The sequence below is a fragment of the Pseudarthrobacter naphthalenicus genome, from assembly GCF_029076445.1.
Taxonomy (GTDB): Bacteria; Actinomycetota; Actinomycetes; order Actinomycetales; family Micrococcaceae; genus Arthrobacter; species Arthrobacter naphthalenicus.
The window spans coordinates 230332-286477 of sequence record NZ_JARESG010000003.1; the positions used below are offsets into that span (position 1 = coordinate 230332).

Consider the following 56146-nt stretch of genomic DNA (forward strand, 5'->3'; position numbering starts at 1 on the left):
CGGTGCCGGCAAAGCCATCCACACCTCGCTGACCAGCCAGGATGTGCTGGACACTGCCCTCATGCTCCTGGCCCGTAACACCGTGGAGGCGCTGCTCGGCGACCTGAAAGGCGCGACGACGGCGCTCGCGGCCCTGGCGGAGAAGCATGCGGACACGCTGGGCGTGGGCCGGAGCCTGACCCAGCACTCGCTCCCGTTCACCTTCGGGCTGCGGGCAGCGCAGTGGTTCCACGGCCTCGCCGCCGCCGGGCGGCAGCTCGAGTCCCTCCAGTTCCCGGTGCAGTTCGGCGGGGCCGCCGGGACCCTCGCGGCCGGCACGGTGCTGACGGCCGAATCTACCGCCACACCCTTTACCTTGGCCGATTCACTCGCCAAACAGCTGGGGCTCGCCCCTGCGCCCGCGCCATGGCACACCAACCGGCTGGCTGTCACCTCCCTCGGGAACGCGCTGGCCGCCGCGCTCGGCGCCGCCGGCAAGATCGCCACCGACGTCCTTTTCATGAGCCGGCCCGAAGTGGCTGAACTCGCCGAACCTCGCGCGGCCGGGCGCGGCGTGTCCTCGGCCATGCCGCAGAAGCAGAACCCGGTGCTGTCCGTCCTGATCCGCAGCGCCGCCCTGCAGGCTCCGCAGCTCCTGGCCCAGCTGCACCTGGCGGCGGCCAACTTCAACGACGAACGCCCCGATGCAGCCTGGCATACCGAATGGCCCGCCCTGCGTGAGCTCCTGCGGCTGGCCCTCGGCGCGGCCGGCCACCTCCGCGAGCTGGCGGAAGGACTCCAGGTTTTCCCGGCCGCCCTGCGCCGCAACCTGGAACTGGCCGGGCCGCTGCTCCTCGCCGAAGGGGTGGGTGCCGCCGTCGCTCCGCTGTTGGCGGAGAAGGACGGCCGCAGCGGCAAGGAACAGCTGCAGGACGTGGTGGACCGGACCCTTGCCGCGCCGTCCGCCGAGCAGGACGCCACCTACCGGCACCTGCTTCGCGAGGCCGTCCCCAGGGGTGCGCTGACCGATCTGCGCCTCGACGAGCTCCTGGACCCTGCCAGCTACCTGGGCCAGGCCGCCGAAATCTCCCGGCGGATCCTGGCCGCCTACCCGGACTTTTCCTCTTCAGCAACCCCCGACCAGAACGGAGCCAACCGTGGCTAAACCGACCCTCAAAGCAGTCCTGCTTTCGCCCGAACGAACCCTTGGCGAACGTCCGCTGCTGGTGGTGGGCCCCTCCCTGGGCACCTCCTCCGCCATCCTGTGGGGCCGGACGGCGGCGCTGCTGGCCAATGACTACGACGTGGTGGCCTGGGACCTTCCGGGGCACGGCGTCTCTCCGAAGGCCACGGAGGCCTTCGACGTCGCCGACCTGGCGGAGGCCGTTGTGGACCTGGTGGACTCGATCGCTCCCGGCGAGGCGTTCCATTACGCCGGCGTTTCCCTCGGCGGAGCCACCGGCCTGCAGCTGGGCATCAAACACGGCGAACGCCTCAAGAGCCTGTCGGTACAGTGCTCCGGCGCCAAGATCGGCACCCCGGAAGGCTGGCTGGACCGCGCCGAACTGGTGCGGGTCCAGGGCACCCCGGTTGTCATCCAGGGCTCCGCCGAGCGCTGGTTCGGGCCTGGCTTTATGGACCGCGAACCGGACCTGAGCAGCAAGCTCCTGCACTCCCTCCGCGACGCCGACCGCTTCAGCTACGCCTTCTGCTGCGAGGCGCTGGCCGCCTATGACGTCCGCGCCGAGCTCGGCAGCATCTCCGTCCCCACGCAGGCAGTGGCGGGTGTGGCGGATACTGTTGTGCCGCCGTCGTTCGCGGAGGAAATCGTTGCCGGCATCACCGCCGGGGGAGGCACCGCGAACGCCGTTTCCCTGGAAGGCGTGGCGCACCTCGCCCCCGCGGAGGCACCTGCCCATGTTGCCGAACTGCTGCGGAGCCTCATCAGCTGGAGCGAAACTCGGCCGGCTAAATGAGCACCGGCCAGATGAGCACCCCCAACAGTTCCGAGCGCCACGGTGTGGTCCAGCCGGACGCCACCAGCCAGGAGATCTACGACGGCGGCATGGTGGTCCGGCGCGAAGTGCTCGGCGCCGCGCATGTGGACCGCGCGAACACCAACAAGGATGAGTTCACCGAGGACTTCCAGGACATGATCACGCGGATTGCGTGGGGTGGCATCTGGACCCGGCCCGGCATCTCCCGGCAGATGCGCTCCGCCGTGACCATTACGGCGATGGTGGCGCACGGGCACTGGGAAGAGCTGGCCATGCACATCCGCGCGGCCCTCACCAACGGCCTGAGCCGGGACGAGATCAAGGAAATCCTGCTACAGACCGCCATCTACTGCGGTGTGCCGTCCGCCAACACGGCGTTCAAGACCGCCCAGCAGGTCTTCCGCGACCTGGACAGCGCAGAGTCGGCCGCCGCGCCCACCACAGAAACCCCCACCCCGCCCAACTAGGTAGCGCCAAGTGTCGTTTTGAGCCCTCAAAACGACACTTACTGCTACCCAGTTGGGACGGGAACGAACATTAAGAGGAGAAGTTTTGAATCAGGCTTTTGTGTACGACGCCGTGCGCACCCCGTTCGGTAAGTTCGGCTCCGGTCTCGCGGCCGTTCGCCCGGATGACCTTGCCGCGCACGTGATCAAGGAATCCGTGAAGCGCGCACCGGGGCTGGATCCGGAGCGGATCGACGAGGTGGTGTTCGGCAACGCCAACGGCGCCGGCGAGGAGAACCGTAACGTCGCCCGGATGGGCACCCTGCTGGCCGGCCTGCCGGTCTCGATCCCCGGTACGTCGGTGAACCGGCTGTGCGGGTCGTCTTTGGATGCGGCGATCATCGCCTCGCGCCAGATCAACGCCGGCGACGCCGAGCTGATGCTCGTGGGCGGGGCCGAATCGATGTCCCGCGCCCCCTGGGTGCTGCCCAAGACCGAGAAGCCCTACCCGGCCGGGGACCTGACCCTGGCCTCCACCACGCTGGGCTGGCGCCTGGTGAACAACGCCATGCCGAAGGAGTGGACCATCTCCCTGGGCGAGGCCACCGAACGGCTCCGCGAGAAGTACGGCGTGACCCGCGAGCAGCAGGACGAATTCGCCGCGAACTCCCACAACCTCTCCGCCGCCGCCTGGGACGAGGGCTTCTACGACAACCTGGTCACCCCGGTCCCGGGCACCGACCTGGTCCGCGACGAAAGCATCCGCGCCGGTTCCTCCGCGGAGAAGCTCGCCGGGCTGAAAACCGTGTTCCGCACCGAGAACGGCACCGTCACGGCCGGGAACGCGTCCCCGCTGTCCGACGGCGCCTCCGCGGCCTGGATCGGCTCCGAGAACGCCGCCGGGCTGCTCGGGCTCGAACCGCTGGCCCGCATCGCCGGCCGCGGCGCGCACGCCAACGATCCCCAGTTCTTCGGCTACGCCCCGGTGGAGGCCGCGAACAAGGCCCTCGCGAAGGCGGGCATCGGCTGGGACCAGGTGGGCGCCGTCGAACTTAACGAAGCGTTCGCCGCGCAGTCCCTGGCCTGCATCAACGCCTGGGGCATCGACCCGGCCATCGTCAACCGGCACGGCGGCGCGATCGCCATGGGCCACCCTCTCGGCGCGTCCGGCACCCGGATCCTGGGCACCCTCGCCCGGTCCCTGCAGGCCTCCGGCGAACGCTGGGGCGTCGCCGCGATCTGCATCGGCGTGGGCCAGGGCCTGGCCGTCGTCCTCGAAAACGTCACCGCCGGCAGCGGCACCAGCACAGGAAAGGCATAAGAATGCTGAATTTTGTAGACACCGTCAACGAGGCCGTAGCCGGCATCAAGGACGGCTCCACCGTGATGATCGGCGGGTTCGGCAACGCCGGGCAGCCCTTCGAACTGATTGATGCGCTGATGGACTGCGGCGCCAAGGACCTGACCGTGGTGAACAACAACGCCGGCCAGGGCGATCAGGGCCTGGCCCTGCTGATCAAGGAAGGCCGGGTCAAGAAAATGATCTGTTCCTTCCCGCGGCAGTCCGACTCCTGGCACTTCGACGCCAAATACCACGCCGGCGAAATCGAACTGGAACTCGTCCCGCAGGGCAACCTCGCCGAACGCATCCGCGCCGCCGGCGCCGGGATTGGCGGGTTCTTCACCCCCACCGGCTACGGCACCATGCTCGCCGAGGGCAAGGAGACCCGCATCATCGACGGCCGCGGCCAGGTCTTCGAGACCCCCATCCACGCGGACGTCGCGCTGATCAAGGCCCTGAAGGCCGACGGCGTGGGGAACCTCGTGTACCGCAAGACGGCCCGGAACTTCGGCCCCATCATGGCCGCCGCCGCCAAGCACACCGTGGTCCAGGTCTCGGAGATTGTCCCCACCGGCGGACTCGACCCGGAAAACGTCGTGACCCCCGGAATCTACGTCAACAGCATCGTGAAGGTGGCCTGAGCATGAGCACCGCAACTTCCCTCCAGACCAGTGACAAGCCCCTGGGCCGCGACGCCCTCGCCGAACTCGTGGCCCGGGACATCAAGCCCGGCTCGTTCGTGAACCTCGGCATCGGCCAGCCCACCCTGGTCTCGAACTACCTCAAGCCCGAGCAGAACATCACCCTCCACACGGAGAACGGCATGCTGGGCATGGGCCCGGTGGCCGTGGGCGACCAGATCGACGGCGACCTCATCAACGCCGGGAAAATCCCCGTCACCGAGCTGCCCGGGGCGTCCTACTTCCACCACGCCGATTCGTTCGCGATCATGCGCGGCGGCCACCTGGACATCTGCGTGCTCGGGGCCTTCCAGGTCTCCGCCACCGGTGACCTCGCCAACTGGCACACCGGCGCCCCGGACGCCATCCCCGCCGTCGGCGGCGCGATGGACCTCGCCACCGGCGCCAAGGACGTCTTTGTCATGATGACGCTCCTGACCCGCGAGGGCGCCTCCAAGATCGTGGATGCGTGCACCTACCCGCTCACCGGAGTCGGCTGCGTCACCCGCGTCTACACGGACAAAGCCGTCTTCCTGACCGGACCCGACGGCGTCACCGTCCGCGAGACCTTCGGCTGCACCCTGGCGGAACTTCAGGAGCTTGTCCCCGTCCCGCTGAAGGCGGCAGCGTAACGCCCCGCGGCCTCTAGGATTGGTAACCATGACCGACGCACCAGCAACTGCACGCACCGCTCCACAGGCGGGCGACCAGTACGTGCAGTCGCTGGCGCGCGGCCTGGCCGTGATCCGGGCCTTCGACCACGACCACCCGGTGATGACCCTCACCGAGGTGGCGGCCCGGACCGGCCTGACCCGCGCCACCGCCCGGCGGTTCCTGCACACTTTGGTGGAACTGGACTACGTCCGGACCGACGGCAAAACGTTCGCGCTCACGGCCAAGGTCCTGCAGCTTGGCTACGCCTACCTTTCCGGGCTCTCCCTGCCCCAGCTCGCCCAGCCCCACTTGGAGGAACTCTCCCTGAAACTGGGGGAGTCCACGTCCGCGGCGGTGCTGGACGGGACGGACATCGCCTACATTGCCCGGGTGACCACGCGCCGGATCATGAACGTGGGCATCACGGTGGGCACCCGGTTCCCCGCCTACGCCACGTCCATGGGCAGGGTGCTGCTGGCCGCCCTGCCGCCCGCCGGGCTGAAGGCTTACCTGGCCGAGGCGGAGATCAAGCCGCTGACGCCGCGGGCGCTGGGAACCGTGCCTGAGCTGTTGGCCGTGCTGGACACCGTCCGGAAACAGGGCTGGTGCCTGCTGGACCAGGAGCTTGAGCTGGGGCTGATGTCCGTGGCGGCGCCGGTCTATGACGGGCCCACCAAAGTGGTGGCCGCGGTCAACGTATCGCTGCAGGCCCAGGCCGTGGCGGCCCGGCCGGACCCGGACGCGTACCTGGCCTCCGTGGCGCAGGAGATTGTGGCCACGGCCAAGCTCATTTCGGCGGACCTGACCGCCCGGCGGTAACCCGGCAGGCGTTATTTTCCCGATCCGGGGACCCGGAAGTGCGAATATCTGACCAAAAACTCCCCGGAGCGCTTTAGACTCAAGCCAACTACGTCCGTAAGGGAGCTGGCGGTTGAAACTGGGCATACCGCGGGAACGGCATGAGGGTGAGCGCCGTGTTGCCGCCACACCGGAAACGGTCAAACAACTGGCCGGGCTGGGCCTGGACGTCCTGATCGAAGCGGACGCCGGTGCCGCCGCCGGGCACGCGGACCTTGAATACCTCCAGGCAGGGGCCAGCGTGGTCCCGGCCCTCGACCCCGCCGTGCTGGACATCCTGGTCCACGTCCGCCCGCTGGAGCCCGCGACGGCGAAAGCCCTGAGAAAGGGCGCCGTCACCGTGGGCCTGGCCTCGCCGTCGTCCGAGCTGGCAACCGTGCAGGCACTCGCGGAGGCGGGCGTCACGTCCTTCGCCCTGGAACTGGTGCCCCGGATCTCCCGCGCCCAGTCAATGGACGCGCTCAGCTCCCAGGCCCTGGTGGCCGGCTACCGCTGCGTCCTGGAGGCCGCCATCCGGCTGCCACGCTTCTTCCCCCTCTACATGACCGCGGCCGGCACCGTCCCGCCGGCCCGGGTCCTGGTGCTTGGCGCCGGTGTTGCCGGGCTGCAGGCCATCGGCACCGCCAAGAGGCTCGGCGCCCGGGTGTCCGCCAACGACATCCGGCCCGCCTCCGCCGACGAAGTGGCGTCCATGGGCGGCACCTTCATCAAGCTGGACCTGGAAACCGCTGAGGCATCCGGCGGCTATGCCCGCGAACTCAGCGCCGACCGCGGCGCCCTCCAGCGCGAACTCCTCGCCCCGCACGTTGCCCAGGCTGATGTGCTGATTACGACGGCGGCAGTCCCCGGCAGGCGCGCGCCGCTCCTGGTGAGCCGCCGGATGGTGCAGGGCATGCGCCCGGGTTCGGTCGTCGTCGACCTCGCCGCCGAGTCCGGCGGGAACGTGGAAGGCGTGGTTCCCGGGGCGGACATCCTGGTGCCCACCGCCGACGGCCAGGGCCACGTCACCCTGGTGGGGCTGAAGGATGCCCCGTCCGCCATGGCCTCGGACGCCTCCCGGCTGTACGCCAAGAACGTGGCCAACCTGCTCGCCCTGATGACCCGGGACGGCACCGTGGCTCCCGATTTCGGCGACGACGTGATCGCCGGGGCCTGCCTCACACACGACGGCGCGGTGCGGCACCTGCCCACGGCCGAGGCGTTGGGGGCGGTCATTCCGGCCCTGCCGGACCACGAGCCAAGCGTCCAGGACGACAGGCTCCAGAGCGAGGGGGGAATCTGATGGACGGCATGAGTCTGGTCACCGTCACGGTGCTGGCGGTGTTTGTGGGCTTCGAGGTGGTCTCGAAGGTCTCCAGCACCCTGCACACGCCCCTGATGTCCGGCGCCAACGCCATCCACGGCATCATCCTGGTGGGCGCCATCATCGTGGCAGGCCAGGCCGCGGATCCGGGCATCCTGGCCGTGGCGCTGCTCGCCGTGGTGCTCGCCACTGCCAACCTGGTGGGCGGTTTTGTGGTCACGGACCGGATGCTGCACATGTTCCACGGCCGGAAGGAGCCCGCCCGCACGGGAGCAGCGGGCAGCGGAGCCACCGCGCGGGAGGACCGCCCATGAGCCTCCTCGATCCGGTGTGGACCTCCCTCCTGTACCTTGCCGCAGCGGTGTTTTTTATCCTGGCACTCCGCGGCCTCAGCTCTCCCCGCACCGCCCGCCGCGGCAACCTGATCGGTGCCTTCGGTGCACTGCTCGCCGTCGTGACCGTTTTCCTGTCGGCAAGACTGGAGAATATTCCCTGGATCATTGCGGCCATCGCGGTGGGCACGGCGGTGGCCGCGCCCGTGGCCCGGCGCGTCAAAATGACCCAGATGCCCCAGCTGGTGGCGCTGTTCAACGGTGTGGGCGGCGGCGCCGCGGCGCTGGTGGCCCTTTTGGAGTTGAGCCATAACGGGGACCCGTGGGTGCGGCTTGCCATCGTCTTCACGCTCCTGGTGGGGGCTGTGTCCTTCGCCGGGTCGGGTGTCACCTTCGCCAAGCTCCAGGAGCTCATGACCACCCGCCCGGTGGTGTTCCCGGGGCTCCCCGTGGTGATGGCGGCGGTCCTGCTCGCGGCGGTGGGGACCGCCGTCGCCGTCGTCTTTACCGGGTCCCTGGCGCTCGCGGTGCTGCTCATGGTGCTGGGACTTGCCGCCGGCGCGCTGCTGGTGCTGCCGGTGGGCGGGGCGGACGTGCCGATCGTCATCTCCCTCCTGAATGCGTTCACTGGCCTCGCCGTGGCAGCGTCCGGTGTGGTGCTGGGCAATGTTCTGCTGGTGGTGGCGGGCACCCTGGTGGGCGCCTCGGGCACCATCCTGACCAGGGCCATGGCCGCTGCCATGGGCCGGAGCGTGGCCGGCATCCTGTTCGGCGCCTTCAAGGGCGGCTCGACGGCGGGATCCACCGCCGTGAGCGAACGTCCCGTCAGGTCCTCCAGCGCCGAAGACGTGGCTGTGCTCCTGGGTTATGCGCAGCGGGTCATTATTGTGCCCGGCTACGGGCTGGCCGTGGCGCAGGGCCAGCACACCGCCGCGGAACTGGCGCAGGCCCTGGAAGCCCGCGGGATCGACGTGGACTTCGCCATCCACCCCGTTGCGGGCCGGATGCCGGGGCACATGAACGTGCTCCTGGCCGAGGCCAACGTGCCGTACGAGTCGCTCAAGGAAATGGGCGAAATCAACTCCGAATTCCGGACCGCGGACGTGGCGCTGGTGGTGGGCGCCAACGATGTGGTGAACCCGGCGGCGAAGACCTCATCCGGCTCGCCGATCTACGGCATGCCCATCCTGGAAGTGGCCGACGCCCGCCAGGTGATCTTCCTGAAGCGCTCCATGCGGCCCGGCTTCGCGGGGATCGAGAATGAGCTCCTGTACGAGCCGCAGACGTCCCTGCTCTTCGGCGATGCCAAGGAGTCGCTCGCGAAGGTACTGGGAGCCGTGAAGGCGCTGTAGCAAGTAGCCTTTGCATAGGCATTACTCAACTTCACCGAAGGACACCATGACTGCCAACAGCTCCACCAGCCTCAAACGGCCGGCCATCATCATCAATCCCGCCAAGCCGGTGGAGATTGACGTGAAGGCACTGGCGGCCAAGCACTGCTCGGAGAACGGCTGGGGTGAGCCCATCTGGCTCGAGACCACCAAGGAGGACCCGGGGGTCGGCCAGACGAAGGAGGCACTCAAACAGGGAGCCGACGTCGTTATTGCTGCCGGCGGCGACGGCACCGTGCGGTGCGTGGCCGAGGTCCTCGCGGGCGGGGACGTGCCCATGGGCCTGCTCCCGTTCGGCACCGGCAATCTCCTGGCACGCAACCTGGGCATGGACGTCACGGATTTTGACAGCGCCATGGCCGGTGCCCTGGCGGGAACTGAGCGGAAGATCGACGTTGTCCGCGCCCGCCGGAACAGCCCGGACAAGGAACAGGTCTTCCTGGTCATGGCCGGGGTGGGCTATGACGCCACCATCATGGCCGACACCAACGAGGACCTGAAGGACAAGGTGGGCTGGCTGGCCTACGTGGATGCCGGCATCCGGAACCTGCCGGGCAAACCGGTGAAGGCCACCATCGCCATCGACGGCAAGGACGTGGTGCACCGCGGCGTGCGCAGTGTGATGGTGGGCAACTGCGGCAAGGTCCAGGGCGGACTCGAGATCTTCCCCGACGCCAAGATGGACGACGGCCTGCTGGATGTCGCCGTGCTGGCCCCGCGGGGAAAGCTTGGCTGGTTCTCGGTAATCGCCGGCATGATCGGCAAGGGCCGGGGCAAAGACACCTCCGTGGAGTACTACCAGGGCAAATCCGTGGAAATCACGCTGGAGCACAATGACGATTACCAGCTCGACGGCGACCATGAGGGCGACGGCAAGCACGTCCTGATGACCCTCGACCCGGGGGCGCTCACCATCCGCATGTAGCCCGCCCAACCAGGTAGCGCTATCTGTCGTTTTGAGGCCCCAGAACGACAGCTGACGCTACCTACATGGGGTGGGTCGGCGCCGGGCCGTGGGCCAGGATTTCAGCCAGCTCTGCGAGCCGGTGCGCGCGGGCTGATTCGGCCGGCGTGAACGGTTCGCCGGGACGGGCAAAGGTCAGCGGCCCGTGCCAGGCGGTGGGAACCTTCAGCCGCGTGCCGGCGTCGTAATTTTCGACGGCGGCCTCGGTCGGTGTGAGCACCCGTGCGTGCAGCAGCTCGGCCACGGCCAGCGGCAGCTCGTCCGGTGCGCCCGCGATCCGCGCCGCGAGGCTCAGCGCCCGGGTCTGGCCGTCCGCCATGGCCAGGGCGGTGGTGGGCCACACCTGGGACCGCGAGCCGCCGCCGTCGTCAAGGGCCGCCAGCAGCTGGCGCTCGCTCAGGTCCCCCGGCGCGGAAAGCACGAACTCATCGAGTACACCGCCGGCCACGGGGTGGACGTGGATGCTCAGGATGTTGGTATCGAGCCGGGCCAGCGCCCGGGTGATCTTCTGCAGCGAGCCGGGCTGGTCCTGCAGCATGGTGCGTGCCCGCCACAGGGCGGGGGCAGCGCCCAGTTTCCTGCGGTGCCGGAGCGCGGGAGCGTGCAGCCAGCCGCGCAGGATCCGGGCAGCGGACGGCTCAGCCACCCAGATCACCAGGACGGTGGCCGTCAGGGTGAGCGCCAGCACCTTGGCCAGGTACGGCAGGTGCGTTCCCACCACCAAAGCGTGCACCAGCAGTTCGATCGGGAGCATCACGGCCACGTTGGCAACGGTCAGCCGGGTCTTGGTGGGTTCTGGCATCAGGCCGCACACTTCACAGCTCAAGTCGGCCGCAGCGGGGTTGCTTCCGGTGTGTCTCATGGCTCAAGCGTGCCGTGCCGGTGTTTCGATGATGTTGCTCCGCCGTTCCGAACGTGGGAAAGGTCCGGGACATAGGATTGGGGAGGCCGGTCCTGCTGTTCCCGGCGGGTACCTCCCGCCCACGGGCCATCGAAGGAAGAGGCACCCGGAACTTGAAGTTTTTCGCTGAAATGTTCAGCATTGCGCCGAGCAACAACGATCACCAGCCGGCCCTGCGCTGCGCCGTCGGAATCTTTGTTCCCCTGATCACCCTGCTCTTACTAGGCCGGCTGGACCTGGCGATTTTCGCCTCCTTCGGTGCGTTCACCGGAATCTACGGGCGCAATGAACCGCACGGCACCCGGTTTGTGTTGCAGCTGCGCGCAGGCCTGCTGATGCTGTTGGTCATGTTCCTGGCTGCCCTCGCGGCCAGGGCGGGGAACGCCTGGGGGCTGGACCAGGCGGCGGCCACCTGGCTCCTCGTCCTGGCCACCACCCTGGTGGCCGGCGGGTGTTCCGTGGCGATCTCGCTGCTTCGCCTTCGTCCCGCAGGCTCGCTCTTCCACATCTTCGCGTTCGCCGCCATCGCCTCGATTCCAAACCAGCCGCCGGTCCCGGAGGCGATGCTCGTGGCGGTGCTGACCACCGCGCTTTCGCTGGTGATCGGCTTCTCCGCGCGCGTTCTTCCCCGGTACCGCACGCCCTGGGCGTGGCCGGCCCCGATCCGGCGGGCCGAGGGCGAGAAGCGGACGGCGTGGCTGGAAGGCCTGGGCTACCTCGTAGCGGCAGGCATGGCAGGCTCCCTGGCCACATTGGCCGGCACGTGGCTTGGATTCGGGCACAACTACTGGGCGATGGTGGCAGCTGTGGTCCCGTTGGTGGGGCACAGCACGCGGCACCGGATCCGCCGCGGCATCCAGCGAATCATCGGCACCGTGCTGGGCCTGGCGCTGCTCGCCGTCATCCTGCTGCTGAACCTCGCTCCCTGGCAGATCGTCCTGGTCATCGCCCTGTGCCAGTTCGGCGCTGAACTTTTCATTGCCCGCCAGTATGTGCTGGCCCAGGTGGTGGTGACGCCGCTGGCTCTGATCTCCACGCTGCTGGTGGTGCCGGCGTCCCCCACCATTCTGCTGCGGGACCGCATCATCGAGACGGTGATCGGCGCGGCGGTCGGTGTTGCCGTGGTCCTGGCACCGGCCTTGTGGCGGCGCCTCCGAGTGTAGTCTAAAATCCTCACCATTCAATGGAAGGGCGGTCATGGCTAATTCACTCTCCGGCGATTCCGTGGTGGACCGGGTAGTCCGGGTGATCTCCGCCTTTCCCGAAGGCGTCAGCAGCCTCCAGCTGTCCGACCTCGCGCACCGGGCGGGGCTGCCGCTCACCACCACGCACCGGCTGGTGCGGCAGTTGGCTGCGCACGGTTTGCTGGAAACGGTCGACGGCGGTGCGGTGCGGCCGGGGCTGCGGCTGTGGGAGCTGGTCAACCGGAATTCACCCACGCTGGCGCTGCGGCAGGCTGCCATGCCGTTCATGGAAGACATCCAGCAGGTGCTGAACCAGAATGTGAACCTGGCGGTCCTGGACGGCTGGGAAGCGCTCTTTGTGGAGCGGCTTTCCCGGCGCGGATCGGTGGCCAACAGGGCCCGGGTGGCCGGCCGGATGCCCGTCCATGTTTCCTCCGCCGGGCTCGCCCTCATGGCCCATCAGGACAAAGCCGTACAGGCCGCGTACCTCGGTCAGTTCTCGGATCCTGACGCCAGGGTGACGGGGGAGGCGGTGCGTGCCTTGCTCAGCGAGGCGGCCCATCAGGGCTTTGCCCAACTCGCGGGCGTGGTGGATCCGGACACCTGGGGCATAGCCGTCCCCGTGCTGGACGGCCGGCAGCGCGCCGTGGCCGCGCTCGGCGTCGTGGTTCCCCTGCGGGAGATGCGGCTCCAGGCCCTGGTGCCGGCCCTGCAAACCGCTGCCCGGGGTATCGCCCGCAGGCTTGGTGACGCCGCAATCCGGGATTAGATTCCGTTGAACGGAAAGAGTGTTACCGCAATCACGTTCCGGGCTGCACACTGATAGCCAGACGAACCAATCACCGGCTCTGCAGATTGCCAGAGCCCCCGCAACGAAGCGAGGCCCAGCCATGGCACAACGGAAAATCATCACCACCCAGGTGGCAATCATGGGCGCCGGCCCCGCCGGACTCATGCTCTCCCACCTCCTGGCCAAGGCCGGCATCGAATCCACCGTCATCGAGGTGCGCAGCCACAAGGAGATCTCCGAGACGGTCCGCGCCGGCATTTTGGAACACGGCACCGTCAACCTGCTCGTGGACAGCGGGGTCTCGGACCGGGTGCTGAGGGACGGCGACCGGCACGACGGCATCGAACTGCGTTTCAACGGCGAAAGCCACCGCATCGATTTCAAGGACCTCGTGGGCGAATCCGTCTGGCTCTACCCGCAGACGGACGTCTTCCTGGATCTCGCCGCCCGCAGGAAGGCCGACGGCGGCGACGTCCGGTACAGCGTCACCGACACCACCGTCCACGACCTCGAAGGCAAACCGAAGGTCTGGTTCACTGACGCCGACGGTGTTGAGTACGAGATCCAGACCGAGTTCCTGGTGGGCGCGGACGGTTCACGCAGCCACTGCCGCTTCCAGATCCCGGAAGCCCACCGCAAGTGGTACTTCCACGAGTACCCGTTCGCCTGGTTCGGCATCCTCGCCGAGGCCCCGCGCAGCTCCGACGAGCTCATCTACGCCAACTCGGACAACGGCTTCGCCCTGATCAGCCAGCGCACCGAGACCGTGCAGCGGATGTACTTCCAGTGTGACCCCAAGGAGAACGTGGCCGAGTGGGACGATGACCGGATCTGGGCCGAGTTCCGCAGCCGGGTCAACGGCAACGGCTTCGAGCTCAAGGAAGGCCCCGTCATCGACAAGATGGTGCTCCCGTTCCGCAGCTTTGTGCACACCCCCATGCGCTACGGCAACCTGTTCCTGGCCGGCGACGCCGCCCACACTGTTCCTCCCACCGGCGCCAAGGGCCTGAACCTGGCCATCCACGACGTCAAGATGCTTTTTGAGGGGCTGGAATCCTTCTACGGCAGCGGCTCCAGCGCCCTGCTGGACAGCTACGGAGACCGGGCGCTGGAGCGCGTCTGGAAGGCCCAGCAGTTCTCCTACTGGATGACCACCATGCTCCACACCCCGGCTGACGCCGATGACTTCTCCCGTGCCCGCCAGCTCGGCGAGCTGAACTCGGTGGTCTCCTCCCGCCACGGCAGGGCTTACCTGGCCGAGGCGTACACCGGCTGGCCCGGAGGAAAGTAAGGCCGCCGCCGACTAGGTGCCCAGGCGTCCGCCGGATGCCTCCAGGTAGCAGGACCCGCACAGGGATTCGTACCAGACGTCCTGGCCGTCGATGGCTACCTGGTCGCCATCGAACACCACGTCACTGCCGACGCGCCGGGTGTTGAAGATGGCTTTGCGGCCGCAGCGGCAGATCGTCTTGAGCTCCTCCAGCGTGTGGGCGACCTCCAGCAGCCGGCGTGACCCGGGGAAGGCGTGCGTCAGGAAATCGGTCCGGATGCCGTAGGCGAGCACGGGGACGTTGTCCAGGATGGCGACGCGGAACAGGTCATCCACCTGTTCCGGGGTGAGGAACTGCGCCTCGTCCACCAGGAGGCAGGCCACCGGCTTCTGGTCCACGTGCTCCAGGAGGGCATCGGGGTCATCGCCGGCCGCGTGGGCGGCGAAGAGTTCCCGGACGGAGGTGCCCAGCGAGATCAGGAAATCCACGGACCGGGTCATTCCCAGCCGGGACACAATGTCGGTGTCGCCTTTGGTGTCCACGTCGGGTTTGGCCAACAGGACGCGCTGGCCGCGCTCCTCGTAGTTGAAGGCCACTTGCAGGAGTCCGGTGGATTTGCCGGAGTTCATGGCGCCGTAGCGGAAGTAGAGCTTGGCCAAGATGGTCCTTTCAATGGGTCCGGCTATCGATCTTATGCCGAAGCCCGGACTCCTTCGCCGAACGGCCGGGCGGCCGGGTGGTCCGCCAGACGCCGGACGCCGCCCGCTCAACGCGGCCAGTAGCTCACAGCCTGCCGGCGGGCAGCGGTGCGGCGTCGGGCACGGAGGCGGCCTCCGCCTCGGTCACCTCGACTGCCGGGCCGCCACGGCGTTTCCCGGAGGTGCGCGTGCCGCGCCGGCTGGACCGGCCGTAGACCAAGTACATGGTCAGGCCCGTGATGATCATCAGCAGGACGGTGTAGACAAACGTGTTTGCCACGCCCTCCACCCCTTCGGCGCCGTCAGTGTTCGCCTTGATGACCAGGCCCAGCGGCTGGACCAGCGGATGGGCCAGGAAGATGGCCGTGTCGTAGTCATCCAGGAGGCTGTTGAAGTTCAACGCTGCAATGGCTGCCGCGGCGGGAAGCACCAGCGGCAGCAGGATCCGCCGGAAGACGTACAGGGTCTTCGCGCCCATGATGGACGCGGCCTCCTCCAGCGAGGAGTTGACCGACGCGAAGGACGCCTTCAGCATGCGGAGCGTAAACGGGATCTTGACCGTCACGAACGCGATCAGCAGGATCACCGTGGTTCCGGTCAGCACAGCGCCGCCCACCAGGGGGTTGGGGTGGTCGTAGCTGAGGATAAGCCCCAGGGCGAGCAGCGCCGAGGGCAAGACCCAGGGAATATGAAGGAGGTACTCGAACAGCGTGCTGACCCAGTTGCGGTACTTCTGCAGGAGGCGCGCCACAAACAGCAGCCCGCCCACCGCAATAATGGCGGCCAGCGCGCTGTAGACCACGCTGACGATGAAGGGACGCAGGCCGGATTCCTGCGTCAGGACGCGAACGTAGTTGTCCAGGGTCAGGCTGCCCGGCGAGAGTTGCCCGGTCTGGATGGCCGCCCCGTCAGCAAACGAATACAGCACAATCAGCAGCACCGGCAGCGTGTAGACAGCGAACAGGACGTAGGCGATCACATGCACGGCGACGTTGGCCGCCGGATTGGTGATCTGCTGCTTCTGCAAGGCGGAGGACACCTTTGATACCGAGAAGTAGGTGCCGCCCTTCTCGAGCCGGGTCATGACGGCCAGCATCAGGATGGTGGCCACCCCCAGGATGACAGCCAGCAGTGCCGCCAGATCGCGCGAAGTGGGGCTGTTGGTAAAGGTCAGGATCATGGGCGTAATGGTCTGGAACTCGCGGCCGCCCAGGACCTGGGGTGCGCTGAGCGCTCCCAGCCCGGTCAGGAAGGACAGGATGGTGACGGCGAACAGCGTGGGCTTGAGCATGGGCAGCACCACCCTGCGCAGGATGGTCCACGTGGAGGCGCCCAGGTTCTTGGCCGCCTCGATGGTCTGGTAATCCACGCCTTTGAGGGCGTTGGCGACGAACAGCATGTGGTTGGTGGTGGTGGCGAACGTCATCACCACCAGGACCGCGAAGAAGCCGGAGAACCAGGCCGCGTCCATGCCCGGGAACGCCTTAAGGAGCAGGGACGTGACAATTCCCTTGTCCCCGTAAATGAACTTGTACCCTGCAGCGAGCACGATACCGCCGTAGATGAAGGTGGAGGCGTAGCCCAGGAAAAGGATCCGGGAGCCACGGATCCTGAAGTAGTGGGTGACCAGGACGATGAAGATGCCCACCACATTCACGGTGATGGACAGCGCCACGGCGAGCATAAAGCTGTTGCCGAGGGATTTCATGGCGCGTTGGGAGGAGAAGAGCTTCTCCGCGGCCCGCCCGGAGAAGCTGCCGTCCGGGAAGAAGGTTGCCATCAGGACGTTGAGGTTGGGCCAGACCAGGAACGCTGCGATGAACCAGGTCAGCACCGTTCCCACAATCAGGATGAAGGGGGATCGGAGCATGCCTTTCGTCGACGTCCCGCTCATGGCGCGGCCACTGCCTGGTCCTGCTTCTCCAAGGCCTTGCCGGTGTCCGGGTGGTACTGCAGCACGTGCCCGGGCTGGACGTAGACGGTGGTTTGCGATCCTGCCGCCGGCTGCGCGACGCCGTCCTCCTTCACCAGCAGCCGGAGGTCCGCCCCATGGCTGCGCACAATGTAGCGGCTGTGCAGCCCGTGGTACGTGCGTGACACCACCTGCCCGGAAAGCCCGACGGCGGTGCCTCCGTTCGGGGGCTGCGTCAGTGACGCCTTTTCCACGCGGAGATAGGAGTTGGCGGCGGTGCTGAGCCCGGCGCCGGAGAGCCTGTTCAGTTCCGTGATGAATTCCGGGGTCAGCGGCGAGCTGTCACCGATGAAGTTGCACACAAATTCCGTGGCGGCATCATCGTAGATCGACTGCGGCGTCCCCACCTGCTCCACCACGCCCTTGTTGAAGACGGCCACCCTGTCACTCATGGCCAGGGCTTCGTCCTGGTCGTGGGTGACATAGACGGTGGTGATACCGAACTCGCTCTGCAGGTCCTTGAGCTGCTGCCGGAGCTGGTGCCTGAGCTTGGCGTCCAGGTTGGACAGCGGCTCATCCAGCAGCAGGATTTTGGGCCGCAACACCAAGGCCCGGGCCACCGCGACACGCTGCTGCTGACCGCCGGACAGCTCGGCAACATTCTTATGCAACTGGTCGTCGCTGAGCTCCACCCGGCGCGCGATGTCGCGCACCAGGTGGTCGGTCTCGGCGGATTTTTCCTTCCGGACCCGCAATCCGAAGGCAATGTTCTCCCAGACGCTCATGCTCGGAAACAGCGCATAGTTCTGGAACACCATGCCCACCTGCCGCTTGTCGCTCGGCAGCCGGGTGACATTCTTCCCGTCCACATGGACCGTACCGGCCGACGGTTCGATGAAGCCCGCCAACGTGCGTAACGCCGTCGTCTTCCCGCACCCGGAGGGGCCCAGCAGAGTGAAGAACTCGCCGGGTTTGACGTGCAGGTCGAGGTTCGGGATGGCTACGAAATCGCCGAACGTCACTTCAATGTTGTCGAGACGGATCATGAGTTACCTGTCTGGATTGCGGGCTGGCCGGGGTGCGGGACGGTGCGGGGTGGCTCCTACTGCATGTATTCGAGCTCAATCTTCTCGACCCAGGAGCCCATGTTCTCCTGGACAAATCCCCAGTCGATGTCCTGCTGCTTCACGGTGGAGAAGAACTTGACCACCTCGGGGTTGGCCTGGGCGGCGGCAGCCTTGTTGACGGGCATGGAGTTGAACTTCTTGGCGAAGGCGCCCTGCACGTCGGCGCTGCCGAACCAGTCGATGAACTTCACTGCCTCAGCTTTTTTCTTGGTCCCCTTCACCAGGGAGATCTGTTCCACGGCGAGCGGAACGCCGACGGTCGGGATCACCGGTTCCACCTTGACGTTGAAGGACTTCTCACGCTCGGCAATGATCGATGAGGGCATCTGGCCCATGTCCACCTCGCCCGAGGCGATCCGGGCGAAAAGGTCGGTCTTGGCCACGGCGGGGCTGCCGTTCCGGAAGTACTGTTCAACCTGCTTCCAGCCGTCGGCTGAAATGCCCAGGTCGCCTGAGCTGTCCTTGTAGCGGGACAGGATGCCGGCGAAGACCAGCTGTGCCGTTGCGGTTCCCAGCCCTGTCACCCGCTCGTAGCGTGACTTGAATTCGTCCTTGGTCCAGAGGTCGGTCCAGTCTTTCGGGGCCGCGCCGGCGCTGATCTTATCGGAGTTGTAACCCAGGAGGATGGCCTGCTTCACCAGCGGCCAGTAGGCCTTGCCGTCACCGTTGTCTCCTACCGCCGTATCCACTTCGCCTGCCCAGGCTGGCTCGAAGGGCTCCAGGGCACCTGCGGCCTTGATCTGCGCGAAATACATGTTGTTCAGCCCGAAGGCGACATCAGCAATGGGGTTGTTCTTTTCCGCGATGAGTTTGTTCGTGGCATCTGCGCCGCCGGCCCCCACCACTTCGATTTTGAAGCCCGCCTTGGCGGCCTCCGCGGTCCACCAGTCGCCGCGGCCCTCGCCGTTGGAGTTGGTGTAGACCACCAGCGTCTCACCGGAAGGAACAGTGGACGTGGACGACGGCTCACCGGATGCCGCGGGGGTTGCCGTGCCGGCACCACAGCCGGCCAGGAGGGTTACGGCCACGGTGGCGGCCATCAAAGTCTGCAGTTTACGCACGATCAGGACTCATTTCTGAACTTGGCTCGGAGCATTGTCCGGCAAGCCTATAGCTGGACTCGACACTTGGGGGCGTTAAAAGCTATCGATTCGATAAACAGCCCGGCTGTCTAGTCTGGTCCTTTCGCCGGAACGTTCAGGGCACAGTGCGTAAACGTGCGGTGAACGTTGGCGCTCTGCTGCGCCGGGGAGAGGATGCGGCGGGTCCCGCCGTCGTCAGTCCTGGTTCAGGGTTTCCGTGAGGTGATGGGTGGGGATGCGGTCCCGGTCATAGGTGATCTCGGTGTAACCGTGCGGCTCCGGCTGGCCGGACGCGCTGAGGTTCACGAAGACGATCTGCTCAATGGTGAGGATGCTCTGGCGGGTGATCATGTTGCGGACTTCGGCCCGCATGGTCAGGGAGGTGCGGCCGAACCGGGTGGCCGTCAGGCCCATCTCGATCAGGTCGCCCTGGACGGCCGAGCTGACGAAGTTGATTTCCGAGATGTACTTGGTCACCGCACGCCCGTTGCCGAGCTGGAGGATGGCATAGATGGCCGCTTCCTCGTCGATCCACTTCAGCAGGCTTCCGCCGAACAGCGTGCCGTTGGCGTTGAGGTCCTCCGGCCGCACCCATTTGCGCGTGCGGAAGGTGATGTCTGCTGGTTCCATACGGCGAGGTTAGCCGAAGGGCCCCGCGGTACGCAGTCTTTGGCGGCTGTATGACGTCTGCCCGCCCCGGCCGTTCTGTGGCGCCCCGGGGCCTCAGGCCATGGCTGTGTGGGCTGCGCTGTGTGAGTCGATTCGTTTGGCGTAGCAGTACGAGTGCTCGAGGCCGGCATAGGCGCCGAAGTTGGGGACGGGTTCAAAGCCGGAGTTCTCGTAGAAATTCCTGCCATCGGGCTGCGCAGAGCCGGCTTCGGCCTTGATCCGCGTGATTCCCTGTTTGTGCGCCTCGGCCTCGAGGGCTGCCAGGATGGAGCTCGCCACGCCTGAGCCGCGCGTGTAGGGAAGCACATAGAGCCGCTTGATCTCCGCCGTGGCATCGTCCAGGAGCCTGAGTCCGCCGCATCCCACCGGCTGGCCGGACCCTTTGTCGTAGGCGACGAGGAAGACCGCGCAGTCGGCGCCCGACGGCGGTATCCCGGGTTCGTGGTTCGGCGTGCCAAAGCGGGCGTCCAGTTCCGCCTGCTGGGCCCTGCGCAGATCGGCACCTACGGGGTTGGACCAGGTCACGGACCGGATGTTCAGGCGCGGGTTGGTCTGCATGGGTGCCTCGATTCGCCGAAGGGATATGCCTGACAACCTATGGGCCGTGGGTTACGCCCGTGTTTCCTTGCCGTAAGGAGTGAGAGAACACCACCATCGACCTGCAAAACAAACATTCTCGACTGCCTAGTTATTAGACCGCCTAAGATGATTGAATGGGCTCCACAAATGAAGGTTCCGGCTACTGGTACGGGCCGGACGGTCAATTGGACTACAGCGCTGCGGTGCTGAAGTCCCTCCGCGATTACCGCAGCGCCGAAACCACCGTCCGCCGCTCTACCCGCGACTCCATGGGCATGGGCGAGACCGACATCCTCGCGTTGCGGTACCTCTTGCGCGCGCAGGCGTCCGGGGGCACCGTGGTACCGAAGGACCTCAGCAAGTTCCTGGGTATAACCAGTGCCTCCACAACGTCCCTCATCGACAGGCTGGTGGCGAGCGGACACGTCCGGCGCGAGTCGCATCCGACCGACCGCCGATCGGTGGTGGTGGTGCCGACCGCCGAATCAGACCACGAGGTCCGTGAGACCCTCGGCGAGATGCACCGCCGCATGATGTCGGTGGCCGAGGACCTCTCGGCGGAGGAAGCCCGTGTGGTGGTGGACTTTCTCCGGCACATGACCCGGGCCATCCAGGGCGGACGAGGCGACACGAAAGAAAGTATCTAGTCCGGCTAGTTAGTCCGACTAGTAATATGTATGCTTAGGATCAGTCCGAAAGATCCTGAGGGAGTCATGAGCGCCATCAACGCATATTTTGAGGCAGTACCGCCGGGTCCCGTTTCCGCACAGGCCGCAGACCCGGTCCACTGGCCGGTGCATTGCGCCACGGAAATGGAAATGGTGATTCCGGAAGTGGGCGGCACCGCCGTCGGCTACACGTTTGAACCGGACGACGGGCCCGTCCGGCTGCCCCCTGTGTGGCGGTGCGGCTGTGGTTTCCAACTCGATGCCTGGGCAACCGGCTGGCCGGAGCTGGAAGCAGCACCGCTGACTTCCGAGCAGCCCGCTGACCACCGCGTGCCGGCCCTCAGCATCAGGTCATGACCGCCCTCGCGCTTTCTCCCACGGCACCTTCCCCCGCATACGGCGGCCTGCCTGCCGGCGAGCTGGTGGGCGCCCGCTTCCACCTGAGGGAACAACTGGGGCGCGGCTCCATGGCCCGGGTGTTCCGTGCCGTGGACCTGGCGGGGGGCCGCGATGTCGCCGTGAAGATCGCCCATGACGACTCGCCCAAGCACCGGGGCAGGATCGCCACCGAAGCCGCCGTCCTGGCCGGTTTGGATCATCCGTCGGTGGTCACCTTCTTTGGGGAAGGTACCGTGACCGGGCCGGGGGAGCTGTCCGGACGGCCTTACATTGTGGAGGAACTGGCACTCGGACCCTGCCTTGCCGAAGTGGTCCGCGGTCCGTTGCGTTCCCCGCTGGACGTTGCTGCGCTGGCTGCCGGACTTTTTGATGGCCTCAGCCACCTGCACCGTCGGGGTGTGGTGCACCGCGACATCAAGCCCGCCAACCTTATGCTCAGCGGGCTGCGGCGAAGCCCGGTCCGGATCGTGGACTTCGGCATCGCCGCCCCGGAGGGCGCGGCGCCCGAGCCGGGCATCTCGTCAGGAACGGTGCACTACATGAGTCCGGAGCAGGCCTCGGGCGGGGCCGCGCAGCCGTCCTGGGACGTCTACGCCCTGGGCCTGGTGCTCCTGGAACTGCTGACCGGAACAAGGGCCTACACCGGCACGGCTGTGGAGTCCCTGGTGGCACGGACCCTCCGCAGCCCGGCGGTTCCCTCCGCGTTGGGGCCCGGTTGGGGTGATCTTCTGCGTGCCGTCACCGCCATGGACAGTGCCGCGCGGCCGTCCGCGGCTGAAGCGGCCGTCATGGCCCGGCGACTCGCAGTTACCCGCCGCCCCATGCAGCTCCTGCGCGCGAGCTGAGAGCCCTGCGGCTGTTAGGTGCCGTCGACGTCCATGCCGGTCGGGTCCTCGGCCGTGGGGTCCGCAAGGGCAAGCCCGCCGATGGGGCTGCCATCCCAATGGATCAGTTTCCACCCTGACGCGGGATCCCCTTCCACCGCCACGATGCCGGTGTTGGCCAGGACATGGCGGGCGGCGAACTCGTGGCCGGCACCCGCGGCACGCAGGCCAACCCATGTGCGGATGGCGGCGCCGTGGCTGACCATGGCGACTGCCGCGGAGCCCGGGTCCCCGGCGGCGCGGTCGGCAATCCTGGTGATGTCGGCGTCGTACCTTTCAAAAAATTCATGCCCGTCAGGGCCGGCAGGCATGCGCCGGTCCAGTTCACCGGCCGCCCAGGCAAAGACCGTGGACATGTACTGCTTATGGGCTTCCTCATCCGTGAACTTCTCCAGGGAGCCGGCCTCGATCTCATGGAGTCCGCCCAGCACCTCAACCTCGAGGCCCTGCAACCGGGACAGCGGCGCCGCAGTGATCTGGGTCCGTACCAGCGTCGAGGCGTACAGGGCGCCGATCTGTTCGTTGGCCAGGGACCGTGCCATGGCCGCCGCCTGCCGTTCGCCCAGCTCGGTGAGCCCGGGCCCGGGATGGGCGGTGTCCAGTTGGCCAAGTACGTTGCCGGGGGTCTGTCCGTGCCGGATGAGGAGCAGCTTCATGCTCCCAGTTTCGCACGCCTGGAAGTCCAAGACCGGTCTTCGCGTTGACGCTAGGCGGTGAGGACCAGCGCTCTTCGGGAGGCGCTAGACATCAGTGCTATACGGGTTTTAAACCTGGGCTGAACCGATTCTAAAGAGGCGAGGCGATCCCAAAGGCGGAAGGTTTAAGCCGAATAAGATCATAAAAAACCTCAGTGACCATCTCTCGGTAGTCGTCACTTGGGTTGTAGTCTTCCAGAACCCCCGAGGGCACTTTAGGAACACCATTCAATCCGTCAGAAGAGTTGTGCGCTTTTAGCGAATTTCTGATCTTGTCGATGGCCAAGTCAATACTTGCAGCGTCTGAAAGGGGGCGGCTGGACCTGACTTGAGCGATTCCCACTGTCAACTCAGTGTGAGGAAGTCGTACCACTAAGTTCTCAACTTTTCGCATCCAACCTGGTCGGTTGTAGTTTTCCACAATCAGGATCGAATAAACGATGAGTTTTAGTAAAACGTCATCGTTTGTTTTCGCCGATATTCGTTCTCCGTGAACTGAACTCAGTTTCTCAAACCAGTGCACGATATACGTCGAAGGCTGTCGACGCTCGGACGACTTGTCATTCTTCGTTAGCCTACTCGAATCAAAATACAGCACCACGAGCAGTGCGGCGAAAAGCGAGGACCAGAGATTGTCTATCAAACCTGAGAAATCAGGCGCAAGCTGGACGAGGTAGGGGTTCTTGTCTAGCAGAGCAACGAGGGATGCGGCGACGAATGATAATGCTACACAGGCCGCATGAATGCCTCGCTCGGCCGGAAGGCTTCGCCGAGCAAAGACTAAAAAGCCGCTGCGAGGAGCTGTAGTGAGAATAGCCACCAGCAGAGTGTAGGGATAGACGGGAAGTTCGGGTAGATATCTGTTCAGAACGGCAGCGAGTAAGAGCATGATTAGGCTTGGGGGAACTGCTCGAAACGCAAAGAACGATACCCAGCGAATTTGAGGCAAACCTGCGATGGCGCTGACGGGTAGGTAGTGCACGGGACTATAAGTCAGAACTGACCTCGGATCAGCACCGGACTTAAGTAGCCTAAAGATCAATTCAACAAGTAATGCAGAGCCCAGTGACAGTAGCAGCGCAACTAGAATATTCACCCGTCTAGAGCGTTTTTTTGTTGGCTGAGCGGTGGTCTTGGGGCTCTATCACTTCAGGTGGTCCACCAGCTGGTCCGCGATGCCCGTGTACTTGCCCGGCGTGAGGGCGAGCAGCCGGGCCTCGGCGTCGGCGGACAGTCCCAGGCTTTGGACGAACTCCTGCATGCGGGCGGCGTCCACGCGCTGGCCGCGGGTGAGGTCCTTGAGGCGCTCGTAGGGGTTTTCCATGCCTTCGACGCCGGCAATCGCCTCGGCGCGCATGACCATCTGGATCGCTTCGCCCAGGACTTCCCAGTTGGTGTCGAGGTCAGCGGCCAGGACGTCCTCGGCCACATCGAGCCGGTCCAGGCCCTTGGCGACGTTGGAGATGGCGAGCAGGGAGTGGCCGAACGCTACGCCGATGTTGCGCTGGCTGGAGGAGTCGGTGAGATCCCGCTGCCAGCGGGAGGTGACCAGGGTTGAGCCCAGGACGTCCAGGAGGCCGGAGGAGATCTCCAGGTTGGCCTCGGCGTTTTCGAAACGGATGGGGTTGACCTTGTGCGGCATCGTGGAGGACCCGGTGGCGCCGGCCACCGGGATCTGGGTGAAGTAGCCGATGGAGATGTAGCTCCAGATGTCCGTGCAGACATTATGCAGGATCCGGTTGAAACGAGCGACGTCGGCGTACAGCTCAGCCTGCCAGTCATGGCTTTCGATCTGGGTGGTCAGCGGATTCCAGGTGAGGCCGAGGCCCTCCACGAATGACCTGGACACCTGCTGCCAGTCGGCGCCGGGAACGGATGCGACATGCGCGGCATAGGTGCCGGTGGCGCCATTGATCTTGCCCAGGTATTCGGTCCTGGCAATCCGGTCCAGCTGGCGGGTCAGGCGGTGCGCGATCACGGCCAGTTCCTTGCCCAGCGTGGTGGGGGTGGCGGGCTGGCCGTGCGTGCGGGACAGCATGGGCACGGCGCGGTTGTCCTCGGCCATCTTGCTGATCTGGGCTACCAGGGCGCGGGCGGCAGGGAGCCACACGTCCTCCACAGCGCCCTTGATGCCGAGCGCGTAGGACAGGTTGTTAATGTCCTCGGAGGTGCAGCCGAAGTGGACCATGGCCGTGAGGTTCTCGATGCCGATGCCCGCAAGGCGGCGGCCGATGTAGTACTCCACTGCCTTGACGTCGTGGACCGTGACGGCTTCGATGTCGGCCAGTTCAGCGACGGATGCCGCGTTAAATTCCATGACGATGGCGCGCAGCCGGTCCTGCTGCTCCTGGGTCAACGGGCCGGCCCCGGGGAGAACGTTGTTGCTGGTCAGGTGGATGAGCCATTCGACTTCAACCGCCACACGGTCCCGGTTGAGCGCCGCCTCGGAGAGGTAATCAACAAGGGGTGCGACGGCGGACTGGTAGCGGCCGTCCAGCGGGCCCAGGGCGATCGGCTCCGGTGACGCGGCGAGGGCCAGGCGTCCGGAGGGCGTGCGGGTATCAGCTGTGGCGGCAGTTTCAGGCATGTGCTGATTCTTTCACGAACTCCGGCCGGGGCTTAAGCGGAAGTTCATGCGCCGGCGGGCAGGGCTGACGCGGGAGGTTCCGGGTGGCTTGTCCACATAGCCGACGGCGGTGCTTCCCTGCCGTTTCCAGGGTCCGTAGCGTCAGAGGACAGGAGGCGCGGTCCCGCGGATGCGGCACGGAGCGCTCTGGGCGAGGCAAGGGATGCAGGAGGCAAGGGGGAAACATGAGCGGGGACTTAATTTTCGGCGATCTTGCGGCGAAAATGCGGCGCGGCAGTGAGGTTCAGGACCTGGCAGGGCGGGTTGCCGTGTGCGCGGACCGTGTGGCGCGGGTTATCGCCGGCTTTCGCGAGATCCAGTTGTTGGAGTGGCAGTCGCCAGCCGGGCGGGCCTACCGCGATTCGGTCGCCCTCCAGGAGGTCCAGCTGGGCCGGGCCAAAGTTGTGATCGAGGATGCGGTGGCGGCGGTGGGCCGCTACGCGCAGGAGGTGGCCTCCGCACCGGCCGCTGAAGCCGCGCCGGCGGGACATTTCCCATGGCCGAGGTAACACCGTCCGGTGCGGGTGGACCCATCAGGCTGACAGGTCCCACCGCGGCGGGAGGCCTGGAAATCCGGGGCGGCATTGGCGGAATCACGTTCCAGCTCGAGGAACTTGTGGGCGGGGCCGAGAAGCTGGACGGCCTGGCGGAGGAGCTGGCCAGTGTGGAAACCGACGTCCAGCGCATCCAGGGCAACTTAGGCCCCTACCAGCTCAGCCAGGCGCATTCCTGGACCGAGGCCATGTCCACGCTCACCCGGTCCTGGGCGGGCATTCAGGCTGTCCGGGCGGAGCTGCAGGCCATCAGCAGCCAGGTCCGTGCCAGCAAACGGGACTATGAAGCCGCGGAAGCGGTAACGAGCCTCTTGGCCAATATGGGCATCCCCTCCTTCCGCGACTTCGATCATGTGCGCCTGGACGATCCGCTGTGGCCGGACCTCCATGGCACTGATCTGGCGTTGCGCAACGCAGTGAAGGCCAGGCACGAAGTCCTCGGCATCGCGGAGGCTCTCTTTCCCGCACTGGAACCGCGCCGTATTGCGGTGGACCGGCAAGAGACCATGCCGATTGACTTCGACGGAACCCCTGCTGCGCTGCTGGAGCGGGCCCGGATAGTCGATGAAAGAGGGCCTGGTTACATCGAAGTCATCGAAACCGATTCGGGCGGGCAAAAGGCCTACGTTGTGGTCATCCCCGGCACGCAGGCAGGCGATGACATCGGGGGAGCGAACCCTTTTGATGTTGCAGGGATAGGCGAAGCTGTGGGTCACCAGTCCGCCGAGGTCAATATTGCGGTGCGGGCCGCATTGCAGGATGCCGGGGCGGAACAGGGGGCGCCCGTGGTGGCGGTCGGGTATAGCCAGGGTGGGATCCATGCCATGAATCTCGCGGCGGACCCGCAGTTCCGCAGCGAATACGAGATGAAGTACGTCCTCACGGCTGGATCCCCGGTAGGCGGCATCGACCCGGTTGCGGGCGTCACGTCCCTCCATCTCGAGCATCGCCAGGATGCAGTTCCCGGAGCCGACGGCACTCCGAACCCGGATGCCCGGAATCGCGTGACGGTAACGCTCCTGGACCAGGTAACCACGCCGGAGGGCGAAGACGTTGGCCTCGGCCCGGGCCATAGGCTGGCCAACTACCAGAAAGCAGCCGGCCTGATCGGGGCCAGCGATGACCCCACACTGACGGATTCAACCGCTGTCCTGGCGGGGGTGGTGGGACTTGGCGGCACGGCCACGGCCACTCGCTTCGCACTGACCCGAACCCCGGCAGCGACTGCCAGTGCTCCCGGTCCACTGCAGCAGCCCGCCCAGGGTCCACCGGTGCAGAAGTCCGAGACGGACCGGCAGGTGACCACCGGGAAAATGCAAGGCTGAGTGTTTGCCGTGCCGGCGGGGCCGGTGGGCCGGCGGGGCCGGTGGGAACTGGGGGACGGCGGGGCCGTACCCGCTGGGCGTTACCGCCTGCGTCCGCCTGGCACCCGTCCCGCCACCAGGGAGATGAGCGTAATGATGATCGCGGCAAGCACCGCTGTCCAGAAGAACGAGTCGATGGTGAAATGCACCGGTGTATAGCTGCTGAGCCATGACGTCAGGTACAGCATGGCGGCGTTGATGACGATCGTGAACAGGCCCAGCGTGAGGATGGTGATGGGCAGCGACAGGAAGCTGACCAGGGGACGGACAAACGCGTTCACCACACCGAAGATCAGCCCGATGAACAGATAGGCCAGGATGATGCCGGTGGTCTCCGTGCCCTGCGATACTCCGGTGTTGGCCACAGCCGCGGTGGTGGCGGACGTGGAGATATCCAGGCCAGGCAACAGCCAGCTGGCAATCCAGAGGGCCAACCCGTTGATCAGGACCCGAACAAAAAAGGAGCGCATGGGATTATGCTGTCACACCGCCCTGTGAGCTGTCCGGACCTGTGAGCTGTCCCGACCCCGCCTTGGCCCTTCTTCGGGAGAAGTAGGCTAGTTTTTATGACGTCATCAGAGATCCTGCCCGGGGAAATCCGGCCCCGCCCCGTGGTGGGCCGGCTTCCCCGCTACGCCGCAGGGAAGCCGCCCGTCGCCGTGGACGGACTGGCCAGCTACAAACTCTCCTCCAACGAGAACCCCCTGCCGCCGCTCCCGGCAGTGCTCGAAGCCATCGCCAACCAACAGGACTTCAACCGCTACCCGGACCCGCTCAGCAGCAAGCTGCGCGCGGCGCTCGCCGACTTCCTGGATGTTCCGGCAGAGGACATCGTCACCGGCGCCGGAAGCCTCGGCGCCCTCAACCAGCTCCTCGCCACCTTCGCCGGGCAGAACGACGACGGCAAAGCCGACGAAGTCATCTACGCCTGGCGCTCCTTCGAGGCCTACCCCATCAGCGTCGGACTGGCAGGCGCCGAAAGCGTCCGGATCCCGCTGCTTAACGACGGGCGCCATGACCTCGCCGCCATGGCCGCCGCCGTCACGGTGCGGACCCGGGTCATCCTGCTCTGCACGCCGAATAATCCGACCGGCCCCATCCTGACGGCCGCGGAAACGGAACAGTTCATTCAGTCCGTCCCCGCGGATGTTGTGGTGGTTATCGACGAGGCCTACCAGGAATTCGTTCGGGCCGGGGACGCTGTGGACGGCATCGCCCTCTACCGCCGCTACCCCAACGTGGTGGTCCTCAGGACCTTCTCCAAGGCCCATGGGCTGGCCGGTCTGCGGGTGGGGTACAGCGTCTCAAACCCGGGCCTCACCCAGTACCTGCGGGTGGCTGCCACGCCATTTTCCGTGTCACAGATCGCGGAGCAGGCGGCGATTGTTTCCCTGCAGAACTACCCCCAGGTTGTAGAAAGGGTACAAAGCATCGTGGATGAACGTGACCGGGTTACGGCGGGACTGCGTGAGCTGGGTTGGTTTGTACCTGAGGCCCAGGGAAACTTTGTCTGGCTGGACCTCGGGGCGAACAGCGCGGAATTCGCCGAACTGGCGGAGAAACAAGCGCTTTCGGTGCGGGCGTTCGGCGCCGAGGGGGTCCGCGTCAGCATCGGCGAACCGGAAGCGAACAGCCGGTTCCTGGCGCTCTGTGCAGACTATACAAAGCCGCCACAGCGTTCCTAGCGCTTAACGTGCGCTTTGACGAGGACCTACTGAAGATAAAGTAAGGATCAGTAAGCCAATATATATGCCGGATCGGTGATGCATTCCGACTGAGGCATATATCCCAGCGACATTGCAACGCATCCGCATGCGGCAAGCAAGGAGACGGTATGGGCGCCACACATTTGCCCTCCACCGAGTTCGACGGTACAGCGGTAGACGACCAACGTGAGGCCGAAGCCGAGGCCCGCCTGGGCGGCCCTGCCGAGCCCATGGTGCAGCTGCTGGCGCCCGACGGGACGCTGGGCAGCGACCCGGTTTTTTCGGCGTACGCGGACAGGCTGGACGCGGATAAGCTGCGCGGCTTTTACGCCGACATGGCCAAGATCCGCCGCTTTGATGTTGAGGCAACGGCCCTTCAACGCCAGGGCCAGCTGGCGCTGTGGGTCCCGCTCACGGGCCAGGAAGCGGCTCAGATCGGCTCGGGACGGGCCAGCCAGCCGCAGGATTACATCTTCCCCACGTACCGGGAACACGGTGTCGCGCTGACCCGCAACGTGGACCTCGCCGAACTCCTCCGCCAGTTCCGTGGGGTCTCCAACGGCGGCTGGAACCCCAAGGACACCAACTTCCACCTCTACACCCTTGTCCTCGCAGCCCAGACGCCGCACGCCGTCGGCTACGCAATGGGAATCCAGCGGGACCAAAAGCTCGCGGCTGCGGCTGCCGGGGATGGCACCGCCCGCCCGGCCGAGCCCAAGGCTGCCGTCATGGTCTACTTCGGGGACGGTGCCAGTTCGGAAGGCGACGTCCATGAATCCATGGTGTTCGCCTCCTCCTACGACGCCCCCGTGGTCTTCTTCTGCCAGAACAACCACTGGGCAATTTCGGTGCCCAGCACCGTGCAGACGCGAATCCCGCTGTCCAACCGGGCCAAGGGCTACGGGTTCCCAGGCATCCGGGTCGACGGGAATGATGTCATCGCCGTTCATGCCGTTACCGAATGGGCGCTGGAGCGCGCCCGGGAGGGGCACGGACCGGTGCTGATCGAAGCCTTTACCTACCGGGTCGGCGCGCACACCACCGCCGATGACCCCACGAAGTACCGGGAGTCTTCCGAGGAAGCCCTCTGGCGGGCGAAGGATCCGCTGGACCGCCTGGAAAAATACCTCCGTGCCCAGGGATTGGCGGATGACGCCTTCTTCGAGCAGGTCAAAGCGGACGGCGATGAGCTCGCCACCTATGTCCGGAAGACAACGCATGACCTCGAGACACCGGACATCCGGACGGCGTTTGCCAACACGTACGTGGAGGCCCATCCTCTGGTGGCGGAAGAACTCGCCTGGTTCGAGGAATACAGTGCAGGGTTCGCTGACGAAGCACACGCCGGCCTTCCCGGGCCCGCAGGCACGCAAGACGATGAAGCAGCGACAGGAGTGGCCCGCTGATGACCACCATGACCATAGCGAAGGCGATCAACGAAGGCCTGCGCGCCACCCTGGACAACAACCCCCGTTCGCTGCTCATGGGCGAGGACATCGGGGCGCTGGGCGGCGTGTACCGTGTCACCGACGGCCTGCTCGCCGAGTTCGGTGCCGACCGGGTGGTGGACACCCCGCTTGCCGAGTCCGGCATCATCGGCACCGCCATCGGCCTGGCCCTGAGCGGGTACCTGCCCGTCTGCGAGATCCAGTTTGACGGCTTCGTTTTCCCCGGCTTCAACCAGATCACCACCCAGCTGGCCAAGATGCACGCGCGCAGCAATGGAAACCTCACGGTTCCCGTGGTGGTCCGGATCCCCTACGGCGGCGGGATTGGCTCCATCGAGCACCATTCGGAATCACCGGAAGCCCTTTTCGCCCACACGGCAGGCCTGCGGATCATCACGCCGTCGAACGCCCATGACGCCTACTGGATGATCCGGCAGGCCGTCGAGTGCCAGGACCCGGTCATTTTCTTTGAGCCGAAGCGCCGCTACTGGCTCAAGGGTGAGGTGGATACGGAGTCTCCCGGTGCATCGGCTGATCCGTTCAAAGCACACGTGCTGCGTGAGGGCACCGACGCCACCGTGGTGGCCTACGGACCCCTCGTGCCGGTGGCGCTGGCCGCCGCCGACGCCGCCGCGGAAGACGGCCGCAGCATTGAGGTCATCGACCTCCGCTCGCTTTCCCCCATCGACTTCGACACTGTCACCGCCTCCGCCAGGAAGACCGGCCGGCTCGTCGTCGCCCACGAGGCTCCGACCTTCGGCGGTATCGGCGGCGAGATCGCCGCCCGGATCAGCGAACGCGCTTTCCTCTCCCTGGAGGCTCCCGTGATCCGCGTCGGCGGCTTCCATATGCCGTACCCCGTAGCCAAGGTCGAGGAAGACTACCTTCCCGGCATCGACCGAATCCTCGAGGCGCTGGACCGCGCCTTGGCCTACTAGGCCCCCAGCACCGCTTGCGCCCGCCGCACAACTCGTCGCAAATGAGGACACCATGACTCTGAACAAGTTCAACCTGCCCGATGTGGGCGAAGGCCTCACCGAGGCGGAAGTTGTCGCCTGGAAGGTCAAGCCCGGCGACACCGTGGCGGTCAACGACGTCCTGTGCGAAATCGAGACCGCCAAGTCACTCGTTGAGCTGCCGTCCCCGTTCGCCGGGACCGTCACCGAGCTCCTGGTCGCCGAAGGCGTGACCATCGACGTCGGAACCCCCATCATCAGTGTCTCCGACACTGTCACCGGTGACCCGACCCCCGCCGATGTCCGCGCACCGGCCAGCCCCGTGCAGCCGCTGTACGGCACGCTTCCAACCGACGACGGCGACACTTCCGGTGGTGCCCCGGCCGGCGGTCCGCTGGTGGGATCGGGGCCGAAGGCGGACGCCGTCAAGCGCCGGCCCCGTAAGGCGGCTCCGGCCTCCGCACTGTCAATGAACGCCCCCGAGGTCGAACCCGTCCAGCCCCACACCCTGACTGAAGTCTTTGCCGGCCGCCCAGAGAGTGCCGCCGGTCCCGGCAACCGGGCTTCCGGCCAGGCCCTCCCCGTTGACACCCGCCCCACCCTCGGCGGAACCATCACCGGCCTGGTGAACCGGGTCCTGGCCAAACCGCCGGTCCGCAAAATTGCCCGCGACCTGGGAATCGACCTCGCGGATGTGGTGGCCACGGGTTTCCGGGGAGAAGTCACGCGTGAGGACCTGGTCAGCTACCAGGCGCAGCGGGACGCCGAGCATGACAAGGCAGACCACTTCTGGGGCACGGCCGGCAAGCCGCAGGACCAGCGGATAGAACGCATTCCCGTCAAGGGCGTCCGGAAGGCCACTGCCAAGGCCATGGTGGAGTCGGCCTTCGCCGCCCCGCACGTAAGCATCTTTGTTGACGTCGATGCCAGCCGCACCATGGAATTCGTCAAGCGGTTGAAGGCCTCCCGCGATTTTGAGGGGATCAAGGTTTCGCCGCTGCTGATCCTGGCCAAGGCCGTCATCTGGGCTGCCGCCCGGAACCCCAGCGTCAACGCCACGTGGGTGGACAACGTGGACGGGACGGACTCCGCCGAGATCCACGTCAAGCACTACATGAACCTGGGCATCGCCGCCGCCACCCCGCGCGGGCTCATGGTGCCGAACATCAAGGACGCCCAGGATCTTTCCCTTAAAGAGCTCGCGCTGGCCCTGAACAACCTGGCCACCACCGCCCGGGCAGGCAAAACCCGGCCGGCCGAGATGCAGGGTGGAACGCTCACCATCACCAACATCGGTGCTTTGGGGATTGACACGGGAACGCCCATTATCAATCCGGGGGAAGTGGCCATCGTGGCCTTCGGAACCATTAAGCAGAAGCCGTGGGTGCTCGACGGCGAAGTCATTCCGCGCTGGATCACCACCCTTGGCGGCTCGTTCGACCACAGAGTGGTTGACGGTGACCTGTCTGCCCGTTTTATGGCCGACGTCGCCGCGATCCTTGAGGAGCCGGCGCTCCTTCTTGACTAGGGAATCCAGAGCTGCGAGCCCGGCGGCGCTCCGTGCCAGGAACCGGACGGCCAGATGGCTGACTGAGGCTTTCCAGCCGCCGGTGGTGGTGACGCTGCAACTGCTCATCAGCCCCGTGATCGAACCCGGTTTTCCGGGGACCATCGGCTACGGGGCACTTGCTGCCGTCTTTGTCTGTGTGCTGCCGCTGTTCCTGCTGCTTATCCTTGTGCGGCTGGGCAAAGTCACGGACCATCACGTCAGCGACCGGCGTCAGCGGGCGCCGGTGCTCCTCATGGCACTGGCCTGTGTCATCGCCGGGCTGGTGGTGCTCTCCGCCGTCGGGTCGCCGCGCAGCGTTGTGGTCATGGTGCTCGGCATCGTGGCGGGCATCGTGATGCTGGCCGCCGTCAGCCCGTTCTGGAAGATCAGCGGGCACGCGGCCGCAGTGTCGTCGGCAGCGGCGATCTCCGTACTGATGCTCGGCCCGGCGTGGCTGCCGCTGCTGATACTGATTCCGGCCGTCGGCTGGTCCAGGGTGGTCCTGCGCGCCCACACATTGGCGCAGGTGGTGGCCGGCTCGCTGTTCGGCGGCCTGGTGATGGCCGGGCTGTGGGTGGTCCTGCGGGACTGGCTTCTCTAGCTCAGGGCCGTTTAGTATCCGTAGGCGGAGTAGGCCGTGAGCATCTCGAGCATTTCCGGGCTTCCGGCCCATGTTTGGGTCAGGGCGGCTGATGTTCCGAAGACCAGACCGCCGAGGATCACGGCGACGGCCGCGATCCCGGCGAAGAATTTCCTGTCCTCATAGAGGACGCTCCGGATGGTGGCCGGGAGGCGGAGGTCCGGGGCGATGAGGTTGGGCGCGCTGTCCACCGAGCCGTCGTCCAGGAGCGCAATGACCCGTCCGGCGCCGCGGTCCAGGCGCATTGAGCAGATGTGGTTGCCGTGGCGGGCAAGGAGGATGTCGTGGCCAACAAACTGGCGGCGCTGGAGAGTAAGCAAAATGGGGCCCCTTTGGAGGTGGAGAGTGAGTGACCGCTCCGTTGGGGGCACTCCCATTTTATCGTCCGGGGCAGGCCCAATCCGGCTGAAACGGGGTGAGAACGGACACCATGCACAGGCTCAGTGCATGGTGTCCGGCTCGCGGTCAGTCGGCGTCGTACGTGTTGGCGATGTAGACGTCGCAGGTGGCGTTGTGCGCCACGCTGTTGGCCACGCTGCCCAGCACGCGGCCGATGCCGCGCATCCGGCGGTTACCCACCACGATCATTTTGGCGCCGAGGCGTTCGGCTTCGTTGATCAGTGCGTCGGCGGGCTTGCCGCGGGCGGCCGAGTACGTGACCTTGACGCTGCCGGCCAGGGCATCGGCCACGGTTTTGGCCACGTGCTCCGCGCCGTCGGCGTCAGAAACGATCCACCGGTCACTCCCGGAGCCGAAAACCTCTGTGCGGTCACTGTCGAAGGCCGAGACCACGTGCAGGGAGCCGCCTAAAGCGACGGCGAGGTCCCTGGCCGCCTCGGCAGCCTTTTTGGCAGTCCCGCTGCCATCAACGCCCACAACGATAATTCCGCTCATGCTTTGTACTCCTTGTAGAGATGAAGTTGGCCGTACTCAGTCCGGCCAACGTTACAACGCCGCGAGGTTTTCCCGCAGTACCCCGGCAAGGCGTCGAACTCCCTCGTCAATTGCTTCTGGCGGCACCGCGCTAAAGGCCAGCCTTAGCTTGTTCGACGGTTCATCGGACGGCGTGAAGGCGGCCCCCGGGATAAAAACGACGCCGGCGTCGATGGCCTGCTTCAGCAAGGGGTAGGTGTCCACGCCTTCGGGGAGGGTGACCCATACGAAGAAACCGCCCTCGGGGCTGGTCCAGGCGGTGCCTGCGGGCATATGTTTTTCCAGTGCGGCCAGCATTGCCGCGCACCGTTCAGCGTAGATGCCCCGGTAGGTTTCGATCTGGCCCTTCCAGTCGTAGTCCCGGAGGTACGCCGAGACGAGCATCTGGTTGAACGCAGGCGGGCACAACGTAACGGACTCCGAGGCCAGGTAGTAGCGCCGCTGCAGATGGTCGGGCACCAGGGCCCAGCCGATGCGAAGGCCCGGGGCGAAGATCTTCGAAAAAGAACCCAAGTAGATAACGTCGGCGGGATTCGCGGCGCGAAGGGGTTCCAGCGGCTGTCCCTGGTAGCGCAACAGACCGTACGGGTTGTCCTCAAGCACAATAATATTCGCCTTGCGGCATATATCGACAATCTGCTGCCTGCGCTCCGCACCCAACGTGATCCCGGAGGGATTGTTGAAGTTGGGGATGGTGTAGAGCAGCTTGATGTTTTTCCCGGCGGTCTGGAGCGCCGCGATCCTGGCCTCCAGCAGCTCGGGCACCAGGCCGTCGTCGTCCATTTCCACGGTGGCGACTTCAACCTGATACGCCTCAAAGGTGTTCAGGGCTCCCACGTAGGTGGGGTCCTCCACCAGCACCACGTCACCCGGATTACAGAAGACCTTCGTGGCCACATCCTGGGCCGACTGGGAGCCGGCGGTGATCACCACGTTCTGCGGCAGGGCATCCAAGATTCCTTCGGCGGCCATCACCTCGCAGATCTGCGCGCGCAGTTCCTCGGTGCCCTGGCCGCCGCCGTACTGCAGGGCGGTGAGTCCGTCCTTGGCGATGATGTCGGCGGCCGTCGCGGCGAGGCGTTCCAGTGGAAGGGACTGCAGGTAGGGGCTGCCGCCCGCGAGGGACACGAGTCCCGGACGCAGCGAGATGTCGAAAACGTCCCGGACGGCGGATTGCTTGATATTGGCGGCGCGCGCCGAAAAGAGGGCCTCGTGTGGATGCGCCGCGCGGTGGGCAGAGGTCGCCGCGCGTTCGATTGCGTCAATGGCTTCGGCCGGAAGTGGTGCTTCTGCAGCATCAAGCGTTTCGTGGGTCACATCCTCAGGATACAGCCGCATGTTTCCAATAAGGCAACATCTGTTGCTTTGATTGCCAGAGGCCGTCACTTCAGGCCGTCACTTCAGGCTGAGAACATCCGCGAGCCTCACACCATTGACATAGATCTCCGCGCGGATGGCGCCCACTGACGCCACGGCGGTTTGGGTGAGCTGGGCCTCGACCCTGGGGATGTCGCACACTCCGCCCGGATGGAGTGTGCCGGAGAGGTAAACGGTCACCGTGTAACCGTCGAACGTGCCGGACAGGAACGTCAGCGTCGAGGCTGACAGTGCGTTGTACAGGCCGGGGGACGGCTCCACGGACCCGTCGAGCAGCGCATTCATGGCCGCAGCCAACGGCTCGGCCGGTCCCCCGGGGGAGCGGCGGATACCTGCGAGGCTGTCATTGCAGCCAAAGCGGACACCTTTCGCGCCGGCGTCGCCAAGCACCACGTAGTAGGCCGTGACCGGCCTGCCGGGGGTCTGCTGGCCGGCCTGGCGCCCGGACGCCGCAGGCGGCGGCGCCGGCGGCGGGTTGGATGGCGGCGAAGGAGATGGTTCAGGGGCGGGAGAAGGCCTCGGTGCTGCCGGGCCGGGTCCCGCACCGGAGGCCGAAGCGGTTTGGACTATGCCGGCGCTGCCGGTGGTGCCGCCGGTACCGACGGGCGGGGTGAGCTGCTGTGCTGTAACCGGGGGAACGGCGGCGGTTTCCGACTCCGCCGCGGCCGGGGGAGGCGACTGCGGCCGGGGCGCCGGCAGCGAAACTGCTCCCGGCGCCTCCGTGGCCCCGACGCCAGTGGCGCCGGCCGGGACGCTGCCGGCGGGAGGGGGCAGGCCCGGTGTGCAGGAGCCGAGCCACAGCGGCAGGGTGAGCGCCGCCGTCGTCACCGCAAGCCTCCCGGCCCTCCAGCTGCCTGCCATGCCCCGCCGCGTTTCCGTCAACCTCGTGTGCAGGTGCCTGCTGCACGTCGTTCCCTGCTCCATTTCCTGCAATTAACGGTACGGCGGTCCCGGCGCGGTGAGAATGGCCGACCGGTAGCGGTTGGGCCAAGACTTGGTTACGTGGGCGCCGCGGGGCGCACGCCGCGGTAACAAAATCGTCACGGGCAGACAGATGGCGGGCGGACAGATGCCCCGGCCAACTTGCGGTGTCCGGGGCATCTGAGGATCTGGGGGCTGGCTCGTGCCAGCGCCGGCCTTAGGCTGCGGTCTGCGCGGCCCTCTGAGCGGCGGAGATCGCGTCGAAGACGCCCTTGATCTGCTCCACTACCTCGGCGTCGTCCTTCGGGTGCAGTTCGGCGAACCGGACCATGGAGCCGGGGACGGCCAGCTTGGCGTCCTCGAGGACCTGGGCGCCGGCAATGCCGACTGCCTTGCGGGCTTCGTCCTGGGCCCAGACGCCGCCGAACTGACCAAAGGCGGTTCCCACGACGGCGGTGGGCTTGCCGGCGAGGGCGCCGGCGCCGAAGGGGCGGGACAGCCAGTCGATGGCGTTCTTCAGGGACGCCGGAACCGTGCCGTTGTGCTCGGGGGTAACCAGGAGGACGGTGTCGGCCTCGGTGGCGGCAGCGCGCAGGGCGGCGGCGGCAGCGGGCACCTGGCCCTCAACGTCGATGTCTTCGTTGTAGAAGGGAATGTTGCCCAGGCTTTCGTGGATGACAACGTCAACCTGCTCGGGGGCGTTGAGCTGGATGGCTTCGGCCAGCTTCTGGTTGGTGGATTCGGCGCGGAGGCTGCCAACAAGGGTGAGGATGGTGCTCTTGGACATACGAACTCCTGGTGTCGGGCCGGGGCTGGGCCGTCGGCCGGTGGAAGGGTGGAGGCGCAGATTGCCGCCTTCATCAGCTAAACGGACTGCGGTCCGATTAATATTCCCGTGCGGCTAGGATGTGGACTGTGAGTTACATCCCATTGCTGCCAGCATCGCGTGCCGCACCGCTGGTTGGCCCGGTGGCGGAGCGGAGTGATGCGGCGCGGAACCGGGAACGGCTGCTGGGCGCAGCGCGCGACCTGATCGCCGAAGGCGGCGTGGACGCACTCACCATGGACAGGCTGGCCGAGCGTGCCCGGGTGGGTAAGGGAACTGTCTTCCGCAGGTTCGGCAGCCGGACCGGGCTGATGATGTCCCTGCTCAGCGATTCCGAAGCCGCCTTCCAGGCCCGGTTCATGTTTGGCCCGCCGCCGCTGGGACCCGGGGCTCCAGGCCTGGAGCGGCTGATTGCCTTTGGCTCGGCCCGCGTCGCCTACGTGCTGGAGCACGGAGATCTGGTGCGCGCCGCGGAGAGTTCGGCGCAGGGCAGGTATGAGGTTCCCGCGGCGCTGCTGTGGCAGCGGCACGTCGAAGTCCTGCTGCGGGAAGAAAGCATGGAGGCGGACCCCGTGCTGATGGCCATGACGCTCATCTCCACCCTTGACCCGGAGCGGCTGCTGTATGCGGTCCGGGTACAGGGCGTGACCCCCGAGCGGCTCACGTCGACGTGGCGTGAACTTGTCACGCGGGTTGTCAGTCGCCGTTAGGGTAGCCGCAAATGCTGTCACCGTCCAGTCAAATCAATTCCCCTGAGTTATTCATAACGATCTGATACGGGGCCGTCGGTTTCGACGAAAATGGCCACTTTCGGGCTCCGTCTATGTGGTAGTTTCCTCTGGAATGTGACCCGCAACATAGTCCACTACCCGGGCTGGCCTGCGACGGTCGTCGGAGGCCAGCGACGCGCTGGTGTACACCTGGGAGCCGCGAGACCCGCGGTGCGGCAGGTAAATTTTGGAAGGATCTGGAACATGGATGCACTCAAGGCATACACTCCGTTGCATACCTGGGGCGATCCCCTGGGATGTTCCTGTGCAATCCAAACGGCGGCCCAGATCCTGAAGTAGACGCCACATGCTCCGGTACCTTGCCAAACGCGGCATCACCTACGTTTTTATGATTTTCCTGACCACGTCGGCCGGGTACTTCCTGGCGGTCAGTTCCCTCAAGCCGGCTCTGCTGGAACAGGAGCGGATTCCCCGTCCCACCCCCGAACAGGTTGCCAACTCCATGCGCCTGAAAGGGCTGGACCCGGACCTGAGCCCCTGGGAACGCTACGTTGAGTGGCTTACCGGAATTGTCACGCGCTGGGATTGGGGACGCAGCCCCAACGGTGCCTTTATCAATGCCGAGTTCGGGGACCGCGTCTGGATCTCCACCAGGCTGTTCCTCGCCGCCATCATCCTGACGCTGGTCATCGGTGTCGCCCTTGGCGTGTACTCGGCCGCCCGCCAGTACAAGTTCCAGGACCGGGTGATCACTTCCTACAGCTACCTCGCCTACATCGTCCCCGCACCCATCGCCTACTTCCTGGTGCAGCTCGGCGCCATCAACATCAACGAGACCGTCGGCGAACGCATCTTCTTCGTCACCGGCATCTCCACCCCCGGCATGGCGCCGGGGTGGGCACAGTTCGCGGACATGCTCGCCCACTATGCGGTGCCCACCATCGCCATCACGCTGGTGGGCTGGGGTTCATACCAGATCGCGCAGCGGCAGTACCTGCTGGACAACGTCAATGCCGATTTCGTCCGGACCGCCCGTGCCAAGGGCCTGACCCGCAACCAGGCCATTTCCCGGCACGCCCTGCGGGTCTCGTTCATCCCCGTGGCCCAGAGCATCGCCTTCACCGTCCCGGCAATTTTCGCCGGCGGCTTCTTTGCCGAGAAGATCTTTGCGTGGCCCGGCGTCGGCTCGTGGAGCATCGACGCCATCTCGCTGCAGGACGTCAACGCCGCTACAGCCACGCTGGCCTACGGTTCGGTCATCTTCGCCATCGGTGCCATCCTCGCGGACTTCGCCACCACGCTTGTCGACCCGAGAGTGCGGGTGCAGTAGCCATGACCAACCTCAATTCAGTTGATGCCGCAGCGGTGGCCCAGGATGCGCACCTGGACAGCGCCGACGCCGTGATCGGAAAATCCACCATCATCTTCCGCCGCTTTATGCGGAACAAGACGGCGGTCGCAGGGCTGGCCATCTTCCTGGCACTGACCATCTTCTCCTTTGTCGGGGGCTTCTTCACGCCCTGGGACAAGGAAACCATCGACCCGTTCAACATTGGCATGCCGCCCTCCGGCGACCACTTCCTTGGCACCTCCCAGGCGGGCATCGACCTCTACGCCATGACGGTTGAAGGGACCCGCATCTCCATCCTGATAGGCCTGATTGTGGGCCTGGTGTCCGTCCTGATCGCTGCCGTGTACGGATGCACCATGGCCTACTTCGGCGGGAAAGTGGACAAAGTCATGCTCTTTGTCCTGGAGGCCCTCATCATGATGCCCGCGCTGCTGGTGGTGGCTGTGGCCACGAGCGGCGGCGGGGGCACTTTGAAGCAGAACCTCCCCAGCTGGCTCCTGCTGATCATCGTTCTTTTGGTGTTCAGCTGGATGGGCACGGCCAGGCTGATCCGTTCACTGTCCATGTCGCTCATGCAGCGTGACTTCGTCAAAGCAGCCCAGTACATGGGGGTACCGCCGCGCCGGATCGTCTGGCGGCACCTGGTGCCCAACATCGGGTCGCTACTCGTCCTGGACATCACCCGGGGTGTCACCGGCGCCATCCTGGCCGAAGTCGCGTTCTCCTTCATCGGCATCGGCATCAAGGTTCCGGACGTCAGCCTGGGCGTCCTGATCGGCGGCGCTACGTCCCAGGTCCAGACCTTTCCCTGGATGTTCTGGGTTCCGCTGACGGTGATGTTTCTGCTGACCGGGTCCCTGGCCATGATGAACGACGGCCTTCGGGACGCCTTCGACCCCAGCTCCAGTTCCGTTGGCCGGGCAAAAAAGAAAAATGGACAGAGGGCCGGCAAATGAGCAACGAAACCACCATCGGTCCGGCTGACCCGGCCGGCACAACAGCCGAACGGCTGCACATCGCAGGCCTCCACTCGCCGTCGGACGCGGTGCTGTCCGTCCGGGACCTGCACGTCAGCTTCAACTCCGAAAACGGCTCCGTGCACGCGGTCCGGGGCGTGGACTTCGACCTGATGCCGGGCAAGACCCTGGGAATCGTGGGCGAGTCCGGCTCCGGCAAGTCGGTGACGTCGCTGGCCATCATGGGCCTGCTGCCGTCCACTGCGGAGATCTCCGGCTCGGTCCGGCTCAAGGGCCAGGAACTGCTGGGCCTCAGCGACAAAGCCATGTGCGCGCACCGCGGCAATGACATCGCCATGGTGTTCCAGGACCCACTGTCCTCCCTGACCCCGGTGTACACGGTGGGGGCCCAGATCACCGAGGCCCTGACCATCCACAACCCCGGCATGAGCAAATCGGCGAAGGAGGCACGCGCCGTCGAACTGCTGGCGATGGTGGGCATTCCCAGCCCGAAGAACCGGCTCAAGGCCTTCCCGCACGAGTTCTCCGGCGGCATGCGCCAGCGCGTGATGATCGCCATCGCCATCGCCAATAATCCGCGGGTCCTGATCGCTGATGAGCCGACGACGGCGCTGGACGTCACCATCCAGGCCCAGGTGCTTGAGGTGCTTCATACGGCACAGGAGGAGACCGGGGCCGCCGTCGTGATGATCACGCACGATCTCGGCGTCGTGGCGGGCATGGCGGACGACATCATGGTCATGTACGCGGGAAAACCGGTGGAAACCGGCCCGGTGGACGATATCTACTACAACCCGCGCATGCCCTACACCATGGGGTTGCTCGGGGCCGTTCCCAGGGTGGATGTTGCAGAGAAGTCCTCGCTGGTACCGATCGACGGCATCCCGCCCAACCTGCTCCACACCCCCACGGGCTGCTCGTTCGCACCCCGGTGCCCGCTGGTCACCGAGGCCTGCCTGGCCGGGGAACCGCCACTGCTGCCGGCCGACGGCCACGCCTCGCACAAGGCCGCCTGCATCAGGTCCGAAGAACTCGGCGGAGACGTTAATGCACTCGAGATCTTCTCGGCTCCGCCGGTTCCCGTCTCACGGTTTGACGCCATCCCCCGCGGGGAACGCTCCACTGTCCTGGAACTCAAGGAAGTCCGGAAGTACTTCCCGCTGACCAAGGGCGCCCTCCTCAAACGGCGCATCGGCACGGTCAAAGCGGTGGACGGCCTGAGCTTCGACATCCGCGAAGGGGAGTGCTTCTCCATAGTGGGGGAGTCCGGCTCCGGGAAAACCACCACACTCCTGGAAATCATGGAATTCCACAAGGACCAGGACGGTGAGGTGGTCATCGGCGGGATCAGCAACAAGCAGGCGGTTGATGCCAAGGCCAAAGCCGCCATGCGCAGGGAAATGCAGATGGTTTTCCAGGATCCCACGGGTGCACTCGATCCCCGCTTTACCGTCTACGAGGTCCTGGCTGAACCGCTCCAGAACGCAGGCATGGACAAGCAGGCCATCAAAAAGCGCATCATGGAACTGATGAAGCTTGTGGGGCTGCAGCCGGACCACGTCAACCGGTTTCCCAACCAGTTCTCCGGCGGCCAGCGCCAACGGGTGGGAATTGCCCGGGCCCTGGCTGTAAACCCGAAGCTGGTGGTCCTGGACGAGCCGGTGTCCGCGCTGGACGTCTCCGTGCAGGCCGGCGTCATCAACCTGCTGGACCGGCTCCGCGCCGAACTTGGCCTCAGTTACCTGATGGTGGCGCACGACCTCTCGGTGGTCCGGCACATCTCCAACCGGGTGGCAGTGATGTACCTGGGCAAGATCGTGGAGGTCGGCGAGGTACACCGGGTCTTTGACAACCCGCGCCACCCGTACACCCGGGCGCTGCTGTCCGCCATTCCCGTGCCGGACCCGCAGTTTGAGCGCACCAGGGAGCGGATCATCCTCAAAGGCGACCTCCCGTCCCCGCTGGATGCCCCCAAGGGCTGCAACTTTGCCACCCGGTGCCCTGTCTTCGCGGCACTTCCGGCCGCCAAACAGGAAAAGTGCCTGGCCCTTGAGCCGCCGCTCGAAGCTGTGCGGCCCTCCCAGGCAGGGCAAGCCCTGGAAGCCGGCCCCACCGCTGCCGTAGACCAGCAGTTCGCCTGCTTCTTCCCGGACGGCGAACTGGACGAAGACATGCTGGTGGTCCACGAAGCGGCGGACCCCAGTGCACCCTAGGTTTTACATACCCATCACAAGCACCACCCGCACCTATGAAGGGAAAACAATGAGGAATCTGAACAGGATCGGCGGAGCTGCGGCACTTGCCGCAGCCCTGACGCTGACGGCCTGCGGCGGTGGCGGGGGAACCCCCACCGGCCCGGAAACGGCCAAGGGCCAGGCATCGGGCAGCGATCTGTCCAAGCTCATCAGCATCAACGAAAAACCAGCCGCGGATCTTGAGCAGGGCGGCAAGGTCACCCTGCCGCTGGGCAACATTGGGCCTGACTTCAACGGGTTCTCCAACAACGGCAACAGTGCGGACAACTCCGCCCTGCAGGTCCCGATGAACCCGATCGGCATGAACAGCGGCGGCATCGGCGGCTGCTGGAAGGTGGACTTCAAGGGCAAAGTCACACCCAACACGGACTTCTGCGAGTCCGTGGACAGTGTGGTCAAGGACGGCAAGCAGACCGTCACCATCAAGGTGAACCCCAAAGCCACCTACAACGACGGCACCCCCATTGACGTCAAGGCTTTCAAGAACACCTGGAACATCCTCAAGAGCGCCGATGCCGGCTACGACATCGTGAGCTCCGGGGCGTACGAGTTCGTTGATTCCGTCGAAGCAGGCAGCAGCGACAAGGAAGTCATCGTCAAGACCAGCCGTCCGGTCTTCCCGGTGGATTCGCTCTTCTTCGGGCTCATCCACCCCGCCGTGAACACCCCCGAGATCTTCAACGACGGCTACAACGGCAACCTGCACCCCGAGTGGATGGCCGGTCCCTTCAAGCTGGACCAGTACGACACCGCCGCCAAGACCGTAACCCTGGTGCCGAACGACAAATGGTGGGGCCAGAAGCCGGTGTTGGCCAACGTGACCTTCCGCCAGCTGGAAACCAGCGCCCAGATCGCCGCTTTCAAAAACGGTGAGATCGACGCCATGTCCGCGAACACCATCTCGCTCTACAAGCAGCTTGACGGCACCAAGGATTCCGATATCCGCCGCGGCCAGCGGCTCTTCGCCGGCGGCATGAACCTGAACGCGCAGCGGATCACGGACGTCGCCGTGCGCAAGGCGATTTTCGCGGCCGTGGACCGGGAGGCCCTCCGCAAGGTGCGCTTCAACGGCCTGAACTGGGAGGAGCCCAGCTCCGGATCCATGATGCTGTTGCCCTTCTCCGAGTACTACCAGGACAACTACCCCGTCAAGGAAACCGGCCCGGACGCCGCCAAGAAGGTCCTCACGGACGCAGGTTACACCGCGAACGCCAGCGGCATCATGGAGAAGGACGGCAAGCCGGCAGCCTTCAAGATCAGCAACTTCGGCGACGACCCCACAACCCTGGCCTTCGCCCAGACACTCCAGAACCAGCTCAAGGCCGGCGGCATGGACGTGGCGATCGACCAGCGCGCTTCCGCCGACTTCGGCAAGGTCCTGGGCTCGCGCGAGTTCGACATGAGCATCTCCGGCTACACGGTTGGTGCTGATGCAACGGACGCCGTCAAGCAGTACTACGACTCCAAGGTCAACGAGAACAAACTCGGCGACGCGGATCTGGACAAGAAGATCGCCGATCTGGCCTCCATCGAGGACAACGCCGCCCGCAACAAGGCAGCGATGGACGTGGAGAAGGAGCACATGGCGAAGTACTTCTCCATGGGCGTTGTCATGAACGGCCCGCAGATCTCCTTCGTCCGCACCGGCCTGGCCAACTACGGCCCGTCCCTGTTCCAGAGCCTGTCCCAGGTTCCGGACTGGACCACCCTCGGCTGGCAGAAGAAGTAACGCTCTCTCACTTAATGTGGGTTTTTCCTGAACGCTCTCTCACTTCCGGCCCGTCATACGCGGGGAGTGAGAGAGCGTTGGGTTTTAACGCACATTAACTGCGAGAGCGTGCGGGTACGGTACTGCCTATGAACACCACTGAACCTGAACGCGCCATCCGGACCGCCGTCGTCGGCTATGGCCTCTCCGGGAGCGTCTTCCACGCGCCGCTCATTGCCGCGGACCCCCGCTACTCGCTGGACGTCATTGCCACCTCCGACGCCGGCCGGCAGGCTGCGGCGACGCAGCGGTACCCGGGCGTCAAAACAGTGCGCGACGGCGGTGCTGTCCTTGAGCTCGCCGGTGACCTTGACCTTGTGGTGCTGGGAACCCCGCCCGCCACCCATTTCCCGCTGGCGAAGGCGGCGCTGGAGGCCGGGCTGGACGTGGTGGTGGACAAGCCGTTCGCGGTCAGCAGCGCACAGGGCCGGGAGCTGATCGCCCTGGCCGACAGGTTGGGCCGGGTGCTCACGGTGTTCCACAACCGGCGCTGGGACGGCGACTTCCTGACTGTCCGCAAGCTCCTGGCGGGGGATGCGCTGGGTGAGGTATCGCGGTTCGAGTCCAGCTTTGAGCGGTGGTCGCCGGCGATTTCGAAGGCCTGGAAGGCCAGTGCCACCGCGGCGGACGGCGGCGGTGTGCTGTTCGACCTCGGCACGCATCTGATCGATCAGGCACTCCAGCTGTTCGGGCCGGCGGAGGTTGTCCACGCCGAGCTTCAGATCCGCCGGCGGGACGAGAAGGCGGACGACGATGCGTTTGTGGTTTTACAGCACGGGTCGGGCGTCCTCAGCCACCTGACCATGAACATGCTGTGCGCCCAGCAGGGCCCGCGGTTCCGGATCCTCGGCTCCGCCGGGGCCTTCACCAAGCACGGGGTGGACCCCCAGGAGCCCTACATTGCGGCCGGCGGCGGCCCGCTGGATTCCGCATACGGCGTGGAGGCGCCGGAGTGGGCAGGGGCGCTGGGCCGGGACGGGCACCTGGATGCCCTGCCGACGGAACGGGGCGCCTACCCGGAGTTCTACCGGATCCTGGGGGACAAAATCCTCGACGGCGGGAGCACCTCCGCGCTGCCCCTGCCGGTAGACCCGGATGATGCGGTGGCGGTGCTGGGCATTATCGAGGCAGCCCGGAAAGCCGCCACCGCGCGCTCTTGAAATTGTGTGAGGTGTGTCACTAGGGTCTGGTGTTGCGGGTGTTATCCCATTTGCTGGGCGGGGTATCCGCAGGGATCCGGGCAACAGCCCTCAGGATCGTGAACCAGGACTCTTGCCCGTGGACGTGGCTACCGCTGCGACGCCGGCAGAAATGGAGCTAGACCATGCAAGGATTCACAAAACTTGTGGCTTCCGCAGGGGCGTTGGCGCTCGCCATCGGCCTGGCTGCGGCCACAGCCCCCGCGGCGGTCTCGGCCGACGGGCAGGCAGCACAAGCCGCGAACCTGTCGACGACGCAGGGCGGCAAGCAGACCTACATCGTGCTTTACAAAGGCAACGGGGTGGCGGACAAATCATTGTCAGCGGTGCGCAACGCCGGCGGCACCGTCGTGCAGGCCTATCCGCAGATCGGCGTGGCGATTGTGACGTCGGACCGGGCCGGTTTTGACGCCGCCCTCCGCGGGGCGGACCCTGCAGTCCAGGGAGCCGCCTCCACTGCCGGATTCGGCGTGGCTGTTGAAGCCGGGAAGGACGGTACCAACGAAGCGGCCACCGCCGCCGTCGCACCCGGCGTGCCCGCGCCGGGGGAGGACGCCCTGGGCGGCCTCCAATGGGACATGAACCAGATCCAGGCCCCGGCAGCCCGTGCCATCAACGGTGGCAGCCGCTCGGTGGTGGTCGGTGACATTGACACCGGACTGGACTACACGCACCCGGACCTGGCCCCGAACGTCGACTTCTCCAGGAGCGTCTCCTGCGTGGGCGGCGTCCCGAACACCAGCCCCACAGCATGGATGGATGACAACGGCCACGGAACCCACACGGCGGGAACCATCGCCGCGGCCAAGAACGGCATCGGCATGGTGGGTGTAGCCCCCAACGTAAAGATCGCCGGAATCAAGGCCGGCAACGCTGACGGCCTCTTCTTCCCCGAGGCAGTAGTCTGCGCCTTTATGTGGGCGGGAACGCAGGGCATCCAGGTGACCAACAACAGCTACTTTGCCGACCCCTGGCTCTTCAACTGCAAGAACGACCCCGGCCAGCGGGCCATCTGGGAGGCTGAGCGCAGGGCCATCAGGTTCGCGCAGCAAAGCGGAACCACCGTGGTGGCAGCCGAAGGCAACCAGGCCGATGACCTGGCCCATCCCACCCAGGATTCCACCAGCCCCGATGACACCACGCCAGTAATTCGGGACATCACCAACGCGTGCGCTGTGATCCCCACGGAGGTTCCCGGCGTGATCGGCGTGACGGCCAGCGGCAACAAAGGCTTCAAATCGTTCTTCTCAAACTATGGTTCGGGCGCTGCCGATGTTATGGCACCCGGCGGTGACTCGGTGCTGCAGGTGACGGCTGCCGCACCGAACGGACGAGTGCTTTCCACGTACCCGGCTAGCCTCCTGACGACCACATGCCTGCCGACCCGCCGTGTTGTTGACGCCAGCGGGGCCACCTACTGCTACCTCCAGGGAACCTCGATGGCCTCACCCCACGTTGCCGGTGTGGCGGCACTGATCGTCAGCACGGGCGTCAGCAACCCCGGAACCGTTGCCGCACGCATCACCGGCACGGCGGACCCGGTGGCCTGCCCGCCGGACACGAGCATCTACAGCTTCTACCCGGCGCTGGACAATGGAGCCCCGCAGGTCTGCAAGGGCGGCGCGGGCTACAACAACTTCAGTGGCCACGGCCAACTGAACGCGCTCCGGGCGATCGGCGGCTAACCCGTCACAGGTCGCCAGAACGGCAGTCATCCAACGCGTGCTGCTCCCCACCGGCCCCCTAGCCTCGCAAGCTCGGCCAGGGAACCCTGCCGGTGTGGGCCCATTTCGTCGCTTTGACGCACGCTTTCTGGATGGCTGCCGTTCTGACGTTAAGCTCCGGCGTCCGCCGCGGTTGCTGGTGCCAGTATTGATCGGTGGAGTCTGGCTAGGCCGAAACGAGCTCGTGCCAGTCCGCGACCAGGGGCAGGTGGTGGGCCTCGGAAACGGAGTGGTGTGCCACGTGGCCGCCGGCGATGTTGAGGCCGGCTGCCAGGGCAGGGTCACGGTCGAAGGCGGTCCTGACGCCGAGGTTGGCCAGCGCCACGGCGTAGCGCAGGGTGACGTTGGTCAGCGCGTACGTGGAGGTGTTGGGTACGGCGCCGGGCATGTTGGCCACGCAGTAGAAGATGGTGTTGTGCACCTTGTACGTGGGTTCCTGGTGGGTGGTGGGGTGGGTGTCCTCGAAGCAGCCGCCCTGGTCCACGGCGATGTCCACCAGCACGGAGCCGGGCTTCATCCGGGAGACAAGCTCGTTGCTGACCAGCTTGGGGGCCTTGGCGCCGGGAATCAGGACCGAGCCGATCACCAGGTCCGCGTCCACCACGGACTTCTCGATCTCATACTTGTTCGAGGCCACGGTCTTGAGGCGTCCGGCGTACTGGGCGTCCAGTTCGCGCAGCCGGTTGATGTTGATGTCCAGGATGGTCACGTCTGCGCCGAGTCCCAGAGCCATGGCTGCGGCGTTGGTGCCCGCGACGCCGGCGCCAAGGACAACCACCTTGGCCGGGCGGACACCGGGAACGCCGCCGAGCAGCACGCCCTTGCCGCCGGCCGGTGCCATGAGTGAGGTGGCGCCAACCTGCACGGAGAGGCGTCCTGCAACCTCGGACATGGGGGCCAGCAGCGGCAGGCTGCGGCCTTCCTGGACGGTCTCGTAGGCGATGGCCGTGACGCCGGTGTTGATGAGCTCCTGGGTCAGTTCGGGCTCGGCGGCCAGGTGCAGGTAGGTGAAGAGGATCAGGCCCTTGCGGAAGCGGTGGTATTCGGCCTTGATGGGTTCCTTGACCTTCATGACCATGTCCGCGCGGCCCCAGACGTCGTCGGCGTCGGCCACAATCTCGGCGCCGGCGATCGCGTATTCCTCATCGGTGATTCCGGAGCCGAGCCCTGCCCCGCGCTCAACGAGGACGGTGTGGCCGTGCGTGCGGAACTCGTGAACACCTGCGGCGGTGATGGCGACGCGGAATTCGTTGTTCTTGATCTCTTTGGGGACACCGATGATCATTTTTGGGCTCCATGTTCTCTGGCCGGATAGGCCCGAAATTGCGGGGTAAGGTTGTGATTCCAGAATAAATCCGGCTGTGACCCAGCTGACAGCGATCCCGGCCGCCGGGCACCCGGCGCCCGCGGCATTCCGCGGTCTTTGGTTTCCGCAGATCGACAAATGTTTAGCCTGAGGGCGTCAGGTGTCGCCTCGTGTCCGTTCGCTTCGGGAAGCCGCGGGGCAGTAGTGTTAGCCCATGCAGCAGGATGTGGAAGAGCTCGTGGAGCAGGTCGCCCAAAAGCTTGGGCGCGGACTTTCGCTGGAAGACCTGGACGGCCTGCTGCTCGCGTACAGCTCCAATCAGTCGCACGCGGACCAGGTCCGGGTGAACTTCCTGTTGAGCAAACGGGTGCCGGCGGACGTCAGTGCCTGGCAGCTGTCCCACGGCATCGCCACAGCGGTCCGCCCCGTGGTGCTCCCCGCCAACGCGGAGCTGGGCATGCTGGGCCGGGTCTGTGTTCCCCTGATGGTGCGCGGGTTCCGCGTCGGGTATCTCTGGGTGCAGCAGGACTCAGCCGAGGAGAACCCGGCGGCAATCCTCTCCCAGCTTCCGGAGGTGACCCGCGAGATCGAACTGCTTTCCGGCCTCCTCCTGGATTCCAACACGGCCGAGTCGGAGTTCCGGCGCAGCCGGGAACGGGAATTCCTGGCGGCCTGCGCCGGCGAGGCCAACGCCGTAGCCGCCGTGGCCGGGTGGAAGGAAATCCAAGGCAAGGGTCCCTGGCAGATGGTGACAGTGCTCGACGCCGATGGCTGGGCCGGCGGCCCGGACCCCATCGCCTCCACGCTGATTCACCGATCCGCCGCCCTGCAGGCCACAGTGGGGGTGGACATGGCGCTGTTCAGCGCGGGCACGGAAACCCACTCCGTGGTGCTGTTCAGCGAGTCCGTTGGACGCGCCAACCACGCCCAGGTGCTGGTCCATTACCAGCTTGAGCTCGCCAAACGCTCCGGCCGGCCGGTGCACCGCATCATCCTGGGCATCAGCGAGGGCTTTGCCCGGCCGCGCGAACTGGCCGAGGCCTACCGGCAGTCCCGGCAGGCAGCGCAGGCAGCCGCCGTGGATCCGCAGCTCGGCGAACTGGTGGACTGCCGGGCCACGGGCGTCTACCAGTTGCTGGCATCGGCCGGCGGGGGAGCCGGGGCCTGGACGGACACCGGGTCCGTCTACGTCCGGATGCTGGAGGACCACGACCGGAACCACGAGCTGCTTCCGGTCCTGGAGCTCATTTACGATAACGATGGTTCAATCCAGGACGTGGCCACCAAACTGCACCTCCACCGCAGCAGCGTCTACAACCGCCTGGGCCGCATCCGCCAGCTCCTCGGCGTCGACCCCCTGAAAGGGATGCCGAGGCTGGAGCTGCACGCCGCACTGAAGATGCGCCGCTGGGCCGCGCGGCCCCGGATCTAGGGCGAGTCCGCGGGCCGTTGTGCCGGCTCGGCCTGCCTCGCGTGCTCGTTTTTCTTTTGTTGATCCAGCCAGGCCATGATGGCGGCCAGCCTGATCCGGCGGTGCGTGCCGCGGTACTCCACGGGAATCTCGCCGCGATCGGTCATGTTGCGCAGGTACGTGTGTGAAATCCCGGCGAGCTCCGCGGCCTGTGAAGTGGTGAGCATTTCCTCCACGCTGCTTACAGTCACCGCTTCGCCGCGACCGAACCTGCTGAGAAGATCGACGACGGCGTCCCTCGCCCGGGGCGTGAGCCGGTGGACCGTGCCGTCCACGAAGACGGTGATGTCATGCCCGCCTTCGAGGGCCTGCCGCAGTTTGGCTGCGTCCTCCGCCGGCAGGCCGGGCGTCATCCGGGGAGCTATCAGTGCCATGCCAACAGCCTAACCGGCGCCGGGACGGGCCGGCGGTATGCTCGCTGGGTGAAACTTAATGGTGGCAGGGACATCGAAGCCGGCGGCCTGGCAGGCCGGCTTTACTCTTCCGTGGGGCCTGCCGCCGATACTCCCCGAAGGACCTACGTCCTGCTGCACGGGATCGGCGTTTCGCACCGGTACCTCGCACGACTGCACCAGGAACTGGCCCTCGGCGCCGATGTCCACTCCTTTGACCTCCCCGGGTTCGGCGATGCGCCCAGGCCGCGCCGCCAGGTTCCGGTGGGTGAGTATGCGGCGTTTGTCCGTGCCGGGCTTGCCGCGGCCGGGGTGAGGTCCTGTGTGGTGATCGGTCATTCCATGGGAACCCAGCACGCGGTGGAACTCGCCCTGCAGGAGCCGGACCTTGTGGACGGCGTGGTGCTGATGGGCCCCGTCGTCGACCCCCGGCGGCGGACCGTTGTGCAGCAGGCGCTTGCGCTGACCCGCGACGCCATGTTCAGCGAGAGCATCTCCGCGAATGCACTGGTCTTTTCCGACTACTTCCGCGCCGGCCCCCGCTGGTACCTCACCGAGTTGCCCGTCATGATGGACTACCCCATGGAGGCAAGGGTTCCGGGCGTGAGCCAGCCGGTGCTGGTCCTTCGGGGCAGCCAGGACCCGGTGGCTGACCGGGAATGGTGCCGGCGGCTCGCGGACCGGGCACCCCGGGGCAGCCTGACCGAGATCCCCGGCCATGGCCACGTTTTCCAGCACACCGCCACCGGGCCGGCAGCTGCGGCAATCACCAGCTGGGCCAGGGCGGCGGACGGCTTCGGCGTCATCGCCTGACCCCCAGCCAGGCGTCGTACCTTGGGCGTTGCCTACTCCGCGTCGAGGTCCGTTTCCAGCAGCTTTACGAGCGAATCCAGCGCCGCGTCCGCGCCGTCACCTTCGGCCCGGAGCACCACCACATCGCCCTTCGCGGCACCGAGCGTCATCAGGGACAGGATGCTGGACGCGTCCAGTGCCTCGTCTTCCGGTTCGCCCTGCTTGGCGATGGTGACGTCCACTCCCACGTCTCCGGCCGCCTCAGCGAAAAGTGCTGCGGGGCGGGCGTGCAGGCCGGAGCGGCTGGCGATGGTGGCAATGCGTTCGGGCATGGTTCCTCCTGGTTGATGCTGTGGGGGTGGTGGGCAACGGCGGGGCGGGCTGCCTAGAGCCCGAGTTCTTCGAGCACGGGAAGTTTCTCCCGCACCCAGGCCCGGGCCTCGGTGGCGCTCGGCGCGGACAGCGCCAGCTTGGCCAGTTCCTGCGCCTCGGCCAGCGTGACCGTCTTCAGCACCGCCGCCACGGCGGCGAGGGACCGCGCGGTCATGGACAGCGTGTTGACTCCCAGCCCCGTGAGGACGACGGCGAGGGCCGGGTCGGCGGCAGCCTCACCGCAGACGCCAACAGGTTTGTTGTTGCCTTCCGCGCGGGAGCCTTCCACGGTGAGTCCCACCAGGCGGAGGACCGCCGGCTGCCACGGGGTGTTCAGGTTGGCGAGGGGGCCCAGCTGCCGGTCGGCGGCCATGGCGTACTGGGTGAGGTCGTTGGTGCCGAGGCTCGCGAAGGCCACCTCGCGAAGGATGGCTTCGGCGGTGAGGGCGGCGGACGGGACCTCCACCATGACGCCGGGGGTTTTGATGCCGGCGTCCGCGCACATGGAGGCAAAGCGGGCCGCCTCTTCGGCGGTGGAGATCATGGGGGCCATGACCCACACGTCCGCTTCGGACTGCTTCTCGGCCAGTGCGATTGCTTCGAGCTGGCGGTCCAGGACGCCGGGGGTGGTGAAGTCCGTGCGGTAGCCGCGGACGCCAAGCGCGGGGTTGGGTTCCGTGGAGTCAGTCAGGAACGGGAGGGGTTTGTCGGCGCCGGCGTCGAGGGTCCGCAGGACCACCTTCTTGCCCGGGAAAGCGTCAAAGACGCTCTTATAGGCGGCGGCCTGCTCTTCCACACTGGGTTCGGTGTCCCGTTCCAGGAAGCAGAATTCGGTGCGGAACAGCCCCACGCCCTGGGCTCCCAGCTTCGCGGCGGCTTCCGCGTCCTTGCCGCCGCCCACGTTGGCGAGCAGCGGCACCAGGTGACCGTCCGCCGTCGTGCCCGTGCCGGTGAACTCGGACAGCAGGGAAGCCGTTGCCGCCCATGCCTCCGCGGCTGCGCGGAAGGAGTCGTCCGGATCGGAGGTGATGCTGCCCGCGGCGCCGTCCACAAACACCTCGGTACCGTCCGGCAGTTCGTCAACGCCCACGGCCGCAACGACGGCGGGTAGGCCGAGGGAGCGGGCGATGATGGCCGTGTGGGACTGCGGGCCGCCGCCAGCCGTCACGAGTGCAAGGACCTTGTTCGGGTCCAGGGTGGCGGTATCGGCCGGCGCCAGGTCCTCTGCCACCAGGACGAAGGGGGTGGTGGAGGCGGGAATGCCGGGCGCCGGAACGCCCCGGAGTTCGGCCACGATCCGGGCGCGGACGTCCAGGACGTCGGTGGCGCGCTCAGCCATGTAGCCGCCGAGGTTGTGCAGCATTTCCGAGACCGAGGAACCTGATTCCCAGATGGCCCGCTCGCTCGAGGTGCCGCGGGCCACCAGCTTGGCCGCTCCCTTGATCAGCATGGTGTCCTTGGCCATCAGTGCAGTGGCTTCCAGGACCGCCTTGCCGTCACCGGTGGCGTGAGCGGCACGGGCCTTCAGTTCATCGTGCACCGCCTGGGCCGCCGCCTTCAGGGCGGCGGTGGCATCCTCCGCGGAAGTGCCGGGCGCCAGCTGCTCGCCCGCGGGGGGTTCGCTGATCGGTTTGGGCATTTGGCGGATGGTTCCGATGACGCGGCCGGGGCTGACGCCTACTCCTGAAAAGGTCTGCACTGAAGGTCCTCGTTCTCTGCCGGTAGCCAGGCGCGTCCCGGAACATCCCCGGCGCCATGCCGGGGTGCCGCGACTGCTGCGTGCGGCGGTGGAAACGTGCCTGAAAAAATTGTATGTGATTCAGTTCATATAGCAATGCTATAGGTGATAGGGTAGCGGCTATGAGTTTGGATGGCCAGCTTCCTCCCAAAATGCGACTGTTGCGAGCAGCAGCCGAATTGCTGGCAAATTCAGCCGGGGCAGCCGTTTCCACCCGCCAGATCACCCAGCTGGCGGGCGTCACGGCGCCCACCCTGTACCACCACTTCGGTGACAAGGAAGGTCTCTTCGACGCCGTTGTGGCCGCAGGTTTTGAGGAGTATGTAGCGGGTGAGAGAGATTTCGCCCCGTCCGGACAGCCGCTAGAGGACATCCGGCGGATGTGGGATAACCACGTCCTGTTTGGGCTGAAGCAGCCGGAACTGTACCTGGTCATGTTCGGCAATATCCGCCCGGAAAGCCGTCCCGCCATCGTCGCCGACGCGGAGGCGCTGCTGGAGGAAATGCTGACCAAGGCAGCGGCTGCGGGCCAGCTGAACGTCCAGCCACGGGAAGCAGCCAGGTCCATCCTGGCCGCCAACGTGGGCGTGACGCTCATGCTGATAGCGGAGCCGGCCGCTGAACGGAACCTTGAACTGTCCACCATGACCCGGGATGCCATGATCTTTGCGGTGTCCACGGAGCAGGCCGCCGGAACATCCCGGGAAGACTCGGGCAGGTCCTCGGTGGTGGTGGCCGCGATCGCCCTGAATGCCGCACTTCAGGCGTCGCACTCGGACCAACTATCAAGTTCAGAACTGAAATTGTTCCTCGAATGGCTCCACCGAATCTCCACCAGCACGTCGTCGTAAATATCGGACCCATCCTGCGCAGCAGCAGGAAAAGACGGTTAGGAAATCACATGGCAACGCAGACAGTTGCAAAACCCCGCACCAGCGTGCGGGTCGGCGTCCAGAAGTTCGGGACGTTCCTGTCCGGAATGATCATGCCCAACATCGGGGCATTCATCGCCTGGGGCCTCATCACCGCCCTCTTCATCGAAAAGGGCTGGATCCCGGTGCCGGGCCTGGGAGGTTTCGGCGAAACCGACGGGAAGCCGAACATTGGCCTGGTCGGCCCGATGATCACCTACCTGCTGCCGCTGCTGATCGCCTACACCGGCGGCCGGATGGTCTATGACGTCCGCGGCGGCGTGGTGGGCGCCATCGGCACCATGGGCGTCATTGTGGGCGCCGGCATCCCGATGTTCATCGGCGCCATGATCATGGGCCCCCTCGGCGGCTGGACCATGAAGAAGATCGACTCCCTGTGGGACGGCAAGATCCGGCCCGGGTTCGAAATGCTGGTGAACAACTTCTCCGCCGGCATCTGGGGCGCCTTCCTGGCCATGCTCGGGTTCTATGGCATCTCCCCGCTGGTGCAGGCGTTCAGCACGGCCGCAGGAAACGTGGTCCAGTTCCTGGTCAACAACGGCCTTCTCCCGCTCACCAGCATCTTTATTGAGCCGGCCAAGGTCCTGTTCCTGAACAACGCCATCAACCATGGCGTGCTGACCCCGCTGGGCATCCAGCAGTCGCTTCAGCAGGGCAAGTCCATCCTGTTCCTGCTTGAGGCAAACCCGGGCCCCGGCCTGGGCATCCTGCTGGCCTACATGTTCTTCGGCAAGGGCGTGGCCAAGGCTTCGGCTCCTGGCGCGGCGCTCATCCACTTCCTCGGCGGCATCCACGAGATCTACTTCCCCTACGTCCTGATGCGCCCGCTGCTGATCCTCGCCTCGATCGCCGGCGGCATGACCGGCATTGCCACGCTGGCCATCACCGGCTCCGGCCTGGTGGCGCCGGCAGCACCTGGTTCAATCCTCGCGGTGCTCGCCCAGACGTCCCGCGACAGCTACGTGGGGGTGATCCTCGCGGTCCTGCTCGCCACCACGGTTTCCTTCCTGGTGGCCTCCGTGATCCTGAAGACCACCAAGCACAGCGACGAGGTTGACCTGAACGACGCCACCTCCAAAATGGAGGCCATGAAGGGCAAGAAGAGCTCCGTCTCCTCCGTCCTGACCGGCGCCGGTGCGGGCGGCGGCGTGGGAACGGCCGTGCTGGCCGGCCCGGTGCGGAACATTGTGTTCGCGTGCGACGCCGGCATGGGCTCCAGTGCCATGGGCGCCTCGGTGCTGCGGAACAAGATCAAGGCTGCCGGGTTCCCGGAGGTCAAGGTCACCAACTCGGCCATCGCCAACCTCAGCGACACCTACGACGTCGTCATTACCCACCAGGACCTCACCGAGCGGGCCAAGCCGGCCACCTCGAGCGCGGTGCACTTCTCCGTGGACAACTTCATGAACAGCCCCCGCTACGACGAAATCGTG

General features: G+C 66.0%; 55 protein-coding genes (2 of these 55 running past the window's edge). 35 read left to right on the plus strand and 20 right to left on the minus strand.

All coding sequences use genetic code 11. The annotated features are described in order from the left end of the window. From PY310_RS04685 to PY310_RS04735, 11 genes are all read left to right on the plus strand, one after another. On the plus strand, nt 1-1144 hold the 3' portion of the coding sequence (locus tag PY310_RS04685) for a lyase family protein (RefSeq protein WP_275213068.1). Its footprint begins 329 nt before the window's first position; 1144 of the gene's 1473 nt are visible here — the last part of the coding sequence; its start codon lies beyond the left edge, outside the window; the stop codon is at nt 1142-1144. Next, nucleotides 1137-1955, plus strand: a complete 819-nt coding sequence (locus PY310_RS04690; RefSeq protein WP_275213069.1) for an alpha/beta fold hydrolase — start codon at nt 1137-1139, stop codon at nt 1953-1955. The genes PY310_RS04685 and PY310_RS04690 overlap by 8 nt, the downstream gene beginning before the upstream one ends. 11 nt (nt 1956-1966) lie before the next feature. Continuing rightward, nucleotides 1967-2443, plus strand: coding sequence for a 4-carboxymuconolactone decarboxylase (gene pcaC / locus PY310_RS04695; RefSeq protein ID WP_275213071.1), 477 nt, complete (start codon nt 1967-1969; stop codon nt 2441-2443). 85 nt (nt 2444-2528) lie between these two features. After that, nucleotides 2529-3743 carry a thiolase family protein gene (locus PY310_RS04700; RefSeq protein ID WP_275213072.1) on the plus strand — a complete coding sequence of 405 codons (1215 nt, stop codon included), beginning with the start codon at nt 2529-2531 and terminating at the stop codon, nt 3741-3743. Nucleotides 3744-3745: 2 nt separating this feature from the next. Then, nucleotides 3746-4405 carry a 3-oxoacid CoA-transferase subunit A gene (locus PY310_RS04705; protein ID WP_275213073.1) on the plus strand — a complete coding sequence of 220 codons (660 nt, stop codon included), beginning with the start codon at nt 3746-3748 and terminating at the stop codon, nt 4403-4405. 2 nt (nt 4406-4407) lie between these two features. After that, nucleotides 4408-5076: a 3-oxoacid CoA-transferase subunit B gene (locus PY310_RS04710; RefSeq protein WP_275213074.1), complete on the plus strand. Its 669-nt coding sequence runs from the start codon at nt 4408-4410 to the stop codon at nt 5074-5076. A gap of 28 nt (nt 5077-5104) precedes the next feature. Beyond that, nucleotides 5105-5917, plus strand: coding sequence for an IclR family transcriptional regulator domain-containing protein (locus PY310_RS04715; RefSeq protein WP_275213075.1), 813 nt, complete (start codon nt 5105-5107; stop codon nt 5915-5917). A gap of 112 nt (nt 5918-6029) precedes the next feature. Beyond that, entirely contained in the window at nt 6030-7238 is a 1209-nt protein-coding gene (locus PY310_RS04720) for a Re/Si-specific NAD(P)(+) transhydrogenase subunit alpha (RefSeq protein ID WP_275213076.1), read from the plus strand. Further along, entirely contained in the window at nt 7238-7573 is a 336-nt protein-coding gene (locus tag PY310_RS04725) for an NAD(P) transhydrogenase subunit alpha part 2 (RefSeq protein ID WP_275213077.1), read from the plus strand. The genes PY310_RS04720 and PY310_RS04725 overlap by 1 nt, the downstream gene beginning before the upstream one ends. Continuing rightward, nucleotides 7570-8943 carry an NAD(P)(+) transhydrogenase (Re/Si-specific) subunit beta gene (locus PY310_RS04730; protein WP_275213078.1) on the plus strand — a complete coding sequence of 458 codons (1374 nt, stop codon included), beginning with the start codon at nt 7570-7572 and terminating at the stop codon, nt 8941-8943. The genes PY310_RS04725 and PY310_RS04730 overlap by 4 nt, the downstream gene beginning before the upstream one ends. A gap of 46 nt (nt 8944-8989) precedes the next feature. Continuing rightward, nucleotides 8990-9907, plus strand: coding sequence for a diacylglycerol/lipid kinase family protein (locus PY310_RS04735; RefSeq protein WP_275213079.1), 918 nt, complete (start codon nt 8990-8992; stop codon nt 9905-9907). 61 nt (nt 9908-9968) lie between these two features. Here the strand turns inward: PY310_RS04735 and PY310_RS04740 are convergent, their stop codons facing one another. Further along, nucleotides 9969-10808, minus strand: a complete 840-nt coding sequence (locus tag PY310_RS04740) for an ACT domain-containing protein (RefSeq protein WP_275213080.1) — start codon at nt 10806-10808, stop codon at nt 9969-9971. 152 nt (nt 10809-10960) lie between these two features. Between PY310_RS04740 and PY310_RS04745 the strand changes: the two genes are divergently transcribed. The 3 genes from PY310_RS04745 (at nt 10961) to PY310_RS04755 (ending at nt 14112) form a co-directional block, all read left to right on the plus strand. Continuing rightward, on the plus strand, nt 10961-12010 hold the full coding sequence (locus tag PY310_RS04745; protein ID WP_275213082.1) for an FUSC family protein: 1050 nt from the start codon (nt 10961-10963) through the stop codon (nt 12008-12010). A 34-nt stretch (nt 12011-12044) separates the two neighbouring features. Beyond that, the gene (locus tag PY310_RS04750; RefSeq protein ID WP_275213083.1) at nt 12045-12800 is read left to right on the plus strand and encodes an IclR family transcriptional regulator; all 756 of its coding nucleotides are present in this window, start codon (nt 12045-12047) and stop codon (nt 12798-12800) included. 121 nt (nt 12801-12921) lie between these two features. Further along, nucleotides 12922-14112, plus strand: coding sequence for a 4-hydroxybenzoate 3-monooxygenase (locus PY310_RS04755; RefSeq protein ID WP_275213084.1), 1191 nt, complete (start codon nt 12922-12924; stop codon nt 14110-14112). Nucleotides 14113-14124: 12 nt separating this feature from the next. Here PY310_RS04755 and PY310_RS04760 read toward each other — a convergent pair whose 3' ends face one another. The 6 genes from PY310_RS04760 to PY310_RS04785 form a co-directional block, all read right to left on the minus strand. After that, a complete protein-coding gene (locus tag PY310_RS04760) occupies nt 14125-14751 on the minus strand; it encodes a thymidine kinase (protein WP_275213085.1) in 627 nt (208 codons plus the stop codon). A gap of 124 nt (nt 14752-14875) precedes the next feature. Beyond that, nucleotides 14876-16660: an ABC transporter permease gene (locus tag PY310_RS04765; protein WP_419095449.1), complete on the minus strand. Its 1785-nt coding sequence runs from the start codon at nt 16658-16660 to the stop codon at nt 14876-14878. 20 nt (nt 16661-16680) lie between these two features. Then, nucleotides 16681-17748, minus strand: coding sequence for an ABC transporter ATP-binding protein (locus PY310_RS04770; RefSeq protein WP_275213087.1), 1068 nt, complete (start codon nt 17746-17748; stop codon nt 16681-16683). Between the two features lie 56 nt (nt 17749-17804). Next, a complete protein-coding gene (locus PY310_RS04775; RefSeq protein WP_275213088.1) occupies nt 17805-18890 on the minus strand; it encodes an extracellular solute-binding protein in 1086 nt (361 codons plus the stop codon). A 216-nt stretch (nt 18891-19106) separates the two neighbouring features. Then, nucleotides 19107-19541, minus strand: a complete 435-nt coding sequence (locus PY310_RS04780; protein WP_275213089.1) for an acyl-CoA thioesterase — start codon at nt 19539-19541, stop codon at nt 19107-19109. Between the two features lie 93 nt (nt 19542-19634). Continuing rightward, entirely contained in the window at nt 19635-20138 is a 504-nt protein-coding gene (locus tag PY310_RS04785) for a GNAT family N-acetyltransferase (RefSeq protein WP_275213090.1), read from the minus strand. Nucleotides 20139-20293: 155 nt separating this feature from the next. Here PY310_RS04785 and PY310_RS04790 point away from each other — a divergent pair, with 155 nt between their 5' ends. From PY310_RS04790 to PY310_RS04800, 3 genes are all read left to right on the plus strand, one after another. Continuing rightward, nucleotides 20294-20806: a MarR family winged helix-turn-helix transcriptional regulator gene (locus tag PY310_RS04790; RefSeq protein WP_275213091.1), complete on the plus strand. Its 513-nt coding sequence runs from the start codon at nt 20294-20296 to the stop codon at nt 20804-20806. A 66-nt stretch (nt 20807-20872) separates the two neighbouring features. Next, nucleotides 20873-21184 carry a hypothetical protein gene (locus PY310_RS04795; protein ID WP_275213092.1) on the plus strand — a complete coding sequence of 104 codons (312 nt, stop codon included), beginning with the start codon at nt 20873-20875 and terminating at the stop codon, nt 21182-21184. After that, nucleotides 21181-22071: a serine/threonine-protein kinase gene (locus tag PY310_RS04800; protein ID WP_275213093.1), complete on the plus strand. Its 891-nt coding sequence runs from the start codon at nt 21181-21183 to the stop codon at nt 22069-22071. The genes PY310_RS04795 and PY310_RS04800 overlap by 4 nt, the downstream gene beginning before the upstream one ends. A 14-nt stretch (nt 22072-22085) precedes the next feature. Here the strand turns inward: PY310_RS04800 and PY310_RS04805 are convergent, their stop codons facing one another. The 3 genes from PY310_RS04805 to purB form a co-directional block, all read right to left on the minus strand. Beyond that, nucleotides 22086-22766: a histidine phosphatase family protein gene (locus tag PY310_RS04805; RefSeq protein WP_275213094.1), complete on the minus strand. Its 681-nt coding sequence runs from the start codon at nt 22764-22766 to the stop codon at nt 22086-22088. Between the two features lie 130 nt (nt 22767-22896). Beyond that, nucleotides 22897-23625 (minus strand): hypothetical protein, encoded by a 729-nt coding sequence (locus PY310_RS04810; RefSeq protein ID WP_275213095.1) that lies wholly within the window; start codon nt 23623-23625, stop codon nt 22897-22899. Between the two features lie 324 nt (nt 23626-23949). After that, nucleotides 23950-25392 carry an adenylosuccinate lyase gene (purB, locus tag PY310_RS04815; RefSeq protein ID WP_275213096.1) on the minus strand — a complete coding sequence of 481 codons (1443 nt, stop codon included), beginning with the start codon at nt 25390-25392 and terminating at the stop codon, nt 23950-23952. Between the two features lie 224 nt (nt 25393-25616). On the opposite strand from purB, the gene PY310_RS04820 reads away from it, so the two are divergent. Together PY310_RS04820 and PY310_RS04825 are read left to right on the plus strand one after the other, a co-directional pair. Beyond that, nucleotides 25617-25940 carry a hypothetical protein gene (locus PY310_RS04820; protein ID WP_275213097.1) on the plus strand — a complete coding sequence of 108 codons (324 nt, stop codon included), beginning with the start codon at nt 25617-25619 and terminating at the stop codon, nt 25938-25940. Beyond that, nucleotides 25928-27310, plus strand: a complete 1383-nt coding sequence (locus PY310_RS04825) for a hypothetical protein (RefSeq protein WP_275213098.1) — start codon at nt 25928-25930, stop codon at nt 27308-27310. The genes PY310_RS04820 and PY310_RS04825 overlap by 13 nt, the downstream gene beginning before the upstream one ends. Before the next feature lie 80 nt (nt 27311-27390). Here the strand turns inward: PY310_RS04825 and PY310_RS04830 are convergent, their stop codons facing one another. Further along, a complete protein-coding gene (locus PY310_RS04830; protein ID WP_275213099.1) occupies nt 27391-27819 on the minus strand; it encodes a phage holin family protein in 429 nt (142 codons plus the stop codon). 96 nt (nt 27820-27915) lie between these two features. Here PY310_RS04830 and PY310_RS04835 point away from each other — a divergent pair, with 96 nt between their 5' ends. The 5 genes from PY310_RS04835 (at nt 27916) to PY310_RS04855 (ending at nt 33609) form a co-directional block, all read left to right on the plus strand. Beyond that, nucleotides 27916-29034 carry a histidinol-phosphate transaminase gene (locus tag PY310_RS04835; RefSeq protein WP_275213100.1) on the plus strand — a complete coding sequence of 373 codons (1119 nt, stop codon included), beginning with the start codon at nt 27916-27918 and terminating at the stop codon, nt 29032-29034. A 149-nt stretch (nt 29035-29183) separates the two neighbouring features. Further along, nucleotides 29184-30461, plus strand: a complete 1278-nt coding sequence (locus tag PY310_RS04840; RefSeq protein ID WP_275213101.1) for a thiamine pyrophosphate-dependent dehydrogenase E1 component subunit alpha — start codon at nt 29184-29186, stop codon at nt 30459-30461. Beyond that, nucleotides 30461-31441: an alpha-ketoacid dehydrogenase subunit beta gene (locus PY310_RS04845; RefSeq protein WP_275213103.1), complete on the plus strand. Its 981-nt coding sequence runs from the start codon at nt 30461-30463 to the stop codon at nt 31439-31441. The genes PY310_RS04840 and PY310_RS04845 overlap by 1 nt, the downstream gene beginning before the upstream one ends. Before the next feature lie 52 nt (nt 31442-31493). After that, nucleotides 31494-32987, plus strand: coding sequence for a dihydrolipoamide acetyltransferase family protein (locus tag PY310_RS04850; RefSeq protein ID WP_275213105.1), 1494 nt, complete (start codon nt 31494-31496; stop codon nt 32985-32987). Further along, the gene (locus PY310_RS04855) at nt 32980-33609 is read left to right on the plus strand and encodes a phosphatase PAP2 family protein (protein WP_275213106.1); all 630 of its coding nucleotides are present in this window, start codon (nt 32980-32982) and stop codon (nt 33607-33609) included. Before PY310_RS04850 ends, PY310_RS04855 begins: the two co-directional genes overlap by 8 nt. Nucleotides 33610-33620: 11 nt before the next feature. Here PY310_RS04855 and PY310_RS04860 read toward each other — a convergent pair whose 3' ends face one another. The 5 genes from PY310_RS04860 to PY310_RS04880 form a co-directional block, all read right to left on the minus strand. Continuing rightward, the gene (locus tag PY310_RS04860) at nt 33621-33968 is read right to left on the minus strand and encodes a hypothetical protein (protein WP_275213107.1); all 348 of its coding nucleotides are present in this window, start codon (nt 33966-33968) and stop codon (nt 33621-33623) included. Nucleotides 33969-34113: 145 nt separating this feature from the next. Beyond that, on the minus strand, nt 34114-34542 hold the full coding sequence (locus tag PY310_RS04865) for a universal stress protein (RefSeq protein ID WP_275213108.1): 429 nt from the start codon (nt 34540-34542) through the stop codon (nt 34114-34116). Between the two features lie 51 nt (nt 34543-34593). Further along, on the minus strand, nt 34594-35898 hold the full coding sequence (locus PY310_RS04870) for an aminotransferase-like domain-containing protein (RefSeq protein WP_275213109.1): 1305 nt from the start codon (nt 35896-35898) through the stop codon (nt 34594-34596). 78 nt (nt 35899-35976) lie between these two features. Continuing rightward, nucleotides 35977-36819 carry a GerMN domain-containing protein gene (locus PY310_RS04875; protein ID WP_275213110.1) on the minus strand — a complete coding sequence of 281 codons (843 nt, stop codon included), beginning with the start codon at nt 36817-36819 and terminating at the stop codon, nt 35977-35979. A 277-nt stretch (nt 36820-37096) separates the two neighbouring features. Then, nucleotides 37097-37666: an NAD(P)H-dependent oxidoreductase gene (locus tag PY310_RS04880; protein ID WP_275213111.1), complete on the minus strand. Its 570-nt coding sequence runs from the start codon at nt 37664-37666 to the stop codon at nt 37097-37099. Between the two features lie 128 nt (nt 37667-37794). On the opposite strand from PY310_RS04880, the gene PY310_RS04885 reads away from it, so the two are divergent. The 7 genes from PY310_RS04885 to PY310_RS04915 all read left to right on the plus strand — a co-directional run bounded on the left by PY310_RS04885 (nt 37795) and on the right by PY310_RS04915 (nt 47671). After that, nucleotides 37795-38415 carry a TetR/AcrR family transcriptional regulator gene (locus tag PY310_RS04885; RefSeq protein ID WP_275213113.1) on the plus strand — a complete coding sequence of 207 codons (621 nt, stop codon included), beginning with the start codon at nt 37795-37797 and terminating at the stop codon, nt 38413-38415. A 367-nt stretch (nt 38416-38782) separates the two neighbouring features. Then, entirely contained in the window at nt 38783-39766 is a 984-nt protein-coding gene (locus PY310_RS04890) for an ABC transporter permease (RefSeq protein WP_275213115.1), read from the plus strand. 2 nt (nt 39767-39768) lie between these two features. Next, nucleotides 39769-40743, plus strand: a complete 975-nt coding sequence (locus tag PY310_RS04895) for an ABC transporter permease (protein WP_275213116.1) — start codon at nt 39769-39771, stop codon at nt 40741-40743. Further along, on the plus strand, nt 40740-42977 hold the full coding sequence (locus PY310_RS04900; RefSeq protein WP_275213117.1) for a dipeptide ABC transporter ATP-binding protein: 2238 nt from the start codon (nt 40740-40742) through the stop codon (nt 42975-42977). The genes PY310_RS04895 and PY310_RS04900 overlap by 4 nt, the downstream gene beginning before the upstream one ends. A 49-nt stretch (nt 42978-43026) precedes the next feature. After that, nucleotides 43027-44748, plus strand: coding sequence for an ABC transporter family substrate-binding protein (locus PY310_RS04905; protein ID WP_275213119.1), 1722 nt, complete (start codon nt 43027-43029; stop codon nt 44746-44748). 128 nt (nt 44749-44876) lie between these two features. Further along, complete coding sequence (locus PY310_RS04910; protein ID WP_275213120.1) at nt 44877-45947, plus strand: Gfo/Idh/MocA family protein; 1071 nt, start codon at nt 44877-44879, stop codon at nt 45945-45947. Between the two features lie 164 nt (nt 45948-46111). Further along, nucleotides 46112-47671: a S8 family serine peptidase gene (locus PY310_RS04915; RefSeq protein ID WP_275213121.1), complete on the plus strand. Its 1560-nt coding sequence runs from the start codon at nt 46112-46114 to the stop codon at nt 47669-47671. A gap of 205 nt (nt 47672-47876) precedes the next feature. On the opposite strand, the gene ald is transcribed toward PY310_RS04915, so the two are convergent. Then, the gene (gene ald, locus PY310_RS04920; RefSeq protein WP_275213122.1) at nt 47877-48995 is read right to left on the minus strand and encodes an alanine dehydrogenase; all 1119 of its coding nucleotides are present in this window, start codon (nt 48993-48995) and stop codon (nt 47877-47879) included. A gap of 235 nt (nt 48996-49230) precedes the next feature. Between ald and PY310_RS04925 the strand changes: the two genes are divergently transcribed. After that, nucleotides 49231-50448, plus strand: coding sequence for a PucR family transcriptional regulator (locus PY310_RS04925; RefSeq protein ID WP_275213123.1), 1218 nt, complete (start codon nt 49231-49233; stop codon nt 50446-50448). Here the strand turns inward: PY310_RS04925 and PY310_RS04930 are convergent. Continuing rightward, nucleotides 50445-50861, minus strand: coding sequence for a helix-turn-helix domain-containing protein (locus PY310_RS04930; protein WP_275213124.1), 417 nt, complete (start codon nt 50859-50861; stop codon nt 50445-50447). The genes PY310_RS04925 and PY310_RS04930 overlap by 4 nt on opposite strands. Before the next feature lie 48 nt (nt 50862-50909). On the opposite strand from PY310_RS04930, the gene PY310_RS04935 reads away from it, so the two are divergent. Further along, the gene (locus PY310_RS04935) at nt 50910-51692 is read left to right on the plus strand and encodes an alpha/beta fold hydrolase (RefSeq protein ID WP_275213125.1); all 783 of its coding nucleotides are present in this window, start codon (nt 50910-50912) and stop codon (nt 51690-51692) included. Between the two features lie 32 nt (nt 51693-51724). On the opposite strand, the gene PY310_RS04940 is transcribed toward PY310_RS04935, so the two are convergent. Further along, nucleotides 51725-52003 carry an HPr family phosphocarrier protein gene (locus PY310_RS04940; RefSeq protein WP_275213126.1) on the minus strand — a complete coding sequence of 93 codons (279 nt, stop codon included), beginning with the start codon at nt 52001-52003 and terminating at the stop codon, nt 51725-51727. Nucleotides 52004-52056: 53 nt separating this feature from the next. Next, nucleotides 52057-53742 carry a phosphoenolpyruvate--protein phosphotransferase gene (gene ptsP / locus PY310_RS04945; RefSeq protein ID WP_275213127.1) on the minus strand — a complete coding sequence of 562 codons (1686 nt, stop codon included), beginning with the start codon at nt 53740-53742 and terminating at the stop codon, nt 52057-52059. 161 nt (nt 53743-53903) lie between these two features. Here ptsP and PY310_RS04950 point away from each other — a divergent pair, with 161 nt between their 5' ends. Then, nucleotides 53904-54632 (plus strand): TetR/AcrR family transcriptional regulator, encoded by a 729-nt coding sequence (locus tag PY310_RS04950; protein ID WP_275213128.1) that lies wholly within the window; start codon nt 53904-53906, stop codon nt 54630-54632. 50 nt (nt 54633-54682) lie between these two features. Further along, a protein-coding gene (locus tag PY310_RS04955) for a PTS mannitol transporter subunit IICBA (protein WP_275213130.1) crosses the window boundary here: on the plus strand, nt 54683-56146 show its 5' portion. Its footprint extends 624 nt past the window's final position; the window shows 1464 of its 2088 coding nt (coding positions 1-1464); it begins with the start codon at nt 54683-54685; the stop codon falls past the right edge of the window.

What these genes read in the sequence shown, in the direction of transcription:
- pcaC (WP_275213071.1), top strand. Translation starts at nt 1,967, where the DNA reads ATGAGCACCCCCAACAGTTCCGAGCGCCACGGTGTGGTCCAGCCGGAC.
- PY310_RS04705 (WP_275213073.1), top strand. Translation starts at nt 3,746, where the DNA reads ATGCTGAATTTTGTAGACACCGTCAACGAGGCCGTAGCCGGCATCAAG.
- PY310_RS04710 (WP_275213074.1), top strand. Translation starts at nt 4,408, where the DNA reads ATGAGCACCGCAACTTCCCTCCAGACCAGTGACAAGCCCCTGGGCCGC.
- PY310_RS04715 (WP_275213075.1), top strand. Translation starts at nt 5,105, where the DNA reads ATGACCGACGCACCAGCAACTGCACGCACCGCTCCACAGGCGGGCGAC.
- PY310_RS04725 (WP_275213077.1), top strand. Translation starts at nt 7,238, where the DNA reads ATGGACGGCATGAGTCTGGTCACCGTCACGGTGCTGGCGGTGTTTGTG.
- PY310_RS04730 (WP_275213078.1), top strand. Translation starts at nt 7,570, where the DNA reads ATGAGCCTCCTCGATCCGGTGTGGACCTCCCTCCTGTACCTTGCCGCA.
- PY310_RS04735 (WP_275213079.1), top strand. Translation starts at nt 8,990, where the DNA reads ATGACTGCCAACAGCTCCACCAGCCTCAAACGGCCGGCCATCATCATC.
- PY310_RS04740 (WP_275213080.1), bottom strand. Translation starts at nt 10,808, where the DNA reads ATGAGACACACCGGAAGCAACCCCGCTGCGGCCGACTTGAGCTGTGAA.
- PY310_RS04750 (WP_275213083.1), top strand. Translation starts at nt 12,045, where the DNA reads ATGGCTAATTCACTCTCCGGCGATTCCGTGGTGGACCGGGTAGTCCGG.
- PY310_RS04755 (WP_275213084.1), top strand. Translation starts at nt 12,922, where the DNA reads ATGGCACAACGGAAAATCATCACCACCCAGGTGGCAATCATGGGCGCC.
- PY310_RS04765 (WP_419095449.1), bottom strand. Translation starts at nt 16,660, where the DNA reads ATGCTCCGATCCCCCTTCATCCTGATTGTGGGAACGGTGCTGACCTGG.
- PY310_RS04770 (WP_275213087.1), bottom strand. Translation starts at nt 17,748, where the DNA reads ATGATCCGTCTCGACAACATTGAAGTGACGTTCGGCGATTTCGTAGCC.
- PY310_RS04780 (WP_275213089.1), bottom strand. Translation starts at nt 19,541, where the DNA reads ATGGAACCAGCAGACATCACCTTCCGCACGCGCAAATGGGTGCGGCCG.
- PY310_RS04785 (WP_275213090.1), bottom strand. Translation starts at nt 20,138, where the DNA reads ATGCAGACCAACCCGCGCCTGAACATCCGGTCCGTGACCTGGTCCAAC.
- PY310_RS04790 (WP_275213091.1), top strand. Translation starts at nt 20,294, where the DNA reads ATGGGCTCCACAAATGAAGGTTCCGGCTACTGGTACGGGCCGGACGGT.
- PY310_RS04795 (WP_275213092.1), top strand. Translation starts at nt 20,873, where the DNA reads ATGAGCGCCATCAACGCATATTTTGAGGCAGTACCGCCGGGTCCCGTT.
- PY310_RS04800 (WP_275213093.1), top strand. Translation starts at nt 21,181, where the DNA reads ATGACCGCCCTCGCGCTTTCTCCCACGGCACCTTCCCCCGCATACGGC.
- PY310_RS04805 (WP_275213094.1), bottom strand. Translation starts at nt 22,766, where the DNA reads ATGAAGCTGCTCCTCATCCGGCACGGACAGACCCCCGGCAACGTACTT.
- purB (WP_275213096.1), bottom strand. Translation starts at nt 25,392, where the DNA reads ATGCCTGAAACTGCCGCCACAGCTGATACCCGCACGCCCTCCGGACGC.
- PY310_RS04820 (WP_275213097.1), top strand. Translation starts at nt 25,617, where the DNA reads ATGAGCGGGGACTTAATTTTCGGCGATCTTGCGGCGAAAATGCGGCGC.
- PY310_RS04825 (WP_275213098.1), top strand. Translation starts at nt 25,928, where the DNA reads ATGGCCGAGGTAACACCGTCCGGTGCGGGTGGACCCATCAGGCTGACA.
- PY310_RS04830 (WP_275213099.1), bottom strand. Translation starts at nt 27,819, where the DNA reads ATGCGCTCCTTTTTTGTTCGGGTCCTGATCAACGGGTTGGCCCTCTGG.
- PY310_RS04835 (WP_275213100.1), top strand. Translation starts at nt 27,916, where the DNA reads ATGACGTCATCAGAGATCCTGCCCGGGGAAATCCGGCCCCGCCCCGTG.
- PY310_RS04840 (WP_275213101.1), top strand. Translation starts at nt 29,184, where the DNA reads ATGGGCGCCACACATTTGCCCTCCACCGAGTTCGACGGTACAGCGGTA.
- PY310_RS04845 (WP_275213103.1), top strand. Translation starts at nt 30,461, where the DNA reads ATGACCACCATGACCATAGCGAAGGCGATCAACGAAGGCCTGCGCGCC.
- PY310_RS04850 (WP_275213105.1), top strand. Translation starts at nt 31,494, where the DNA reads ATGACTCTGAACAAGTTCAACCTGCCCGATGTGGGCGAAGGCCTCACC.
- PY310_RS04865 (WP_275213108.1), bottom strand. Translation starts at nt 34,542, where the DNA reads ATGAGCGGAATTATCGTTGTGGGCGTTGATGGCAGCGGGACTGCCAAA.
- PY310_RS04875 (WP_275213110.1), bottom strand. Translation starts at nt 36,819, where the DNA reads ATGGCAGGCAGCTGGAGGGCCGGGAGGCTTGCGGTGACGACGGCGGCG.
- PY310_RS04880 (WP_275213111.1), bottom strand. Translation starts at nt 37,666, where the DNA reads ATGTCCAAGAGCACCATCCTCACCCTTGTTGGCAGCCTCCGCGCCGAA.
- PY310_RS04890 (WP_275213115.1), top strand. Translation starts at nt 38,783, where the DNA reads ATGCTCCGGTACCTTGCCAAACGCGGCATCACCTACGTTTTTATGATT.
- PY310_RS04895 (WP_275213116.1), top strand. Translation starts at nt 39,769, where the DNA reads ATGACCAACCTCAATTCAGTTGATGCCGCAGCGGTGGCCCAGGATGCG.
- PY310_RS04900 (WP_275213117.1), top strand. Translation starts at nt 40,740, where the DNA reads ATGAGCAACGAAACCACCATCGGTCCGGCTGACCCGGCCGGCACAACA.
- PY310_RS04905 (WP_275213119.1), top strand. Translation starts at nt 43,027, where the DNA reads ATGAGGAATCTGAACAGGATCGGCGGAGCTGCGGCACTTGCCGCAGCC.
- PY310_RS04910 (WP_275213120.1), top strand. Translation starts at nt 44,877, where the DNA reads ATGAACACCACTGAACCTGAACGCGCCATCCGGACCGCCGTCGTCGGC.
- PY310_RS04915 (WP_275213121.1), top strand. Translation starts at nt 46,112, where the DNA reads ATGCAAGGATTCACAAAACTTGTGGCTTCCGCAGGGGCGTTGGCGCTC.
- ald (WP_275213122.1), bottom strand. Translation starts at nt 48,995, where the DNA reads ATGATCATCGGTGTCCCCAAAGAGATCAAGAACAACGAATTCCGCGTC.
- PY310_RS04925 (WP_275213123.1), top strand. Translation starts at nt 49,231, where the DNA reads ATGCAGCAGGATGTGGAAGAGCTCGTGGAGCAGGTCGCCCAAAAGCTT.
- PY310_RS04930 (WP_275213124.1), bottom strand. Translation starts at nt 50,861, where the DNA reads ATGGCACTGATAGCTCCCCGGATGACGCCCGGCCTGCCGGCGGAGGAC.
- PY310_RS04940 (WP_275213126.1), bottom strand. Translation starts at nt 52,003, where the DNA reads ATGCCCGAACGCATTGCCACCATCGCCAGCCGCTCCGGCCTGCACGCC.
- PY310_RS04950 (WP_275213128.1), top strand. Translation starts at nt 53,904, where the DNA reads ATGAGTTTGGATGGCCAGCTTCCTCCCAAAATGCGACTGTTGCGAGCA.